56 protein-coding genes and 2 riboswitches (2 of these 58 cut by a window edge) are annotated in these 55,039 nt (G+C 63.6%); of the genes, 25 read left to right on the top strand and 31 right to left on the bottom strand.

Annotation, left to right across the window (positions count from 1 at the left end):
• From AAG793_RS01080 to AAG793_RS01060, 5 genes are all read right to left on the bottom strand, one after another.
• On the bottom strand, positions 1-51 hold the 5' portion of the coding sequence (locus AAG793_RS01080; RefSeq protein ID WP_341902865.1) for an ABC transporter substrate-binding protein. Its footprint begins 1,524 nt before the window's first position; only the first 51 of its 1,575 coding nucleotides appear in the window; the start codon lies at positions 49-51; its stop codon lies off the left edge, out of view.
• A gap of 148 nt (positions 52-199) precedes the next feature.
• Positions 200-1,177, bottom strand: a complete 978-nt coding sequence (locus tag AAG793_RS01075; protein WP_341902863.1) for a DMT family transporter — start codon at positions 1,175-1,177, stop codon at positions 200-202.
• Positions 1,177-2,169, bottom strand: coding sequence for an ABC transporter substrate-binding protein (locus AAG793_RS01070; protein ID WP_341902860.1), 993 nt, complete (start codon positions 2,167-2,169; stop codon positions 1,177-1,179). The genes AAG793_RS01075 and AAG793_RS01070 overlap by 1 nt, the downstream gene beginning before the upstream one ends.
• A gap of 104 nt (positions 2,170-2,273) precedes the next feature.
• Positions 2,274-3,266: a tripartite tricarboxylate transporter substrate binding protein gene (locus AAG793_RS01065; RefSeq protein ID WP_341902858.1), complete on the bottom strand. Its 993-nt coding sequence runs from the start codon at positions 3,264-3,266 to the stop codon at positions 2,274-2,276.
• Between the two features lie 110 nt (positions 3,267-3,376).
• On the bottom strand, positions 3,377-4,720 hold the full coding sequence (locus AAG793_RS01060; protein ID WP_341902856.1) for a Rieske 2Fe-2S domain-containing protein: 1,344 nt from the start codon (positions 4,718-4,720) through the stop codon (positions 3,377-3,379).
• Positions 4,721-4,888: 168 nt separating this feature from the next.
• On the opposite strand from AAG793_RS01060, the gene AAG793_RS01055 reads away from it, so the two are divergent.
• The 5 genes from AAG793_RS01055 (at position 4,889) to AAG793_RS01035 (ending at position 8,921) form a co-directional block, all read left to right on the top strand.
• Positions 4,889-5,896, top strand: a complete 1,008-nt coding sequence (locus tag AAG793_RS01055) for a PDR/VanB family oxidoreductase (RefSeq protein ID WP_341902853.1) — start codon at positions 4,889-4,891, stop codon at positions 5,894-5,896.
• The gene (locus tag AAG793_RS01050) at positions 5,893-7,116 is read left to right on the top strand and encodes a Gfo/Idh/MocA family oxidoreductase (RefSeq protein ID WP_341902850.1); all 1,224 of its coding nucleotides are present in this window, start codon (positions 5,893-5,895) and stop codon (positions 7,114-7,116) included. The genes AAG793_RS01055 and AAG793_RS01050 overlap by 4 nt, the downstream gene beginning before the upstream one ends.
• The gene (locus tag AAG793_RS01045) at positions 7,113-7,703 is read left to right on the top strand and encodes a MarR family transcriptional regulator (protein WP_341902847.1); all 591 of its coding nucleotides are present in this window, start codon (positions 7,113-7,115) and stop codon (positions 7,701-7,703) included. Before AAG793_RS01050 ends, AAG793_RS01045 begins: the two co-directional genes overlap by 4 nt.
• Positions 7,704-7,789: 86 nt before the next feature.
• Positions 7,790-7,957, top strand: coding sequence for a hypothetical protein (locus tag AAG793_RS01040; protein ID WP_341902845.1), 168 nt, complete (start codon positions 7,790-7,792; stop codon positions 7,955-7,957).
• A 103-nt stretch (positions 7,958-8,060) separates the two neighbouring features.
• The gene (locus AAG793_RS01035) at positions 8,061-8,921 is read left to right on the top strand and encodes a DMT family transporter (protein ID WP_341902843.1); all 861 of its coding nucleotides are present in this window, start codon (positions 8,061-8,063) and stop codon (positions 8,919-8,921) included.
• Positions 8,922-8,978: 57 nt separating this feature from the next.
• On the opposite strand, the gene AAG793_RS01030 is transcribed toward AAG793_RS01035, so the two are convergent.
• Together AAG793_RS01030 and AAG793_RS01025 are read right to left on the bottom strand one after the other, a co-directional pair.
• Positions 8,979-9,617 carry a CoA transferase subunit B gene (locus AAG793_RS01030; protein ID WP_341902841.1) on the bottom strand — a complete coding sequence of 213 codons (639 nt, stop codon included), beginning with the start codon at positions 9,615-9,617 and terminating at the stop codon, positions 8,979-8,981.
• A gap of 2 nt (positions 9,618-9,619) precedes the next feature.
• Positions 9,620-10,327: a CoA transferase subunit A gene (locus AAG793_RS01025; RefSeq protein ID WP_341902839.1), complete on the bottom strand. Its 708-nt coding sequence runs from the start codon at positions 10,325-10,327 to the stop codon at positions 9,620-9,622.
• A 116-nt stretch (positions 10,328-10,443) separates the two neighbouring features.
• On the opposite strand from AAG793_RS01025, the gene AAG793_RS01020 reads away from it, so the two are divergent.
• Positions 10,444-10,998, top strand: a complete 555-nt coding sequence (locus AAG793_RS01020) for a PAS and helix-turn-helix domain-containing protein (RefSeq protein ID WP_341902836.1) — start codon at positions 10,444-10,446, stop codon at positions 10,996-10,998.
• Between the two features lie 40 nt (positions 10,999-11,038).
• Here the strand turns inward: AAG793_RS01020 and AAG793_RS01015 are convergent, their stop codons facing one another.
• Positions 11,039-11,413: a carboxymuconolactone decarboxylase family protein gene (locus tag AAG793_RS01015; RefSeq protein ID WP_341902833.1), complete on the bottom strand. Its 375-nt coding sequence runs from the start codon at positions 11,411-11,413 to the stop codon at positions 11,039-11,041.
• Between the two features lie 162 nt (positions 11,414-11,575).
• Positions 11,576-13,768 (bottom strand): catalase/peroxidase HPI, encoded by a 2,193-nt coding sequence (gene katG, locus AAG793_RS01010; protein WP_341905325.1) that lies wholly within the window; start codon positions 13,766-13,768, stop codon positions 11,576-11,578.
• Positions 13,769-14,037: 269 nt separating this feature from the next.
• On the opposite strand from katG, the gene AAG793_RS01005 reads away from it, so the two are divergent.
• Positions 14,038-14,667 (top strand): peroxidase-related enzyme, encoded by a 630-nt coding sequence (locus AAG793_RS01005; protein ID WP_341902831.1) that lies wholly within the window; start codon positions 14,038-14,040, stop codon positions 14,665-14,667.
• Positions 14,668-14,679: 12 nt separating this feature from the next.
• Here AAG793_RS01005 and AAG793_RS01000 read toward each other — a convergent pair whose 3' ends face one another.
• From AAG793_RS01000 to AAG793_RS00990, 3 genes are read right to left on the bottom strand one after another with little or no spacing between them, the layout of a single operon-like run.
• Positions 14,680-15,102, bottom strand: a complete 423-nt coding sequence (locus tag AAG793_RS01000; RefSeq protein WP_341902828.1) for an acyl-CoA thioesterase — start codon at positions 15,100-15,102, stop codon at positions 14,680-14,682.
• A gap of 54 nt (positions 15,103-15,156) precedes the next feature.
• The gene (locus AAG793_RS00995; RefSeq protein WP_341902825.1) at positions 15,157-16,080 is read right to left on the bottom strand and encodes a DMT family transporter; all 924 of its coding nucleotides are present in this window, start codon (positions 16,078-16,080) and stop codon (positions 15,157-15,159) included.
• A 15-nt stretch (positions 16,081-16,095) separates the two neighbouring features.
• Entirely contained in the window at positions 16,096-16,878 is a 783-nt protein-coding gene (locus AAG793_RS00990) for an SDR family oxidoreductase (protein WP_341902820.1), read from the bottom strand.
• 132 nt (positions 16,879-17,010) lie between these two features.
• Here AAG793_RS00990 and AAG793_RS00985 point away from each other — a divergent pair, with 132 nt between their 5' ends.
• The 9 genes from AAG793_RS00985 to AAG793_RS00945 all read left to right on the top strand — a co-directional run bounded on the left by AAG793_RS00985 (position 17,011) and on the right by AAG793_RS00945 (position 28,626).
• Positions 17,011-18,696 carry an electron transfer flavoprotein-ubiquinone oxidoreductase gene (locus AAG793_RS00985; protein WP_341902818.1) on the top strand — a complete coding sequence of 562 codons (1,686 nt, stop codon included), beginning with the start codon at positions 17,011-17,013 and terminating at the stop codon, positions 18,694-18,696.
• Positions 18,697-18,844: 148 nt separating this feature from the next.
• Positions 18,845-19,867: a D-erythronate dehydrogenase gene (gene denD, locus AAG793_RS00980; protein ID WP_341902816.1), complete on the top strand. Its 1,023-nt coding sequence runs from the start codon at positions 18,845-18,847 to the stop codon at positions 19,865-19,867.
• An 80-nt stretch (positions 19,868-19,947) separates the two neighbouring features.
• Positions 19,948-20,919 (top strand): TRAP transporter substrate-binding protein, encoded by a 972-nt coding sequence (locus AAG793_RS00975; RefSeq protein ID WP_341902814.1) that lies wholly within the window; start codon positions 19,948-19,950, stop codon positions 20,917-20,919.
• 134 nt (positions 20,920-21,053) lie between these two features.
• Complete coding sequence (locus AAG793_RS00970) at positions 21,054-21,548, top strand: TRAP transporter small permease (protein WP_341902812.1); 495 nt, start codon at positions 21,054-21,056, stop codon at positions 21,546-21,548.
• Entirely contained in the window at positions 21,545-22,822 is a 1,278-nt protein-coding gene (locus AAG793_RS00965; protein ID WP_341902810.1) for a TRAP transporter large permease, read from the top strand. Before AAG793_RS00970 ends, AAG793_RS00965 begins: the two co-directional genes overlap by 4 nt.
• Before the next feature lie 203 nt (positions 22,823-23,025).
• A riboswitch (glycine riboswitch) is annotated at positions 23,026-23,128 on the top strand.
• Between the two features lie 22 nt (positions 23,129-23,150).
• A riboswitch (glycine riboswitch) is annotated at positions 23,151-23,252 on the top strand.
• A 58-nt stretch (positions 23,253-23,310) separates the two neighbouring features.
• Entirely contained in the window at positions 23,311-24,465 is a 1,155-nt protein-coding gene (gene gcvT / locus AAG793_RS00960; protein WP_341902807.1) for a glycine cleavage system aminomethyltransferase GcvT, read from the top strand.
• A 41-nt stretch (positions 24,466-24,506) separates the two neighbouring features.
• Positions 24,507-24,872, top strand: coding sequence for a glycine cleavage system protein GcvH (gene gcvH / locus AAG793_RS00955; RefSeq protein ID WP_341902804.1), 366 nt, complete (start codon positions 24,507-24,509; stop codon positions 24,870-24,872).
• Positions 24,873-24,935: 63 nt separating this feature from the next.
• Entirely contained in the window at positions 24,936-27,830 is a 2,895-nt protein-coding gene (gcvP, locus tag AAG793_RS00950) for an aminomethyl-transferring glycine dehydrogenase (protein WP_341902801.1), read from the top strand.
• A gap of 55 nt (positions 27,831-27,885) precedes the next feature.
• Entirely contained in the window at positions 27,886-28,626 is a 741-nt protein-coding gene (locus AAG793_RS00945) for a sulfite exporter TauE/SafE family protein (protein WP_341902800.1), read from the top strand.
• Here AAG793_RS00945 and AAG793_RS00940 read toward each other — a convergent pair.
• The gene (locus AAG793_RS00940; protein ID WP_341902797.1) at positions 28,623-31,271 is read right to left on the bottom strand and encodes an ATP-binding protein; all 2,649 of its coding nucleotides are present in this window, start codon (positions 31,269-31,271) and stop codon (positions 28,623-28,625) included. The genes AAG793_RS00945 and AAG793_RS00940 overlap by 4 nt on opposite strands.
• 327 nt (positions 31,272-31,598) lie before the next feature.
• Here AAG793_RS00940 and AAG793_RS00935 point away from each other — a divergent pair, with 327 nt between their 5' ends.
• Entirely contained in the window at positions 31,599-32,000 is a 402-nt protein-coding gene (locus AAG793_RS00935) for an FKBP-type peptidyl-prolyl cis-trans isomerase (RefSeq protein ID WP_341902795.1), read from the top strand.
• A gap of 3 nt (positions 32,001-32,003) precedes the next feature.
• Here the strand turns inward: AAG793_RS00935 and AAG793_RS00930 are convergent, their stop codons facing one another.
• The 14 genes from AAG793_RS00930 to AAG793_RS00865 all read right to left on the bottom strand — a co-directional run bounded on the left by AAG793_RS00930 (position 32,004) and on the right by AAG793_RS00865 (position 44,057).
• Complete coding sequence (locus AAG793_RS00930; RefSeq protein WP_341902793.1) at positions 32,004-32,882, bottom strand: alpha/beta fold hydrolase; 879 nt, start codon at positions 32,880-32,882, stop codon at positions 32,004-32,006.
• An 8-nt stretch (positions 32,883-32,890) separates the two neighbouring features.
• Positions 32,891-33,298 carry an alternative ribosome rescue aminoacyl-tRNA hydrolase ArfB gene (gene arfB / locus AAG793_RS00925; protein ID WP_341902791.1) on the bottom strand — a complete coding sequence of 136 codons (408 nt, stop codon included), beginning with the start codon at positions 33,296-33,298 and terminating at the stop codon, positions 32,891-32,893.
• 14 nt (positions 33,299-33,312) lie between these two features.
• Positions 33,313-33,762, bottom strand: coding sequence for a type II 3-dehydroquinate dehydratase (aroQ, locus tag AAG793_RS00920; protein WP_341902789.1), 450 nt, complete (start codon positions 33,760-33,762; stop codon positions 33,313-33,315).
• A gap of 85 nt (positions 33,763-33,847) precedes the next feature.
• Positions 33,848-34,651 carry an alpha/beta fold hydrolase gene (locus AAG793_RS00915; RefSeq protein ID WP_341902786.1) on the bottom strand — a complete coding sequence of 268 codons (804 nt, stop codon included), beginning with the start codon at positions 34,649-34,651 and terminating at the stop codon, positions 33,848-33,850.
• 51 nt (positions 34,652-34,702) lie between these two features.
• Positions 34,703-35,095 (bottom strand): carboxymuconolactone decarboxylase family protein, encoded by a 393-nt coding sequence (locus AAG793_RS00910; RefSeq protein ID WP_341902784.1) that lies wholly within the window; start codon positions 35,093-35,095, stop codon positions 34,703-34,705.
• Between the two features lie 21 nt (positions 35,096-35,116).
• Complete coding sequence (gene pcaB / locus AAG793_RS00905; RefSeq protein WP_341902783.1) at positions 35,117-36,328, bottom strand: 3-carboxy-cis,cis-muconate cycloisomerase; 1,212 nt, start codon at positions 36,326-36,328, stop codon at positions 35,117-35,119.
• 79 nt (positions 36,329-36,407) lie between these two features.
• Positions 36,408-37,316 carry a sugar phosphate isomerase/epimerase family protein gene (locus AAG793_RS00900; protein ID WP_341902780.1) on the bottom strand — a complete coding sequence of 303 codons (909 nt, stop codon included), beginning with the start codon at positions 37,314-37,316 and terminating at the stop codon, positions 36,408-36,410.
• 20 nt (positions 37,317-37,336) lie between these two features.
• Entirely contained in the window at positions 37,337-38,254 is a 918-nt protein-coding gene (locus AAG793_RS00895; RefSeq protein WP_341902777.1) for a 4-hydroxyphenylpyruvate dioxygenase, read from the bottom strand.
• A 46-nt stretch (positions 38,255-38,300) separates the two neighbouring features.
• Positions 38,301-39,065: an ABC transporter ATP-binding protein gene (locus tag AAG793_RS00890; RefSeq protein WP_341902775.1), complete on the bottom strand. Its 765-nt coding sequence runs from the start codon at positions 39,063-39,065 to the stop codon at positions 38,301-38,303.
• A 117-nt stretch (positions 39,066-39,182) separates the two neighbouring features.
• Positions 39,183-39,941: an ABC transporter ATP-binding protein gene (locus AAG793_RS00885; RefSeq protein ID WP_341902772.1), complete on the bottom strand. Its 759-nt coding sequence runs from the start codon at positions 39,939-39,941 to the stop codon at positions 39,183-39,185.
• Positions 39,938-40,930: a branched-chain amino acid ABC transporter permease gene (locus AAG793_RS00880; RefSeq protein ID WP_341902769.1), complete on the bottom strand. Its 993-nt coding sequence runs from the start codon at positions 40,928-40,930 to the stop codon at positions 39,938-39,940. Before AAG793_RS00880 ends, AAG793_RS00885 begins: the two co-directional genes overlap by 4 nt.
• An 11-nt stretch (positions 40,931-40,941) precedes the next feature.
• Positions 40,942-41,817, bottom strand: coding sequence for a branched-chain amino acid ABC transporter permease (locus AAG793_RS00875; protein WP_341902766.1), 876 nt, complete (start codon positions 41,815-41,817; stop codon positions 40,942-40,944).
• Between the two features lie 93 nt (positions 41,818-41,910).
• Positions 41,911-43,077, bottom strand: a complete 1,167-nt coding sequence (locus AAG793_RS00870) for an ABC transporter substrate-binding protein (protein WP_341902763.1) — start codon at positions 43,075-43,077, stop codon at positions 41,911-41,913.
• Positions 43,078-43,136: 59 nt separating this feature from the next.
• A complete protein-coding gene (locus AAG793_RS00865; protein WP_341902760.1) occupies positions 43,137-44,057 on the bottom strand; it encodes a shikimate dehydrogenase in 921 nt (306 codons plus the stop codon).
• 311 nt (positions 44,058-44,368) lie between these two features.
• Between AAG793_RS00865 and AAG793_RS00860 the strand changes: the two genes are divergently transcribed.
• A complete protein-coding gene (locus AAG793_RS00860) occupies positions 44,369-45,121 on the top strand; it encodes an IclR family transcriptional regulator C-terminal domain-containing protein (RefSeq protein ID WP_341905323.1) in 753 nt (250 codons plus the stop codon).
• 16 nt (positions 45,122-45,137) lie between these two features.
• Complete coding sequence (locus tag AAG793_RS00855; protein WP_341902758.1) at positions 45,138-46,022, top strand: EamA family transporter; 885 nt, start codon at positions 45,138-45,140, stop codon at positions 46,020-46,022.
• Between the two features lie 5 nt (positions 46,023-46,027).
• On the opposite strand, the gene aroC is transcribed toward AAG793_RS00855, so the two are convergent.
• Complete coding sequence (aroC, locus tag AAG793_RS00850) at positions 46,028-47,125, bottom strand: chorismate synthase (RefSeq protein ID WP_341902755.1); 1,098 nt, start codon at positions 47,123-47,125, stop codon at positions 46,028-46,030.
• 55 nt (positions 47,126-47,180) lie between these two features.
• Positions 47,181-47,645, bottom strand: a complete 465-nt coding sequence (locus tag AAG793_RS00845) for a CBS domain-containing protein (RefSeq protein ID WP_341902753.1) — start codon at positions 47,643-47,645, stop codon at positions 47,181-47,183.
• Positions 47,646-47,824: 179 nt separating this feature from the next.
• On the opposite strand from AAG793_RS00845, the gene AAG793_RS00840 reads away from it, so the two are divergent.
• From AAG793_RS00840 to AAG793_RS00830, 3 genes are read left to right on the top strand one after another with little or no spacing between them, the layout of a single operon-like run.
• The gene (locus tag AAG793_RS00840) at positions 47,825-49,147 is read left to right on the top strand and encodes an O-acetylhomoserine aminocarboxypropyltransferase (protein WP_341902751.1); all 1,323 of its coding nucleotides are present in this window, start codon (positions 47,825-47,827) and stop codon (positions 49,145-49,147) included.
• A 2-nt stretch (positions 49,148-49,149) separates the two neighbouring features.
• Positions 49,150-49,968 (top strand): alpha/beta hydrolase, encoded by an 819-nt coding sequence (locus AAG793_RS00835; protein WP_341902748.1) that lies wholly within the window; start codon positions 49,150-49,152, stop codon positions 49,966-49,968.
• Between the two features lie 19 nt (positions 49,969-49,987).
• Positions 49,988-50,230 carry a TIGR03643 family protein gene (locus tag AAG793_RS00830; protein WP_341902744.1) on the top strand — a complete coding sequence of 81 codons (243 nt, stop codon included), beginning with the start codon at positions 49,988-49,990 and terminating at the stop codon, positions 50,228-50,230.
• Between the two features lie 20 nt (positions 50,231-50,250).
• On the opposite strand, the gene AAG793_RS00825 is transcribed toward AAG793_RS00830, so the two are convergent.
• Positions 50,251-51,483, bottom strand: coding sequence for a YihY family inner membrane protein (locus AAG793_RS00825; protein WP_341902742.1), 1,233 nt, complete (start codon positions 51,481-51,483; stop codon positions 50,251-50,253).
• A 33-nt stretch (positions 51,484-51,516) separates the two neighbouring features.
• On the opposite strand from AAG793_RS00825, the gene AAG793_RS00820 reads away from it, so the two are divergent.
• The gene (locus AAG793_RS00820; RefSeq protein ID WP_341902741.1) at positions 51,517-51,915 is read left to right on the top strand and encodes a DUF2069 domain-containing protein; all 399 of its coding nucleotides are present in this window, start codon (positions 51,517-51,519) and stop codon (positions 51,913-51,915) included.
• Positions 51,912-53,348, top strand: coding sequence for an FAD-binding oxidoreductase (locus AAG793_RS00815; protein ID WP_341902738.1), 1,437 nt, complete (start codon positions 51,912-51,914; stop codon positions 53,346-53,348). The genes AAG793_RS00820 and AAG793_RS00815 overlap by 4 nt, the downstream gene beginning before the upstream one ends.
• A gap of 22 nt (positions 53,349-53,370) precedes the next feature.
• On the opposite strand, the gene AAG793_RS00810 is transcribed toward AAG793_RS00815, so the two are convergent.
• Complete coding sequence (locus AAG793_RS00810) at positions 53,371-54,705, bottom strand: malic enzyme-like NAD(P)-binding protein (protein ID WP_341902736.1); 1,335 nt, start codon at positions 54,703-54,705, stop codon at positions 53,371-53,373.
• Positions 54,706-54,912: 207 nt separating this feature from the next.
• On the opposite strand from AAG793_RS00810, the gene AAG793_RS00805 reads away from it, so the two are divergent.
• Positions 54,913-55,039: the 5' end (the start) of a thymidylate synthase gene (locus tag AAG793_RS00805; RefSeq protein ID WP_341902733.1), read on the top strand. Its footprint extends 716 nt past the window's final position; only the first 127 of its 843 coding nucleotides appear in the window; it begins with the start codon at positions 54,913-54,915; its stop codon lies off the right edge, out of view.

The raw sequence follows: 55,039 nt of genomic DNA, 5'->3' as shown, positions 1-55,039 counted from the left end.
AGGGAAGTTGCGGCCGGCCGCCACTGCGGCACCGCTACCGGAAACAAACAAAACCAGTACCAGGCAAACGAGAGCAGGCCATCCAGCAAGGACCAGCGACCACCTCGTTGCACGGGAAAAGCGGTACATGAGTTTTTCAGCATAGCACGCAGGTCCCGCCAGAGGGCACAGCGCAGCGAAGCGGCCCGGTACCCGCCGATCAGCGCAACACGATGATGAAAATGCCCACCAGGGTGAGCCCGCAACCGGCTACGGTGGCGCGTGTCACGCCATCGCGGCTCTTGAGAAGGAAATAACTCAGCGGGAACACCAGCAGCGGCGTGCACAGCGTCACCAGTGTGGCAATCGACAGTGGAATGAAGCGCATCGCGCCGATGGTGCAGATCTGCCCCGAGATCGTGCAGACGCCAATCAGCGCATAGAGCCATACGCCGCGCCGGTCGGCTTGTCGGAGGCTGATCCACAGCGCCGACTTGGCCGGCATGAACAGCAGGTGCATTGCCAGCCCGAACCCCGCACCGATCAAGCCGCCCAAAATGGGCTCGTTCCACTCGCGCACTGCCGAGCCACGCAGCACATTGCCAATCGCGTAGGCCAGCGAGCTGGCCAGCCCGAGCAGCAATACCGACTTCAGTAACCGCTGGTGCAATGTGAGGGGGGGCGTGGCGCTGTCCGCCTTGACGGGAACCACCAGCCCGGCCGGTTCAGCGGGGGCGACACTGCCGTTGCCGCAAGCACCCGGCTTGTAACTCACCAGGATCAACCCACCCACCGTGAGCACCATGCCCATCGCCACCGGCAGCGTCAGCCGCTCACCCAGCAGTACGAGGGCCATCGCGGCGGTAAACAGCGGGCTGCTGACCTGAAAAACGCTCGCCTTGGCCGGCCCGAAGCGCACCACCGATTCATAAAAGAACCAGCGCCCCAGATAGGTCGAGAAAACCCCTGCAACTGCAAACAACCAGAATGACCGGGTGTTCCATGTGACCGGCTGATCGCTCAGCACGCCCTGCACCGCAAAAGCCAGGCCCGAGAACACCACATTGGTCAGTGTGGCAATCACAAAGCCCAGCGCCAGCGGAATCCGGTTGGAGGCCAGCCGCGTGACCAGAATCGCCGTGGTGAAAAACAGCAGGGCACCGCCCGACAGCAGATACCCCGGCAAGGCTTGGGACATCAGATCTTGAACGCTTCCATCGCCTCGGGCGCGAACAGTTCGCCCGGTGTCAGCAGACGTTTGGAGAGCCCCTGCTCATGGTGGTAGCGCAGAAAAGTCTGCAGCGTGGCCACGTTCTTCTCGTAGCCGTAGGGCCAGAAGTCCTCACCCATTTCGCGGCGCACCTGCTCGACGTGCGAGGTCAGCCAGGGCAACATGGTCTTGAGTGCCGCCGTCTCGTACAGGTCTTCATAGGTGCGGCGCTGCGACTGCTCCAGCGCCTTCATCAGCGAGCGGGCCACCCAGCGGTTGGCTTCATACACATCACGGCGAATGGCCACGGTGTGCATGATGGGGAAAATACCGGTTTCCTTGAAGTAGTTGCGCTCAATCTGTTCGTAGTCTTCGAACAGGCGCTTGACCTTGCCGCCGCCCTTGAGAAAGCTCGACGGCATGCGCGCGGTGTACAGCGCGTCAATCTCGCCATCCAGCAGCATCTGCGCCAGCGTCTGCTCGGGGCCGATCTGCTCCACCTTGATGTTGGGTGGCAGGTTGAGCTTGATTTTCTCGGAGCGGCCGGGCTCTTCCTCGCCACCGGTGACATAGGTCACGCTGTCCACCGGCACGCCATAGTGGTCAGACAAAATGCCGCGAATCCACACCGGCGCGGTCATCTGGTATTCCGGATTACCCACGCGCTTGCCAATCAGGTCTTTGGCTTCACGGATGCCCGAGTTGGCGTTCACGTAGATGCACGAGTGCCGGAAAAAGCGCGACGGAAACACCGGAATCGCCACAAACGGGCGCGCCTCGTTGAACATCGATACGGAGTACGACGACAGCGACATCTCCGCCACGTCGAACTCCTTGTGCCGCAGCATGCGGAAGAAGGTTTCTTCCACCGGCATGTTGAGGTAGTTGAGGTCGATGCCGTCGGGCTGCACGCTGCCGTCCATCAGGGCGCGTGTGCGGTCGTAGTTCCAGCAGCCGAAAGTGAGTTTGAGTTTGGACATGAAGTTCAGGGGTCAGAAAGAAAACCCGGGTCACCCGCCTGCAGGCGCCCGGGTTTGTGGAGCCGCCGGAGAGCCGAAGCCTCTGGCGACAGGGGTCGGGTCTCTTATTCGGGCTTGATTCCTGCCGCCACAATGGCTTTGGCCAGGCGCTCGTTCTCGCCAAGAATGGCCTTGTTGTAGTCGGCCGGACTGCTGCCGATGGGCTCGATGCCGGCATTGTTCAAAGTCTGAATGACCTCGGGCATCTTCGCAATCAGCGCCATTTCGGCGCTGATTCGGTCGATGACGCTGGCGGGTGTTCCGGTGGCGGCAAGCACACCCACGAGGGGTGCGAAGTCAAAGCCTGGCAACACTTCGGCAATCGTCGGTACATTGGGTTCCTGCTGTGAGCGCTGAGCCGAATTGTTGGCCACCAGTCTGACCTGACCCGTTTTCACAAATCCGACAAGCGAAGGCAGAGCTGACCACAGCATCTCGACCTGGCCGCCAATGAGTGCGGGTACCGACTGGCCGGTGCCCTTGAAAGGCACATGGGTGATTTGCAGGCCCAGGGTAGCCTTGAGCGCTTCCATGGTCAGGTGGTGGGTGCTGCCGATGCCGGACGAGCCGTAGTTGAGGGTGCCGGGTTTGGACCTGGCAAGCGCGACGAGTTCCTGGAAATTGTTGACGGGTACTTTTGGATTGACTGCCAGGTACAGCGGCGCGCGGGCAGCGAGCGACACCGGCATGAAGTCGCGCTTGTAGTCATAGCCCAGGTTGCGGTAGATCGCGGGGTTGATGGAGAACATGGAGCCATCGGTCACCAGAAAGGTGTAGCCGTCTTTTGGCGAGGTGGCCAGCACCTGCGCGGCCACCACGCCGTTGGCGCCGGGCCGGTTGTCGACCACCACCGATTGACCCAGCTTGTCGCCCAGTCGCTGCGCAAAAATCCGGGCCACGGTATCGGGCAAGCCGCCCGGCGAATACGGCACCACAAACTTGATGGGCTTGTTGGGATAGGCGCCCTGCGCCTGGGCCATCAGCGGTGTGGCCAGTGCGCTGGCAGCCAGCAGGCTGGTCATCAGGATTTTTCTGCGAAGGATTCTGTGAAGCATCATGTCTTGTCTCCGGTCAGTTATTGGAATGAATAAAGTTGCAGCGTAGGAAAGAAACAGGATTCGGGGAAGGGGTCAAGCCCTTAGGGGAAAGCCATTGTGGAAAGCGCTGGTCACGCGGTAGCGGTTGTCGCGTTACCCGTGCTTTCAGGTGTCGAATACGACGGCTCCAGCGCCGGCTGCTTTGAATCCCACACATAGGTCGCCTGGTGCGCACGCCAGTCGGTCGTCTTCGGCACGATGGCCTGGTAGGCACACACGTCAGACGGAATGCGCAGGTCGCCAGTGCCAATCGCCGGGCCGCCGGCCTGGAAAGCCCTTACCGCCTCGAGCATCTGCTTGCGGAACTCCACCACCGCCTGATCGCTGGCGCCCAGACGCTCATGGGTGCGGTCGGCAATCGGGCCCATGGTGACCCACATCGCGATGTCCTGGTTTGGAAAGCCGGTGATGCCGGTGAAGTTACCGGCCTTCATCGCTTCGCGGTCCTGCCAGAAATGGTTGTCGCGGTTGCGCAGGGGCTGGTATTTGTCGTCCAGATCGACGCCGACCTCCTGACCGAGAAACTTGCGCCAGCTGGCGGTGTCCGGCGTCTGGGAAGGGTGGCCCCAGGCCATGAAGTAGAACGCGGTGTGGGTGTCGTCCACCGGCACATTGATGTTGGCCACGTTGTACAGGTTGTTCGGCGGAATCAACGCGGTGGCTGGCGCCACGAACACCGTGGAGCGGATGTAGTCGTTAGCCGCCGCGTTCTTGATGGGGCGGCGTATCGCGGCGTAGCGAAAGCCATAGCTGCCCCGTTCCACCTGCATGCGCGGCGCCTTGTCGGTAGAGGGGCGCAGCCAGTTGGTCTCGGTCGCCTCGGCGCCATCGACGCGTGCCGGCACCATGTCGGACGAATGCAGGCTGGAGCTGTGCGCCGAGTCGATGGCGCCTTCCAGAATCTGCGCCCAGTTGCAGGGGATGATGGCCTTGGCAATCGTTACCCGCGTTTCGGCGGTTGGCGCCCAGGCCGGCGGCACAAACTCCGGCTTGGTCTCAGGCGGGCCCATGTAGGCCCACACAAAACCGCCCCACTCGTGCGTCGGATAAGCGAGGTGCTTGACCTTCTGCGCCATGCCGCTGGCAGCGGGCTCGGAGACCATCTCCAGCACGTTGCCCTGCACGTCCATCTTCCAGCCGTGGTACAGACAACGCAGGCCGCAGTCTTCATTGCGGCCAAACACCAGCGAGACGCGGCGGTGCGGGCAGTATTCATCCATCACACCCACACGACCCTTGGTGTCGCGGAACACCACCAGGTCTTCGCCAAATACGCGGGCCTTGATCGGCGCGCCGTCAGGCTCGCTGACTTCTTCAATCAGGCAGACAGGCGTCCAGTGGCGGCGCATCAGCTGGCCCATCGGGGCCTGGCCCTCCACGCGGCAAAGCAAATCGTTTTCTTCAGCGGTCAACATACGGAGATTCCTTCAACGGCCCGGCACCGCTTTACAGCGCGGCGCGGGCTGGCACATCGGCCAGTTCATCAAAATACAGCTTGCAAAACCAGAATGGTCATATTATTCTTAGTCAACTAAGATTATTCACCATTTTGACTTTTGTCAAGAAAATTCATGGAGACAACGATGAGCGTTAACCCGCAGGCAGGCGCCGCCGACGCTGGTGGGGACTCGGGCGAGGCGGATTTCCTCCGCCTCACAGTCACCCACAAGCGTGCCGTGGCCGACGGCATCTATCTGTTTGAGCTGTGCGACCCCGATGGGCGCACGCTGCCGCCCTTCACGGCCGGATCTCACCTCACCGTGCAGGTGCCGAGCGGCGTGCGTCGCAATTACTCGCTCTGCAGCAGTCCGCTGGACACGCAGCGCTACCAGATCGCCGTCAAGCGCGATGCCAAAGGCCGGGGCGGCTCCATCAGCATGGCCGACGACGTACAGGAAGGGCAGACACTGCTGGTCAGCCCGCCGCGCAACAACTTCGAGCTCGACGAGCGTGCCCCCTCGGCCATCTTCATCGCAGGCGGCATCGGCATCACGCCCATCCTGTCGATGATGCGGGCACTGAAGGCCGCGGGGCGCAACGACTTCAAGCTCTACTATTGCACGCGGGATGCAGCAGGCACCGCATTCATGGACGAGATCGCTGCCGAGTTTCCCGGTCAGGCCCAGATCCACCATGACCATGGCGACATCAACCAGGCGCTGGACCTGTGGGACGTGTTTGAAAAGCCCAGCGGCGCCCATGTGTACTGCTGCGGCCCGCAAGGCCTGATGGACAGCGTGGCCGACATGTCGGGCCACTGGCCCTCAGGCACGGTGCACTTTGAAAGCTTTGGTGTGGACGCCAAGGCCTTTGCGGCCAATACCCCGTTCACGGTTCGTCTGGCACGCAGCGGCGGCGTGGTGCAGGTCAGCGCCGAGCAAACCTTGCTGGAGGCGCTGCGCGGCCAGGGCGTGCACGTGACGAGTTCCTGCGAAAGCGGCACCTGCGGCTCCTGCAAAACACGCCTGCTCAGCGGCGACGTGGAGCACCGCGACATGGTGCTGACCGATGAAGAAAAGGCCAGCTGCATCATGGTCTGTGTGTCACGGGCACGCCCTGAAGCGTCGGCTGAACTGGTGCTGGACCTGTGACAACCCGCGTACTCAGGCTGGGTGTGGTCGGTCTGGGCCGCGCCTTCACGCTGATGCTGCCGACCTTCCAGCAGGATACGAGGGTGAAGCTGGTCGCCGCAACAGACCCGCTGGCAGATGCCCGTGCACAGTTCGAAAAAGACTTTGGCGCACCCGCCTACCCCACCATTGAAGCGCTGTGCGCCGACAAGTCAGTGGAGGCGCTCTACATCGCTTCGCCGCACCAGTTCCATGCCGATCATGTGTGCATGGCCGCAGCGGCAGGCAAGCATGTGATGGTCGAAAAACCGATGGCCCTCACGCTCGATGAATGCACCTGCATGATCGAGGCCACCCGCCGCGCTGGCGTGCACCTGATCGTCGGCCACAGCCACAGCTTTAACACCCCGATTCGCCGCACCCGCGAGCTCATCGAGAGCGGTGTGTACGGCCCGGTGCGCATGATTCACGCGCTGAACTACACCGACTTCCTCTACCGGCCGCGTCGGCCAGAGGAACTGGACACCGCCGCTGGCGGCGGCGTGATTCACAGCCAGGCCACGCACCAGATCGACATCCTGCGGCTGCTCGGCGGCGGGCTGGTGACCAGCGTGCGAGCCCACACCGGCCGCTGGGATGCCAAACGGCCCACCGAAGGCGCCTACAGCGCACTGCTGGGTTTCGAGGGCGGCGCCTTTGCGTCGGCCACTTACAGCGGCTACGGCCACTACGATTCCGATGAGCTGCTGGACCATATTGGCGAGATGGGCCAGACCAAGACCGCCAGCGACTACGGCGCAGCCCGCAGGCGCCTTGCCGCGACGGCCAATCCGGCGGAAGAATCTCGCCTGAAGGCCGCGCGCAACTACGGCGGCAGCCTCTACACGCCGGCCAATCCCGCTCCCGGCATGCCACCGGGCACGTTAGCCCACCAGCACTTCGGGCACCTGGTCGTCAGCTGCGACACCGCCGATCTGCGCCCCACGCCGCAAGGCATAGCCATCTACACCGACAGCGAGAGGCGGTTTGAGGCCCTCCCCCCGCCCGCCATCGCGCGCCAGGAAGTGATTGACGAGCTCTACAACAGCGTCGTGAACGGCCGGGCAGCGGTTCACAGCGGCGAGTGGGCCCGCGCCACCACGGCGGTGTGCCTGGCGATGCTGGAGTCGGCGGAGAGCAGCCGCGACGTGGTGCCAGCGTTCCAGATCGCCTGCGCCGCATCGGATAATGCCGCCTCATGACGCACGACACGCAAAACATCCTTCACCACTGGCGCGAGGCCGTTCCGAATGATCGTCTCGCCCACCTGATCCGCGACGCGGCCCGCGCCTTTCACCGCGCGCTGCAGGTGCGGCTGGCGCAGCACGGCGTGCCCTTTGGTCACTGGACTTTTCTTCGCATCCTGTGGGAGTCTGACGGTCTGACGCAAAAAGAGTTAAGCGAACGCGCCGGCGTGATGGAGCCCACCACTTTCTCGGCCATGAAGGCCATGGAGGCACTGGGCTACATCGAGCGGCGGCAGCTGCCCACCAACAAGAAGAACATGTATGTGCACCTGACGGCCCAGGGCCGGGCACTGAAGAAACTGCTGGTGCCTCTGGCCGAGGAAACCAACAACGTCAGCATCGAAGGCATTTCAGGTGATGAGCTCAAGACCACGCGGCGCGTGCTGCTGGCCATGATTGAAAACCTCGCGAAAGATGAGCTGCTGCAAACGCCGACCGCCAGCGCACGCAAGCCATCAACCAAGCCGCTCGCTCGCGCCGCCATGGCATACCGGAGCACCGTTACGGCGGACAGCAAGCGCGACAAGAAATCTGCTGCCTGAAGCTGCTGCCTGACCCCACCGCCTGAACCCGCGCCGCTACTGCAGAAACAGCTTTTCCCGCCACTGTTCGCGGGTATAGTTCCGGCATGACTTCGCCTCTTTCAAGCCACACCCGATCGACAGCCCTGCTGCCTGATGCTGTGCGCCTGACTGGCGGCTCTGCCTTCACCTCCACCGCTCCCCCACCTGCCGCACCTCCGCGCAACGTGGTCGCTTCCGGCGCTTACCCACCGGCCGCGCACGTTCACGGCTGAGTTCCAGCCGGCTCACTCTCCAGCCCCTTTCGGTTCAGCCACATGGCGCGTCTGCGCCACGTGCGCTCGCTGGAGCTTGTCCTTCTTTTGGCAGGTGATTTTCATGATTTCAAACAAAACGGCCTGGGCCACCTTCGGCCCGACTTCGCTTTTCGTTCTGCTGTGGAGCAGCGGCGCGCTTTTCTCCAAGCTCGGCTTGCAACATGCCAGCCCCTTTGCCTTCCTGAGCTTGCGGTTTGCCCTTGCACTGGCTGTTCTGCTGGCACTCGGACTGGCAACGCGGCGCTACTTGCCGGCACGCGGCACACGGGTGCAGGTCGCACTCACGGGCCTGCTGATGATTGGCAGCTATTCGATCTGCCATTTGCTGGCGCTGGACCACGGGCTCACGCCGGGGGTGCTCGCCACGGTGTTGGGCGTACAGCCCATCCTGACGCTGGCGCTGACGGAGCGGCAGGCCTTTTCAGGCAGACGCCTGACTGGCCTGGGGCTGGCACTGGCCGGCCTGGTCCTAGTGGTCTATGAAAGCATTGCCCGCGCAAACTTCACCGTCATCGGCATGCTGTTTGCGTTTGGCGCACTGGTTTGCGTAACGCTGGGGGCCATCCTGCAAAAGTCCATCCGGCAGGCGCCTCGCGAGGTACTGCCCCTGCAGTTGGGGTGCAGTCTGCTGCTGTGTCTGCTGTTTGCGCCCTTTCAGCCCATGACTGCCGACCTCAGCCTCGATTTCTGGGTGGCGCTGGTGTGGATGGGGGTGGTGATGTCCGTAGTGGCCACGCTGCTGCTTTACCGGCTGATCCACGCGGGCAATCTGGTCAACGTGACCAGTCTGTTCTATCTGGTGCCGGTGGGCACCGCCCTGCTCGACTATGTGGTGCTCGGCAACCGCCTCGCACCGTTGAGCCTCGCGGGCATGCTGACGATCCTGCTGGGGCTGCAGCAGGTTTTCCGAAAAACCACGTAGCAGCACTGCAGCGAATCAGCCGGGCAGCTGCCGAAAAGCAGTTGCCCGGTTGTTGGGTCAGATCAGCTTGACGCCAGTCTTGGCCTGCAGCGCCTCGCGCGTCACGCCGGGTGCCAGCTCAATCACCTTGAGGCCCTCGGGCGTCACGTCCATCACGGCCAGGTCGGTGATGATGCGGTCCACCACGCCGACCCCGGTCAGTGGCAGCGTGCATTTCGGCAGGATTTTCAGGTCCTCGGTGCCGTCCTTCTTCTTGGCCACGTGTTCCATCAGGATGATGACCCGCTTCACGCCCGCCACCAGATCCATCGCGCCGCCCATGCCCTTGACCATCTTGCCCGGAATCATCCAGTTGGCCAGATCGCCCTTCTCACTCACCTGCATCGCGCCGAGGATGGAGAGATTGATCTTGCCGCCGCGGATCATCGCGAAGCTGTCGTGGCTGCCGAAAATCGACGAGCCCTTGATGGTGGTCACCGTCTGCTTGCCGGCGTTGATGAGATCGGCATCGACCTCGTCTTCCGTCGGGAAGGCACCAATGCCCAGCATGCCGTTCTCGCTCTGCAGCCATACCTCGATGTTGCTCGGCACATGGTTGGCCACCAACGTCGGGATGCCAATACCGAGGTTCACGTAGAAGCCGTCCTGCAGTTCCTGCGCCGCACGTGCGGCCATTTGGTCTTGACTCCAGCTCATGGTTAAACCCCCGCCTTTTCAGTGATGGTGCGTTTCTCGATGCGTTTTTCAGGGTTCGGGTTGTGCACGATGCGGTGCACATAAATGCCCGGCAGGTGAATGGCGTCCGGGGCGAGTTCGCCGGTTTCCACCACATGCTCCACCTCGACGATGCAGATCTTGCCGGCCATCGCAGCGGCCGGGTTGAAGTTGCGCGCTGTCAGGCGGAACTGCAGGTTGCCGGACTTGTCGGCCACGTGCGCCTTGACCAGCGACACATCGGGCACCAGCGAGCGCTCCATCACATAGGTTTCTCCGTCGAACTCACGCAGTTCCTTGCCATCGGCCACCTGGGTGCCGACACCCGTCTTGGTGAAGAAGGCCGGAATGCCGGCACCGCCTGCGCGCAGCTTTTCGGCCAGCGTGCCCTGCGGCGTGAAGTCCAGTTCCAGTTCGCCCGCGAGGAACTGGCGCTCGAACTCCTTGTTCTCGCCCACGTAGCTGGAAATCATTTTTTTGATCTGCCGCGTCTCGAGCAGCTTGCCGAGGCCAAAGCCGTCCACACCCGCGTTGTTGGAAATCACGGTGAGGTTCTTGACGCCGCTGTCGCGCAATGCGTCGATCAGTGCCTCGGGAATGCCGCACAGGCCGAAGCCGCCAACAGCCATCAACTGGCCGTCCTTCACGATGCCTTTCAGGGCCTCTGCAGCGGAGGGAAAAATTTTGTTCACAAATGATCTCCTTGGAGTCGTTCAATACCCGGTTCAGTGTCCTGACCACCCGTTACGATACTACCTATCGAGTTACGTAGTTCCCCGTAAAGGTTAGTCCCGTGGAGGTGGATGCCATGAAAGTAGATTACCAGTTGGCTTTTGACCTGGCCCCGGTGGGGCTGGTGCTGTCGCGCAACCGCTCGATTGTGGACTGCAATCAGCATCTTTGCGAGATGTTCGGGGCCACGCGCGAGCAGCTGGCGGGGCAGTCCTTTCTCATCCTCTACCCCAGCGTGGACGAGTACGAACGCATCGGGGCGCGCATGATTCCCATCCTCAACGCCAAGGGTCTTTATTCCGACAACCGCATCATGAAGCGGGTGGACGGCCGCCACAAGGGTGAGCCCTTCTGGTGCCACGTGACGGGCCGTGCCCTCAACCGCAGCGCGCCGCACGAGGCGGGCATCTGGACCTTTGAAGACCTCAGCTCACGCCGCCCGGTCACCGCCGAACTCACCGCGCGCGAACGCGAGGTGGCCGCGCACCTGATGGAGGGCATGACTTCCAAGGAAATCGGCCGCACGCTGGCCATCAGCCACCGCACGGTGGAGATTTACCGCGCCCGGCTGATGCGCAAGTACAAGGCCTCCACCACGGCCGATCTGGTGCATCGGTTGATGGCGGTGTGAGCGCGAACGCGCGGATCGGTAGCGAGGAACTGTCGGACGCCTAGGTTTTCGGGCCGTCAACCACTTCGCTGGCGGTGCGAAAGGCGTCCACCGCCGTCGGCACGCCGCAGTAGACCGCTGCATGCAGAAGCACCTCCTGCAACTCGGCAGGCGTGGCGCCGTTGTTCAACGCGCCGCGCAGATGGCCTTTGAGTTCGTGTTGCTTCCCGAGCGCCGTGAGCATCGCCACGGTGATCAGGCTGCGGGTTTTCAGGTCCAGCCCCGGCCGCTGCCACACGTCACCCCAGGCCTTGGCCGTGATGTGCTCCTGGATGGGACGGGTGAACTCGGTCATCTTGCCAAACGCGTTGGCGACAAACTCCTCGCCCATCACCTGTTTGCGGGTGGCCAGGCCTTTGTCGAATGCGGAATCCATGGGTGCTGTCTCCTGTGATGCTGTGTGTTGGTGTCGACGTTTACGAGTGCAAAGGATAGCGCAGCGCTTCTGCAACCATCATGAGCCCACCACAATACGACCATGAAAAAGGCGCCGCCTGTTTGCACAGACGGCGCCCGGTTGTGGCGAACGAAAAGAGGATCAGGCGAGATCGAAGCGGTCCAGCTCCATCACCTTCACCCAGGCCGCGACAAAGTCATTGACAAACTTGCCTTGTGCGTCTGACGCGGCATAGACCTCGGCAAGCGCGCGCAACTGGGAGTTGCTGCCAAACACCAGATCCACCACGGTGCCGGTCCACTTCACGGCACCGGTCTTGCGATCGCGGCCTTCCAGCACGCCTTCGGTGGCGGTCTTTTGCCACTGGGTGCGCATGTCGAGCAGGTTGACGAAGAAGTCGTTGGTCAGCACGCCAGGGCGCTGGGTGAACACACCGTGTTTGGCGCCACCGGTGTTGGCATCCAGCGCGCGCAGGCCACCGACCAGCACCGTCATCTCGGGGGCGCTCAGGGTGAGCAGCTGGGCCTTGTCGACCAGCAGCTCGGCAGCGGCCGCTTCTGCACCCTTGCGGGCGTAGTTGCGGAAGCCGTCGGCCACCGGCTCCAGCACCGCGAATGATTCCACGTCGGTCTGTTCCTGCGTGGCGTCGGTACGGCCCGGGGTGAAGGGCACGGTCACGCTCTGGCCTGCTTTGGCTGCGGCCGCTTCGATGGCGGCGCCACCGGCCAGCACGATCAGGTCAGCCAGCGAGACTTTCTTGCCGCCGCTTTGAGCCGCGTTGAAGTCCTTCTGGATGCCTTCGAGCGTGGCCAGCACTTTGGCAAGGTCTGCCGGGTTGTTTGCCGCCCAGTCTTTCTGCGGCGCCAGGCGAATGCGCGCACCGTTGGCACCGCCGCGCTTGTCGCTGCCGCGGAAGGTGCTCGCAGAGGCCCATGCAGCACCCACCAGCTGGCTGGTACTCAGGCCAGAGGCCAGCACCTTGGCTTTCAGCGCCGCCACGTCGGCGGCGTCCACCAGCTTGTGATCGACGGCAGGCACCGGGTCTTGCCAGATGAGTTCTTCCTTCGGAACCAGCGGGCCCAGGTAGCGGGCGCGCGGGCCCATGTCGCGGTGCGTGAGCTTGAACCAGGCGCGGGCAAACGCGTCTGCAAACTCGGCCGGGTTCTGGTGGAAGCGGCGCGAGATTTTTTCATAAGCCGGGTCCATGCGCAGCGACAGGTCGGCGGTGGTCATCATCGGCGGATGCTTCTTGCTCGGGTCGTGCGCGTCCGGGATCATGTGCTCGGGCTTGCAGTTCTTCGGCGTCCACTGGTGGGCGCCTGCGGGGCTCTTGGTCAGCTCCCACTCGTAGCCGAAGAGCATGTCGAAGTAGCCGTTGTCCCATGTGGTGGGGTTGGGCTTCCATGCGCCCTCGATGCCACTGGTGGTGGTGTGCACGCCCTTGCCGCTGCCAAACTTGTTGGTCCAGCCCAGGCCCTGCTCTTCAATGCTGGCGCCTTCGGGCTCCTTGCCCACCAGCGATGGATCGCCTGCGCCATGCGCCTTGCCGAAGGTGTGGCCGCCAGCCACCAGCGCCACGGTTTCCTCGTCGTCCATGGCCATGCGGGCGAAGGTTTCGCGCACGTCGCGACCCGAAGCCACCGGGTCGGGCTTGCCGTTGGGGCCTTCCGGGTTCACATAGATCAGGCCCATCTGCACGGCGGCCAGCGGGTTGGCCAGCTCGCGGTCACCGCTGTAGCGCTCGTCGCCCAGCCAGGTGGCCTCGGGGCCCCAGTAAACGTCCTCCTCCGGCGCCCAGATGTCGGGGCGGCCGCCGCCGAAACCGAAGGTCTTGAAGCCCATGGTTTCCATGGCCACATTGCCAGCCAGCACCATCAGGTCGGCCCACGACAGCTTGCGGCCGTACTTCTGTTTGATGGGCCAGAGCAGGCGACGGGCCTTGTCGAGGTTGCCGTTGTCGGGCCAGCTGTTCAGCGGGGCAAAGCGCTGGTTGCCCGTGCCGGCGCCACCGCGCCCGTCGTGGATGCGGTAGGTGCCTGCGGCGTGCCAGGTCATGCGCACAAAGAGGCCACCGTAGTGGCCCCAGTCGGCGGGCCACCAGTCCTGCGAGTCGGTCATCAGGGCTTTGAGGTCGTTGACAACTGCATTCAGATCGAGCGTCTTGAACTCTTCGGCGTAGTTGAACGCCGCGCCCATCGGGTCAGACTTTTCAGAGTGCTGGTGCAGGATGTTCAGCTTCAGCTGATTGGGCCACCAGCTGGCGTTGCTGGGCGCAGCAGCTTTGGTGTGCGCGGTGGCGTGGCCCGAGAAGGGGCATTGGGCTTCAGCTTGCATTTGGCGTTCTGGCATGGTGGCTCCTTTGGCTCAGAAACAGTTGCGGGAAAACCGGACGCAGAGGCCCGGTGACGGGGAAACGATGACTTGATGGCGAGAGTTTGAACGCCGTTAGAAAATAAATAAAGACAATTACAAAAATAGAGTTGATAGTATTTATTAATCAAACAACTCGGGTGAACTGCCATTCGGGCATTCAGGCGCAACGGTTACCCTTGCAGGCTCGTCATTTCTTCGCCTCAATTTATCAAGCTTTTCAAGGCCGCATCATGACAAGTTCACCTGTGTCGACCACTCCGCCCCGCTACCCAGCCCCGCAGCTGGCAGACCTGCCCGACGACATCCGGGCCAAAATTCTGGAGGTGCAGGAAAAAGCCGGGTTTGTGCCGAATGTGTTTCTGGGCCTGGCGCGCCGCCCTGCGGAGTGGCGGGCGTTCTTTGCGTACCACGACGCGCTGATGACGCCGGAAACGGTGGGGCGCAGCAGCAACCTGACCAAAGGTGACCGCGAGATGATCGTGACCACCACCAGCGCCGCGAACAAGTGCCTGTACTGCGTGGTGGCCCATGGCGCGATCCTGCGCATTTACGAAAAGAAACCTCTGGTGGCAGACCAGGTGGCGGTGAACTACCGCAAGGCCGACATCACGCCGCGCCAGCGCGCCATGCTCGACTTTGCCATGAAGGTGTGCCTGCAGTCCGACGAAGTGAATGACGCCGACATTGACGCGCTGCATGCGCATGGCTTCGACGACGAAGACGCCTGGGACATTGCGGCCATCACCGCCTTCTTCGGCTTGTCGAACCGCATGGCCAGTTTCAGCGGCATGCAGCCTAACCCCGAGTTCTATCTGATGGGCCGTGTGCCAAAGCCGCCCAAACCACCGGAAGCGGCATGACACCCGCGAGTTTCAGTCCTCAATGAACTTGCGCATCCAGTCTGGCAAGGTTTTGGATTTCTGCGCCGGAAAGTCCACCCAGATCGTGGTGGCACCGCCTGCGGCGTAAATCACGCCGGGCTGGTCCACGCGTTCCAGGGTGCACCAGCTTTCAAAGGTGGTACGCCCCGGGTCGCTCACATACATCTTCGCCAGCACGTCGCCCGGGTATTCCAGCTGTTTGTAAAAGTTGCAGAACGCATTGACGATGACCGGCCCCTCGCCCAGCGGGTCGGGCATGCAGCCGATGCTGTACATCCAGTCGATGCGAACGGTTTCAAGGTAACGAAAGTAACTGCCGTTGTTGAGGTGCCCCATCGCGTCCATGTCGCCCCAGCGGATGGGAATGTGCATCTGGTGAACGAGTTTTTTCTTTTCCGGAATCTCGATCTTCATGGTGTGTACAACGTCCTGACGAAGTGGAAGGTGGTCAGCGGTGATCCGCAGTGATTAGCGATGCGCCCGGATGGACGCCAGGATGCCCAGCGTGAACAGCACGCAGGCCGCGAGTTGCACCGCCGTGGGCCAGTGACCGTCCCAGGCAAAAGAGTACAGCAGCGCAAAAATGGTTTCGCTCACGATGAGCTGCCCGCACAGGCTGGCACTCAGCCGCTGGCTGGCCATGTTCCAGAGGATGGTGGCCAGCCAGGTGGAGCCGGCACCCACCACGAGGCACAGCAGCACAAAGGTGGCAAGGTCGGGCCGTGCGGCCATGGCCGACACATCAGAACCGGTCGCGCCCCACATCAGCAAAGCGCCCAGGCCAGCCGCAATGCCCAGCCAGTTGGCCCAGTCGGTGGCGTTGACTTCCGGATGGCGTTTGAGCCACGAGGAGTTGAGGATGGCGAAAATCGTCCAGCACACCAGCGACGCCAGCGCAAACACCACACCCCGCCAGAAGTGGGTGGCCGACACATCCACAGCTTCACCAGTGGCCACGCCGCCCGCATGGCTTGAGTACATCATCAAGGCGAGGCCCACAGCAGTGAACGTTAGCCCCGGCAGCAAGGCTGCCCAGCGCAAGCCGTGCGGCTTGCCCAGCAGCATGATCCAGATCGGTATGGTGCCAATCACCAGCGAAGGCACTTCGGTGCCCGCGTCGCGAATGGCCAGCACCAGCAGCAGGTAGTAGCCGGTAAAGCCCAGCACGCTCATCACCAGCGCGGCACCGGCCTGGCGCCAGGTGGGCAGGCGCCGGCTGCGCCAGCCAGCGAGCATCACTGCGGCAGCAACCAAGCCATACACCACAAAGCGGCCCGACGCGAGGTCAACCGACGAGAAGCCGCCGCCGTCCACGCTGAGCATGCGCGGCGTGACGAACGCGATGCCCCACAGCGCCCCGGCTGCGAGGCCCGCCAGAATCCCGGTCAGCATGCGTGATGAAGGTGATCAGGCACCAAAACCATCGTCCGCCGCAATCACCGCGCCGTTGACGAAGTGGCTTTCGCCACTGGCCAGCATCACCAGCAGGGCGTCAAGGTCTTCCGGCTTGCCGATGCGCTTGCGCGGCAGCATCTGCACCAGCTTCTTGCCCTGCTCGGTTTCCCAGTGGTGGTGGTTGATTTCGGTGTCGATGTAGCCCGGGCAGATGGCGTTGACATTGATGCCGAACTTGCCCCACTCCAGCGCCATCGCCTTGGTCATCTGCACCACGGCTGCCTTGCTCATGCAGTACACGCCGATCTGCGGCAGCACGCGCAGGCCAGCCATCGATGCGATGTTGATGATGCGGCCACCGCCATAGGTGCCGGGGGCAGCGCCTTTGGCACGCGCCAGCATGCGCTTGCCGACTTCCTGCGCCACAAAGAAGGCGCCCTTCACATTGGTGTTGAAGATGAAGTCGTAATCAGCCTCGGCCACATCCTGAATGCGCTGCGTGGTGCTGACACCCGAGTTGTTGACCAGGATGTCGATGGGGCCGACCTCGGTCTCGGCATGGGCCACACCGGCCTTGATGCTGTCGTGGTCGGTCACATCAAGCGCAACCACATGCGCGTCGCCGCCCTCGGCTTCAATCTGCGCGCGCAGCTCCTTGAGTTTGTCCATGCGGCGGCTGGCCAGCACGACGGCCGCACCGGCACGACTGAGGGTGCGCGCAAACTGCGCACCCAGACCGCCGGATGCGCCGGTCACCAGCGCGACACGGCCAGAAAGATCCAGGCTGTAAGCCATTAGGGGCTCCTCTCGATAAACAGATCACAGGGTGCGGGCAAGGGCCGCAATCCCTGCACAGGGGCATAAAATCAAAGCGATCCAAGAGGGCATCAAGCCCCTTGTTCAAAAATCATTATCAGCGAGTCACCGATGAACACCCAAGACATTCTGGCCCAGTTCGGCCCCCGCGAAGCGATGGAGTACGACGTGGTCGTGGTCGGTGGCGGCCCCGGTGGACTAGCCACAGCCATCCGTCTGAAACAGCTCGCCGCCGAAAAGGGAAACGACGTGTCGGTGGTCGTGCTGGAAAAAGGCTCAGAGCCCGGCGCGCACATTCTCTCGGGCGCCGTGATGGACCCGCGCGCCATCACCGAACTGTTCCCCGACTGGAAGGAACGCGGCGCGCCGCTGAATCAGCCGGTTGAGGGCGATGACCTGCTGGTGCTGAGCGAAACCGGCGCGAGTCGTACGCCTGACTTTCTGGTGCCGCGCAACTTCCACAACCACGGCTGTTATGTCATCAGCCTGGGCGCGGTGACCAAGTGGCTGGGTGAGCAGGCTGAGGCGCTGGGTGTCGAGATTTTCCCCGGCTTTGCGGCGGCCGAAGTGCTCTACAACGACGACGGTTCCGTCAAAGGCGTGGCCACCGGCAACCTGGGCATCGGCAAGGACGGCGAGCCCACCGACAACTTCCAGCTCGGCATGGAGCTGCACGCCAAGTACACCGTGTTTGCCGAAGGCGCACGCGGCCACCTCGGCAAGCAGTTGATTGCCAAATACAAGCTCGACGCTGGCAAGGACGCACAGAGCTACGCCATCGGCATCAAGGAGCTGTGGGAAGTGCCTGCCGACAAGGCCAGGCCCGGTCTGGTGGTGCACACCGCCGGCTGGCCGATGGACGACAACACCTTTGGCGGTGGCTTTCTTTACCACCTTGAAGGCAACAAGGTCACGCTGGGCTTTGTGATCGGGCTCGATTACCAGAACCCGTGGATGTCGCCTTTTGACGAGATGCAGCGCTGGAAGACGCATCCGTCCATCCGCGCCCACATTGAGGGCGGCAAACGGCTCGGTTACGGCGCCCGCGCGATCAACAACGGCACGCCGCAAGCCCTGCCCAAAACCGTGTTCCCCGGCGGCGCGCTGGTCGGATGCGATGCGGGTTATCTGAACGCGGCGCGCATCAAGGGCAGCCACGCGGCGATCAAGAGCGGCATGCTGTGCGCAGAAGCCGCCTACGAGGCCGTGACCGCCGGCCGCAGCGGCGACGAGCTCGCTGCCTACCCCGCCGCATTCGAGAAAAGCTGGCTGCATGAAGAACTCTGGCAGACGCGCAACTTCAAGCACTGGTTCAAGAAGGGCCCACTGATGGGCAAGCTGATGACGGGCATCGAGCAGTGGTTCCTGCCCAAGATCGGTGTGTCAGCGCCACCCTGGACGCTGCACCGCGACCAGCCCGACCACATGTATTTGCGTCCGGCTGCCGAGATGCCGCAGATCACCTACCCCAAGCCCGACGGCAAGCTCAGCTTCGACCGGCTCTCCAGCGTGTTTGTGAGCAATACCAACCACGAAGAGAACCAGCCGGCGCACCTGACCCTGAAGAACAACAGCGTGCCAGTGCAGATCAATCTGGCGAAGTACGCCGGCCCCGAGAGCCGCTACTGCCCGGCCGGCGTCTATGAGTACGTGAAAAACGAAGACAACACCGACCGCCTGCAGATCAATGCGCAGAACTGCGTGCACTGCAAGACCTGCGACATCAAGGACCCGACGCAGAACATCGTCTGGGTCACGCCCGAGGGCGGCGGCGGCCCCAACTACGCAGGCATGTAAGCGGCGTAGACCGGGTTGATCCAGTACGTCCCGCACTTGGTTACCAACAAGGTACATCGCCGGGCACTGGCGGGCACTAAACTCTGGAATGCAGGGCGTCAAGGCTGACGCTGCTGCCCTAACAAGACAGTCCGGAGACAAAAGAGCCATGAACATCGTCATCACCGGCGGCGCCGGATTCCTCGGCGCCCGACTCGCACAAAAGCTTCTTGCGCTTGGCGAGCTATCGCTGGCCGGCGGGCCGGCGCAGCGCATCGATACCATCACGCTCGTCGACCGCGCAGCACCCACGGGCGCGCTGGCCGCCGATCCACGCATTCGCGTGCTGATTGGCGACCTGAACCAGCTGCTCGGCAGCACCGCCGCCGATGACCGCGTGGTGCGGCCGGAAGACCATGTGGTGTTTCATCTGGCGGCCGCCGTGAGCGGCGAATGTGAAGCCAACTTCGACCTCGGCATGCGCAGCAATGTGGATGCCACGCGCGCGCTGCTGGAAGCCTGCCGCGCCCTGAAAACCACGCCCACCGTGGTGTTCGCCAGTTCGCTCGCCGTGTTCGGCAATTCGCCCGAGCAGCCCCTGCCCGCCGTGATTGACGATCGCACGCTGCCCACGCCACAAAACAGCTACGGCATCCAGAAGTTCATTGGCGAACAACTGGTGGCCGACTACGCCCGCAAGAAATTCATTCGAGGCCGCAACGTGCGGCTGATGACGGTGAGCGTGCGCCCCGGCAAACCCAATGGCGCCGCGTCGAGCTTTTTGAGCGGCATGATCCGCGAGCCACTGGCCGGCGTGCGCGCGGTGTGTCCGGTGTCGCCCGAGACTGCTGTGGCCCTGTCGTCGCCTGCCCGCACCATTGAGGGGCTGATCCGCGCGGCGGAGGCCAGCGACAGCGATTGGGGCGCCCGCACCGCCATCAATCTGCCGGCCATCACCACCACGGTGGGCAATATGGCAGCGGCGCTGGAGCGACAGGCCGGCAAGGCCGTCGCCGACCTGATCGACTGGCGCCCGGACCCGGTGATCGCAAATATTGTGACCAACTGGCCTTCGCAGATCGACGCCGCGCGCGCACGGCAGCTCGGTTTACAGCCAGATACCGACTTTGACGCCATCATTGCCGCCTACTTAAGCGAAAACCCGCGCACAGCGGACGCCCGCACACAGTAATAATATGCGTGCTTAGGGCCTGCACGCTGCGTGACAGGCTTTGTGTCATTACCCACCTCGGAACAACGACAGGAGACTCCATGAAATTCTCGAAACTGCTTCTCAGCCTCACCCTGGCACTGGGCTTCGTCGCGTCTGCCAGCGCACAGACCGTGATGAAGATCAGCATCTCCACGGCCCAGAACTCGCACCAGGGCGTGGGCATCGACACCTTCGCACGCGAAGTCGAGAAGCGCACCAACGGGCGCTACAAAATCCAGACCTTCTACAGCGGCGCATTGGGCGGCGAGCGCGAAAGCATCGAAGCGGTGCAGCTCGGCACCCAGGAACTCACGCTGACGTCCACCGGCCCGGTGCCCAACTTTGTGCCTGAGACCAAAATCCTCGACGTGCCTTTCCTGTTCCGCGACAAGGCCCATGCACGCGCCGTGCTCGATGGCCCGATCGGTCAGGAGATGCTGAAGAAGTTCGACGCCAAGGGCTTCAAGGCACTGGCCTGGGCCGAGAACGGCTTCCGCCACATGACCAACAGCAAGCGCGATGTGAAAGGCCCTGAAGACCTCAAGGGCCTGAAGATGCGCACCATGGAAAACCCGGTGCACATTGCCGCCTACAAGGGCCTCGGCATCGTGACCACGCCAATGGCCTTCCCTGAAGTGTTCACCGCCCTGCAGCAGGGCACGGTGGACGGCCAGGAGAACCCGCTGTCCGTGATCATGGCCTCCAAGTTTGACCAGGTTCAAAAACACCTGTCCCTCACCGGTCACGTTTACTCGCCCTGCCTCATCCTGATGAGCAAGCCCGCTTTTGACAAGCTGTCCGCAGCCGACAAAACCGCCTTCCTCGAAGCCGCCAAAGAGGCCACCAAGGCCAACCGCGCCCGCGTGGACCAGGACGACGCCAACGGTGTGGCCGAGCTGCGCAGCAAGGGCATGACCGTGATCGAGAACGTGGACAAGTCCAAGTTCGTGGCGATGCTGGCACCGGTCAACGCCGAGTTTGAAAAGCAGTTCGGCAAGGCCAACATCGACGCCATCCGTAACTTCAAGTAAGCGGTGGTTCGCTGCGGCGGTTGATCACAACCGGCCGCGCATGGCGCCCGCGATCGCAAGATTGGCGGGCGTTTTCATTCGTGACAGTTCGTGACAAGCAGGACAATGCAGCAAACCCACACGGGACACGGTTCATGAAAAAGACTTTTCTCAAGTTCGAGCACTGGACAACCGAGTTCTCAACGCTCGTTGCCTGCCTGATGCTCGCGATTGCCTCGGCGCTGGGCATGTTCCAGATCGTGACCCGCTTCGTTCTGGAGCAACCGGCGGAGTGGTCGGAGATCCTGATTCGCCTGAGCCTGATCTGGATGGTGTTCATGGGCATCCCCATGGCCTTCCGGCAAGGTGCCATGGTCAGCGTGGATGTGTTGTACCGCTGGAGCCCGCCGAAAATCCGCCGCGTGCTGGACTGGGTGGTCTGCATCGCTGCACTGGCCCTGATTGCGGTGATCATCTGGTGGGGCCTTGATTATTCGCTGCGCGGAAGGGTGCAATCGATGGCCGGACTCGAATCGATCTCCATGTTCTGGGGCTATGTGGCCATGCCTGTGGGTGGCGTGTTTGCCGCCATCGGCATCATCGGCAACCTGATCGACCCAAAGCGTAACGAACTGGAGACAGCGCAATGACCCCAGTGATGATTACCACAATGGTGCTGTGCTTTGCACTCACCATCTCTGTGGCGGTGTCGATTGGCCTGGCCTCGGTGCTGGGTATCCAGGCCTCCAACGCCAACATGCTGATCTCGGTGAAGGAGATGTTCAACTCCATCAACAAGTTTCCGCTGGCCGCCATTCCCTTCTTCATCCTCGCCGGTAACCTGATGGAAACCGGCGGCATCTCGCGCCGGCTGGTCGAGTTCGCGAAAAGCATTGTCGGCGGCGTGCAAGGCGGTCTGCCGATGACCTGCGTGCTGACCTGCATGATCTTTGCGGCGGTCTCCGGCTCGTCGGTGGCCACCACGTTTGCCATCGGCGCCATCCTGATTCCGGCGCTCATCAAGCACGGCTACCCCACGGGCTATGCGGCGGCCCTGCAGGCCACCAGCGCCGAGCTGGGCGTGATCATCCCGCCGTCCATCCCGATGATCCTGTACGGCGTGAGCGCCGAGGTGTCGATTGGCGAGCTGTTCATCGCCGGGTTTGGCCCCGGCCTGCTGATTGGCCTGGCGTTGATGCTGTTTGTGCACCTGTACTGCCGCTACAAGGGCTGGGGCAAGAACGACGGTGACGGCCGCCTCGGCTTTGGCAAGGCCACCCTGCAGGCCGGCTGGGCGTTGATGATGCCAGTCATCATTCTGGGTGGCATTTACGGTGGCATCTTCACGCCCACCGAGGCGTCGGCAGTGGCCGTTTTCTACGCGTTGATCGTCGGCGTGGTCATTTACCGCGAGATCCAGCTGAAGGACCTGTACGTCATTCTGCGCAAGTCGGTGCTGTCCAGCGCGGTGATCATGTTCATCATCGCCAATGCCGGGCTGTTCGCCTTCCTGCTCACGCGTGCAGGGGTGCCCGAAGCGATTGGCGTGTGGTTGCAGCAAGTGCTCCAGTCACCGGTGATGTTCCTGCTGGGTGTGAACGCAGCGCTGTTCGTGATTGGCATGTTCATCGAAACCAGTGCCGCCATCATTGTGCTGGCGCCCATTCTGGCGCCGGTGGCGATGCATTTCGGCGTTGACCCGGTGCATTTCGGGCTGGTGATGGTGGTCAATCTCGCCCTGGGCATGATCACGCCACCCTTTGGCGTGAACCTGTTTGCCGCCTGTACGGTGGCCCGAATATCGCTGGACCGCATCATCCCGCACCTGATTCCCTTCGTGCTGGTGATTCTGGGCTGTCTGATGCTGATCACCTTTGTGCCGCAGCTGTCGCTGTTCCTGCGGGACATTGTTTACGCAAAGTAAATAGGCCCCCACGCTTCCCCACTTCGTGTGGGTCGCTGCCCCCAGAGGGGGCCGTCCGCCTGTGGCCCGGCGAAGCCGGTTCCACGGCTCCGCTGGTGAAGACAAAGCTCCCTTTACTTGCCCGCGCCTGTAGCCCGGCAAAGTCGGTTCCGCGGCTCGTGCTGGCAAGGAACCGGGTCCCGAGCCAAGGCCGCGCGGTAGAATCTTAGTTGCTAGGAGAGAGCTTCTTTCGCGGAAGCCGCCGAAGGCGCAGGCGACACCCTCACGGTGTCCTGAACGCTCAGGCAAAAGGACTGGCAACCGTGGTCTGGCAGCGTGCTGCCGGATGACGTTCCCTACTGGAGAGAGGCCGCCGTCAGGGCGGTCCACCGAAGGAGCAAACCTGTATCGCCAGGCGAATCTCTCAGGTAAAGAGGACAGCAGGGGCAGCGCATGACCGATGCCGCAAGGCAGCCGTCGTGGAATCGTGTTTGCCCCCGGAGAACGCCTTGTCCGACCCCTCTTCTTCTGCTCAGGAATCATTGCTGAAAACCCCACTGCATGCGCTGCATCTGGAACTGGGCGCCCGCATGGTGCCGTTTGCTGGCTACAGCATGCCGGTGCAATACCCCGCCGGCCTGATGGCCGAACATCTGCACACCCGCAGCAGCGCAGGCCTCTTTGACGTTTCGCACATGGGGCAGCTGCGCCTGGTCGGCCCCGATGCTGCCGCTGCGCTGGAAAGCCTGATTCCGGTCGATGTGATCGACCTGCCCGCCGGCAAGCAGCGCTACGGTCTGCTGCTCAATGACGACGGCGGCATCATCGACGACCTGATGTTCTTCAACCGCGATGTGGCCAACGGCGGCGACCTGTTCATCATCGTCAATGGCGCCTGCAAGGTTGGCGACATCGCCCATATCCAGCAGCGCATTGGCAGTCGCTGCGAGGTGATTCCCATGCCCGAGATGGCGCTGATGGCGCTGCAGGGGCCGCAGGCAGTGACCGCGCTGGCGCGGCTGGCGCCCGGCGTCGACAAACTGGTGTTCATGAACGGCGGCCGCTTCGAAGTGGCAGGGTGCGACTGCTTTCTCACCCGCAGCGGCTACACCGGTGAAGACGGCTTCGAGATTTCCGTGCACGCCTCGCAGGCCGAGACACTGGCGCGCGCCCTGCTCGCCCAACCGGAAGTCAAGCCGATTGGCCTCGGCGCCCGCAACTCGCTGCGACTGGAGGCGGGTCTTTGCCTCTACGGCAACGACATCGACACCAGCACCACACCGATTGAAGCCAGCCTCAACTGGGCGATCCAGAAAGTGCGCCGCACCGGTGGTGCGCGGGCGGGCGGCTTCCCCGGTGCCGACAAGGTACTTGCCCAACTGGACAACCCAGGCACTCTCACCCGCAAGCGCGTGGGCCTCAAGGCCCTGGAGCGCGTGCCGGTGCGCGACCACACACCGCTGCATGCACCAGACGGCACACTGATTGGTGAAGTCACCAGCGGCCTGCTCGGCCCCACCATCAACCAGCCCGTGGCCATGGGCTATGTGCCGCCCGGCTTTGCGGCGCTGGGCACAAAGGTCAACGCCATGGTGCGCGGCAAGCCGGTCCCCATGGAGGTCAGTTCCATGCCATTTGTTCCGAACCGCTACTTCCGCGGCTGATTTTTCACCCCTTTTTTCACATTGAACCCCAGGAGAACACCATGACCATCAAGTACACCGAAGACCATGAATGGCTGAAGATTGAAGGCGACACCGCCACCGTCGGCATCACCGTGCACGCGCAGGACGCGCTGGGCGATGTGGTGTTTGTGGACCTGCCCGCCGTCGGCACCACCTTCGCGCAAAAGGAAACCGCTGGCGTGGTCGAGTCCGTCAAGGCGGCGGCCGATGTGTACATGCCGGTCAGCGGTGAAGTCACCGAAGTCAATGAAGCGCTGCGCGACGACCCGTCGCTCGCCAACAGCGACCCGCTGGGCGCCGGCTGGTTCTTCAAGATCAAGCTGTCGGACAAGTCGCAGCTCGATGCGCTGATGGACGAAACCGCCTACACCTCTTTCTCGGCCTGAGTCTGCTGAGCCCGTGATCGGGTACAGGACGCACCACCTCACTTCGAAAATGGAATTCCCACCATGTTGATGCAATCCGCCAAGCCGCTGGGCGACCTTGAAAACCCGGCTGAATTCATCGCCCGCCACATCGGCATCGACGACGCCGACGAGGCGCACATGCTCAGCGTGGTCGGCGCCGCGTCGCGCCGCGCGCTGATCGAGGGCATCGTGCCGCGCTCGATTGCACGCAGCACCGCGATGGCGATTCCGATGCCGGTCACGGAAGCCGCCGCGCTCAAGCAGCTCAAGGCGATTGCGTCCAAAAATCAGGTGCTTAAAAGCTACATCGGCCAGGGCTATTACGGCACCCACACGCCCGGCGTGATCCTGCGCAACATCCTCGAAAACCCCGCCTGGTACACCGCCTACACGCCTTACCAGGCCGAGATTTCGCAGGGCCGCATGGAAGCCCTCATCAACTTCCAGACCATGGTGTGCGACCTGACCGGCATGCCGATTGCCAACGCCTCGATGCTGGACGAAGCCACCGCCGCGGCCGAGGCGATGACGCTGGCCAAACGCAGCGTGAAGAGCAAGAGCAATGTTTTCATCGTCTCGGGCGACTGCCACCCGCAGACCATCGAGGTGATCCAGACGCGCGCCAAACCGCTGGGCATCGAGGTGCGCATCAGCTCGGTGACCGAGACCGTGCCGCAGCTGATGACCACTGGCGACTACTTTGGCGTGCTGGTGCAGTACCCGGCCACCACCGGCAGCATTCACGACCTGCGCCCGCTGGCCGGGCAGGCCCATGTGGACAACGCCGCCCTGTGCGTGGCGGCTGACCTGCTGGCACTGACGCTGCTCACGCCGCCCGGCGAGTGGGATGCCGACATCGTGCTCGGCACCACCCAGCGCTTTGGCATGCCGATGGGCAATGGCGGCCCGCACGCGGCTTACCTGGCTTGCCGGGACGAGTTCAAGCGCTCACTGCCCGGCCGACTGGTCGGCGTCAGTGTCGATTCACACGGCCACCCCACCTACCGGCTGGCGCTGCAGACGCGCGAGCAGCATATCCGCCGCGAAAAAGCCACCTCCAACATCTGCACCGCACAGGTGCTGCCGGCGGTGATTGCCAGCATGTACGCGGTCTACCACGGGCCGCAGGGCCTCAAGCGCATTGCCGAGCGCATTGCGGCCTACACGGCGATCTTTGTGCGCGGTCTGCAGGAACTGGGCTATGAGATCAGCAACACCGGCGCATTTGATTCAGTGACGGTGCGTACCGGTGACGCCACTGCTGCGATTGCAGAGCGTGCCCGCGAAGGCGGTGCCAACCTGCGCTGCCGCCTCAACAACCACCTGGGCGTGTCGCTGGACGAAACCACCACCCGCACAGACATCGAGAAGCTCTGGTCTTTCTTTGCCAAGCCCGGGCAGACCCTGCCAGTGGTGAGCGCATTTGAAAAAGGCATCGAGTCGCTGATTCCTGCCGACCTGCGCCGCACCAGCGACTTCCTCACGCACCCGGTGTTCAACACCCACCACTCCGAAACCGGCATGCTGCGCTACATCCGCATGCTGAGCGACAAGGATCTGGCGCTGGACCGCACGATGATCCCGCTGGGCAGCTGCACCATGAAGCTCAACGCCACCAGCGAGATGATTCCCATCACCTGGCCGGAATTTGCCAACGTGCACCCGTTCGCACCGGCCGACCAGCTGCAGGGCTATGCAGAGCTTGACCAGCAATTGCGCGACTGGCTGTGCCAGGCCACCGGCTATGCGGGCATCAGCCTGCAGCCCAATGCCGGTTCGCAGGGCGAATACGCAGGCTTGCTGGTCATCAAGGCCTTCCATGAGGCCAAAGGTCAGGGCCACCGCAACATCTGCCTGATCCCCTCATCGGCCCACGGGACCAACCCGGCCAGCGCGCAGATGGTCGGCATGACGGTGGTGGTCACCGCCTGCGATGAGCAGGGCAATGTGGACATGGCCGACCTGAAGGCCAAGTGCGAGCAGTACAGCGACCGCCTGGCCGCGATGATGATCACCTACCCCAGCACGCACGGCGTGTTCGAGACCCGCGTGAAGGAACTCTGCCAGCTGGTGCATTCGCACGGTGGCCGCGTCTATGTGGACGGCGCCAACCTGAACGCGCTGGTCGGCGTGGCTGCACCGGGTGAGTTCGGTGGCGACGTGAGCCACCTGAACCTGCACAAGACCTTCTGCATTCCGCATGGCGGCGGCGGCCCCGGCGTGGGCCCGGTGTGCGTGGTGGAAGACCTGGTGCCCTACCTGCCTGGCCATGCCACGGCGGGCGTTCCCGTCAATGGCGTGGGTGCCATTTCCGCCGCACCGCTCGGCAATGCGGCGGTGCTTCCGATCAGCTGGATGTACTGCCGCATGATGGGCCCCGAGGGCCTGAAGCAGGCGACCGAGATTGCGATTCTCAGCGCCAACTACGTCAGCTCCAAACTCAAGGACCACTACCCCACGCTGTACGCGAGCGAGAACGGCCATGTCGCGCACGAATGCATTCTGGATCTGCGCCCGCTGAAAGAAACCAGCGGCGTGAGCGCCGAAGACGTGGCCAAGCGCCTGATGGACTACGGCTTTCATGCGCCGACGCTGAGCTTTCCGGTGCCCGGCACGCTGATGGTGGAGCCGACCGAGAGCGAGACGCTGGCCGAGCTGGACCGCTTCATCCACGCGATGATCGCCATCCGCGAGGAGATTCGCCAGGTTGAATCCGGCGTCTGGCCGCAGGACAACAACCCGCTCAAGCATGCACCGCACACCGCGGCCAGCCTGCTGGGGGCAGAGTGGGACCGTCCGTATTCGCGCGAAACCGGCGCCTTCCCGCTGGCCTCGCTCAAGCAAGTGAAGTACTGGCCGCCGGTGGGCCGTGTGGACAATGTCTATGGCGACCGCAACCTGTTCTGCAGTTGCGTGCCGGTGAGCGACTACGCCTGAGTTCATCCGTCTGATCATCTGAACTGAACAGCCCTGAACTGAGCGACCGTTCCGCATGGATTCGCAAACCGCCGTTGTCCTGATCGGCGCGGCACTGGCCGGCTTTGTGCAGGGCCTGTCGGGCTTCGGCTTTGGCCTGGTGGCCATGTCGGTCTGGGCCTGGACGCTGGACCCCCAGCTCGCCGCCGTGCTGGCCGTGTGCGGCGGCTGCACCGGCCAGGTGGTGGCGGCCCTCACGGTGCGGCGCGGCTTTGACCTGCAGCGGCTCTGGCCCTTTATCCTGGGCGGCCTGCTCGGCATTCCGGTTGGGCTGATGGTGTTGCCGCTGCTCGACGTGCACCTGTTCAAGATCGTGCTCGGTCTGATTCTGGTGCTGTGCTGCCCGGCCATGCTGATGGCCGACCACCTGCCGCGCCTGACCTGGGGTGGGCGCTGGGGCGACGCGATGGCGGGCTGGATAGGCGGCGCGATGAGCGGGATTGGCGGCTTCTCGGGCATTGCGCCCACGCTGTGGTGCACCCTGCGCGGTTACGACAAGGATGCCCAGCGCGCCGTCATCCAGACCTTTAACCTCACCGTGCTGATGGTGACGACGCTGACCTATGTGGCCACCGGTCTCATCAACGCCAGCACCCTGCCCTGGCTGGCCATGGTGTTGCCGGCGATGCTGGTGCCCTCGCTGCTGGGCGCGCGGGTGTACATCGGACTGAGTCCAGCGACTTTCAGAAAGATTGTTCTCGGCCTGCTCAGCGTATCGGGTGTGGCGATGCTGGTGTCAGAGCTGGTCGGGCGTTAAGTCGCGCTATTGGCCGACGGCATTGCCACCTCATCTGCAGGGAATTCAGCGTCGTTGAGGGTGAAGTAGAAGGTCGCGCCCTGCCCCGGGCTGGCCTCGGCCCAGACCTTGCCACCATGGCGCTGCACAATGCGCTGCACGGTGGCAAGACCAATCCCCGAGCCGGAGTATTCAGACGCTGCATGCAGGCGCTGAAAGGTGCCGAACAGCTTGTTGGCATAGGCCATGTCGAACCCGGCGCCGTTGTCGCGCACAAAAAACACGCGGCCCTGATCTGTATCCGTACGCTGACCGACCTGAATGGATGCAGCGCTGCTGCGCGCGGTGAACTTCCACGCGTTGCCAATCAGGTTGTTCAACACCACGCGCAGCAGGCGCGCATCACCGACCGAGGCCAATCCGGCTTCAATCCGCACATCCACCTGCCGCTGCGGCTCCCGTTCCCGGTGTTCATGCACCACCGTGTTGGCCAGTGCGCTCAGGTCGACGCTGCCGCGCTGCAGTTCTGCACGCGACACATAGGCCAGTGACAGAAGCCCCTCGATCAGTTCACCCATGTCGCGCGCAGCGTGCTGGATGCGCTGCGTCAGGTGCTTCATGCGCGGGTTGCCCTCCTTGTTCACCGCATCTTCCAGCAGCTTGCTGAACCCGCTCAACGTGCTCAGAGGTCCGCGCAAGTCGTGCGAGACGGAATACGAAAACGCCTCCAGTTCGCGGTTGGCCAGTTCCAGTTGAGCGGTGCGGCTGCGCACGCGGGCTTCCAGTTCGCGGTTGAGCTGGAGGATTTTTTCTTCGGCTGCCTTCTTGTCGCTGTTGTCCCTGACCACCATGCTGGAGACATGGTGCCCATCGCTGTCGTCGTACACGCTGGAGGTCAGCTCCACCTCGATCTTGGTGCCGTCGCTGCGGACCATGCGCAACTCACCACGGGCGTGGCCGTATTTCTGGCGCGCTTCCAGCAACACCGGGAGCCGCGGGTCACTGGTGTCCACCAGTCCGCCCCGCCCGAGCGACTGGATCTGCGCCTCGGTGTAGCCCAGCATCGTGCAGAAGGCCGGGTTGGCGCTGATGATGGAGCCATCGACTCCCGTCTGCAGCACACCGTCAAGGCTGTTCTGGAACAGCAGGCGATAGCGCGCTTCGCTGTCACGCAGCGCCAGCTCTGCACGAACCTCGTCAGTCACATTCCTTGCGCCGCTGGCCAGGCGTGTGACCCGCCCCGTACCGTCCCTGAACAGCCGGGCCTGCTCAACAAAATAGGCGGTGGCACCTTCGGGCCGCAAGACCCTGTAGCGGCAATGCCAGTCGTCGTCACTGCGCTCTATCGCGGCATCAAGCGATGCGCGCACACGCGCCTGGTCGTCCGGGTGCACCGTGGCCAGCCAGTCCTGCCGCGTGGGCATGGCCTGGTCGGGGTCGGCCAGCACCGGCTGGCAGGGCAAGTGGTTGCACCAGAACTCGCCGGTGGACAGGTTCCAGTCGTAAATGGCGTCGTTGGTAGCCTCAGCAATCAGGCGGTTGCGCTCTGACAGGGCCAGCACCCGCGCCTTGTCGGACTCCATCGAGGCCAGCATGCCGTTGATGGCCTCCTCGATGGGGGTCAGATCGTCGCGCACGGTCACTGGCGTGCGACCGCTGTAGTCGCCCTGCTGGGCACGGCGCGCCACGCCCAGAAGGGGCACGGTGCGCTCCAGCACCAGCGGGCGCGTGGTAGCCACAGCCACTGACACCACCACCGCCGCCGTGAGCAGCACCGCCAGCACATACAGCATCGCCTGGCGCTTGACGGCCGCCGCCTGCGCAGACAGATCACTGCCCACCGCCAGATGAAAAGCCACCTGCGGGCCCAGCATCACCTGCCGCAGCGCGTAGATGCGCTCCACGCCATCCAGGCCTTGCATCTCAAGGGTGTCAGCAGGCTGGGTGCCACGCTGGGCGGGAAACGCAGCGAACAAGGCGGTTGCCGTGTAGGACTTGCCCAAAACGACGCTGGCAGGCAGGGGCTGCGGCACACGGCCCAGCAGCACGCCATCGCGGTCCAGCAAGGCAATCGTCAGGGCCTGCGCTTCAGGGCCGAGCAAGCGTGGAATCAGCTCGGGCCCCTCGATGGCGGCAATCGCCATTGCCTTGACACTGCCGTCTGCCCCCTTGATGGGAACCGCCAATTGCACGGTGATCTTCTTCGTGACGCGGCCCAGCGTGTAGCCGCTGAGCACGCTGTTGCCGGTCTTCATCACCTCCTGGAAATACGGCCGGTCCGAGAAGTTCACGCCGGGCGGTGGCGGCACGGCGCTGCACAGCACCCCGCCGGTCGCTCCCACCATGGAGAGGTTGATCACATTGCTGTAGGACTGCAGCACGCGGGCCAGCGCGGTGCTGCATTGCTGTGCGGATACATTGGCTTCGGAGCCCAGGGTTCCCACCGCGTGCACCACGCTCTCGACCGAGAGCAGCAGCTTGCCGAGGTCAGAGGCCAGTTGATCGGCGACCACAGCGGCATTGGAAGCCGCACGATGACTGGTGCGTCGGCTCTCCTGCGCGAACTGCACGGCCACCACCACCAGCGCAGGCAAGGCCGACAGCATGGCGAACAGCATCAGGCGGCGCCTGAGAGACATCCCACGCTGCCAAAGACTGGTCACCATGGTGATTTGAGTTCCGGTTGGGCCCTGAGCGGCCACAGTCGAGTTCGAAATGAACTCACCGCTTCATACTAATCGCAGCTGTAAGCAAAAGCAACGCAGGTCGCGCTGAATCAGGAAGAAATCACCTCCAAACAGCCGTCAATTTGCATCACCTTGGTGCATCCCCGAATTTGATGCAGTAAGCTGCAGTGGTTGCAATCAAGAGCGTGAAGCCGGTTCGTGAAAGCGATACGTGATTGGTCAACTCAGCTGGTCAATCACCTGGCGATACACCACCCTCTTAAATATTCCTCAGTTCTGTTTTTCACACCCCAACCTTTGGACACCATGAAATCACTGCTCACCCTTACTGCCTCCATCGCACTGTCCACCAGCACGCTGGCAGCCGCTCCCGCCGAGACCCTGCCGAGTGGGGTGAAGATCGTGCACACCGTCGACGGCACCGGCGCGCAGCCCAAGGCGTCGGACGCCGTGAAGGTGCACTACCGCGGCACGCTGGCCAACGGCACGGAATTTGACAGCTCCTACAAGCGCGGCACGCCAGCCACCTTCCCGCTCTCGCGCGTGGTGCCGTGCTGGACCGAAGGCATGCAGAAAATCAAGGTCGGCGGCAAGGCCACGCTGACCTGCCCACCCGCCACTGCCTATGGCGACCGAGGTGCTGGCGGCGTGGTGCCGCCGAATGCCACGCTGACTTTCGAGGTCGAGTTGCTGGCGATCGAAAAATAAAGCCTAGTCACCAGCTTGCAATGCTGACGCGAGCGCTGCGTCAAACAGCGCAGGCTGCTCAAACTGCACCCAGTGCCCCGCGTTGGCAATCCACTGCAGTCCCCGGAACCCGGGCGCATGCGCCAACGCTGATTGCAGCGCATCGGCCCGGCCACGGTACAGCACATCCTCGCCGCCATAGATGGCCTGTACCGGGCAGTGCAGCGTCTGTAGCGTGCGGGCCAGCACATCGGTGCGGGCCAGACTGCGGCGCAGCATGCGGTCGCGCAGCGCATTGGCGCTTTGCACGCGCACGGCCAATTCGGTGATGGACGCCTCGCTGTGAAGCATCAGCGCCGCCAGGTTGCTGCGGTGAATCGCATCACGCGCCAGCGGTTCGTCCAGATGGCGCCAGCCGCGCAATTGCACGGGCTGCAGCGGGTCAATCCCCATGCCGGGTGCGCCCACCAGCACCAGTTGTTTCACCCGCGCTGGAAAACGCTGCGCGATGAAGCCGGCGACCAGGCCACCAAAAGAAAAACCCACCAGATCGCAGGCCGCTGGCCCCAGCAGTTGCTGAAGGCCCGCCTCTACTGGCTCAGGCAGGACATCGGCGTCGGTGCCCGTGAGCGGCGCTGAAGAGTCGCCAAACCCCGGCAAATCAGGCACCAGTACACACCGCCCGGCAGCGACCAGCGCGGGAATGTTTTTCAGCCAGTGCATCCAGCTGCCACTGCCGCCGTGCAGCAACACCACGGGGGCGTGCTTGGCAGCGGCATCGCCTGCCGCGTGTGAACCCCACACGTGCCAGACAACGGCTCCGCCGTCCATCGGCGTTTCGACCCGGGTCGCCTGCCGCTGCAGTGCCTCAACGCCCTCAGGCCACGTGAGCGCATCGAGCATGCCCACCGTCAAAGCACCTTGCCGCGCAGCGCCTTGGTTTCCGACCGCTGGCTTTTGCCTTCGAGCCGCCGCTGCCGGGAGCCGTAGGTGGGCTTGGTGGCACGCCGCGCCTTGGGCGGACTGGACACCGCATCGATGACCTCCTGCAGCCGCGCCAGCGCATCGGCGCGGTTCATCTCCTGCGTGCGGTGCTGCTGGGCCTTGAGCACCAGCACGCCTTCCTGAGTAATCCGACCATCGCTGGAGGCCAGCAGGCGCGCCTTGACGTCGTCTGGCAAGGAAGACGCGCCGATGTCAAAGCGCAGATGCACCGCGCTCGACACCTTGTTGACGTTCTGCCCACCCGCCCCCTGCGCACGGATGGCGCTGAACTCCACCTCGCGCTCGTCCACCGGAAACTTCGGTGCGGTGGCCATGGTTCGCTGGGCGTTCAGCCCGCCAGCCCGGCCAAACCGGAGATCGCAAGCGCATAGCCCTTCACGCCGAAGCCGGCCATCACGGCCTTGGCCACGGGCGAGATGAAGGAGTGGTGACGGAACGCCTCGCGGGCGTGGACGTTGCTGATGTGCAGCTCGATCAGCGTCACACCCGATCCCTTGATGGCGTCATGCAACGCCACGCTGGTGTGGGTGTAGGCCCCGGCGTTGAGCACCACACCGATCAACGTTCCTGCCGCCTGTGCGCGTCCGGCCTCCTGAATGGCGTCGATCATCACGCCTTCGTGGTTGCTCTGGCGGAAGTCCAGCGCCAGCCCGTGCGAGGCGCAGGCGGTGGCACACAGCGCCTCCACATCGGCCAGCGTTTGCGCGCCATAGACAGCAGGCTCGCGCGTGCCCAGCAGGTTGAGGTTGGGGCCGTTGAGGACCAGGACGGTTTTCATGGGACAGGTCTTTCAGTGTCGGTTGCTCGGCAGCGGCAGACTCAGGCTGCCTTCACGGGCAGCGGTCAGGCTGCGCCGCTTTCAATTATGGCTGCGCACCTGCGACGGGCGGCAAGCCGGAAATGAATTCCTGCAGCAAGGCGGCAAACGCGGCCGGCTGCTCGACAGCGCTGAGGTGCGCCGCAGGCAAGCTACGCAGCTGCGCGCCGGGAATGCTCTGCGCGATGGCATCGGACATCACCACCGGTGTGGCTTCGTCGAGCGTGCCGGCAATCACCAGCGTGGGGCATCTGATCGCCGGGTTGCTGGCGCGAAAATCAATCGCAGACACCGCTGCGCAACTGGCCGCGTAGGCAGGGGCATCGGTTCTCTCCAGTTGCGCTCGCAGCGCTGCCACGCACTGCATGCCGCCGCCCGCAGCATCTGCGCGGAAGGCGGGCGTGAACCAGCGCTGCATCGCGCCGTCGGCGATGACGGCCACGCCTTGCGCCAGCACCGTACCCACGCGGGCCGTCCACATCGCGCGGGCCGCCTCGTCGTACACCATCGCCGAATTGGCGATCACCAGGCTGCTCAGCAGCTCCGGGTGACGCGCGGCGAGTGCCTGGCCGGTCATGCCGCCCATGCTCAGGCCCACAAAATGAACAGGCCCTGCAGCTTGCGCACGGATGATGCCGGCGACGTCGTCTGCCAGCATGTCAAGGCTGTAAGGGCCGGGCACCGCCTCGGACTTGCCGTGGCCGCGGTGGTCGTACCGCAGCACGGTGAAGCGGGCCTGCAGGATTTCGGCCACGCCGTCCCACATCGATACATCGCAGCCCAGTGCATGGCTCAGCACCACTACGGGCCCCTGCCCCTGCTTGATCCAGTGAAGGTGCGGTGTGGTCATGCGCCAGCTTTCGTAGGTGAGGTCATGCGGTGGTTCATCAGGATTGGCCGGTCAATCTGGCAGCAGGCCTTTTTCGCGCAGAATAGCGCCCGCCACGGAAAACGCATGGTTGGCCGCCGGCACGCCGCAGTAAATCGCGGCTTGAAGGATGACTTCCTTGATGTCATCGGGCGTGAGCCGCGACTCGGGCGGGCCATCGAGCGCAGCGCGTACATGCATCGCAAACTCTTCATAGGCCTTGAGTGCAATCATGGTCGACAGCACCATCAGCCGCCGCGTCTTGTCGCCCAAAGCGGGCCGCCCCCAGACCTCGTTCCATGCATAGCGGGTGATGAGTTCCTGGAACTCGCCGTTGAAGGCGTTGCGCTTGGCAATGGATTGGTCGACCCACGCGTCACCCAGCACGCGGCGGCGGTTGATCATTCCCTTGTCGTGGTCGTTCATGGTGTTCTCCGGAATCGGGTACTAGTGTGAGGGCGTGGATGCCAGCAGCGCATCGACCGCATCGGCTTGCGCCAGCGCAAGGCCGGCGGCATGACCTGCCAGCTCCGGGCTGAACCACTCGTTGGCCGCATCGCTGGGTAACACGGCGCGCAGCGCGTCGAGGTTGGCACGCATGCGTGTGGTGTCCACCTGCAGGCCGGGCAGCGCGTGCGCCATCGCGCGAACCGAGCCATGCGCCGACATCAGCAGGCCCGGCCACTCGGCCAGCTCTGCCTGCCAGTTGCCCAGTGCGCGCTCGTGCTCCTGAGGCATGGCCGCCAGCAGCGCGGCCACCCGCTGCGGCGCGCGCTGGGCAGCCGCCAGCGCCACCATGCAGGCCACCGGGTTGCGCTTGTGCGGCATCGCCGACGAGCCACCGCGCCCGGGCTCGGTCGGCTCGGCCAACTCGCCCACCTCGTACTGCCCCATCAGCGAAATGTCTTTGGCAATCTTGCCGAGGCTGCCCACCAGCAAAGCCAGTTCGCAGCCCAGCGCCACCCATTCGTCGCGCTGGGTGTGCCACGGAAAGGCCGCTGGCTTGAGCTTGAGCTCGCTGGCGATGTGGGAAACGATTTGCGGGCCCTTGCCGTTCATTTGTGCCAGCGTGCCGACGGCACCGCCCAATTGCACAGCAAGCGCCTGATGACCGGCATACTGCAGACGCTTGAGACTGCGCGCCAGCGGTGCGGCCCAGCCCGCGCACTTGAAGCCAAAGCTGGTGACCGACGCAGGTTGCATCAAGGTGCGCGCCAGTACCGGATCGGCCGCATGGCGACGCGCCAGCACCAGCAGCGCATGCACCGCCTTGCGGATGTCGGCCTCAATCAGGTCCAGCGCGCGGCGCGTGACCAGCGCCAGGGCGGTGTCGATCACGTCCTGCGAGGTCGAGCCGAAATGCACATAACCGGCGGCCTCCTGGTTGAAGAGGCCGACCGTGTCCTTGAGGTTCTTCACCAGCGGGATGGCGATGCTGCCGGCCCGCCCGCTCTCGCGGACGATCTTCGCCACGTCGAAAAGCTCGACCTTGCAGGTGCCGATGATCGACTGGGCAGCCGCTTCCGGAATCAGCCCCGCCTTGGCTTGCGCCCGGGCCAGCGACGCCTCAAAGCGCAACATCGCGTCGACGAAATTGCGCTCGTTGAATGCCTCCAGGATTTCAGGCGTCGACAGGAAACCTTCAAAAATACTGCTCATGCGGTGGATGTCCCCTCAGAAACCAATGGCGGTGTTCTTCGTCCGGCAGCAAACGCGCCGCGCGACTGAATCGTAAAAGTCATCGCTGCGGGCGCGTCTGCTTCAGCCGCATCTGGTTGGGCAGCGGCACGGAGCGTCGCAGCACATCCTCGCCCAGCCACACAGCAGAGCGCCACGCGCGCTGCGCGACCGACGGCAGGGGCATCTGCTGGTAGTCGTCGTTGAATACCTCGAAGCTGTAGTCGCCCCGGTAGCCGAGCTGGTGCAGACGGCTGACCAGGCTGGCCAGCGCCTCACTGTGCACGCCTTCACCGGGGAACACACGGAAATGGCGGGCAGTGGCAATGCGCTCTTCCACCGACTTGATTTCGGTCCACATGAAGTCAGCGAGTTGCACCAGAAAAATGCGGTTCGGGTCCAGCAGGTCCAGCTCGTCCAGCGAGGTGCCGGTGGCAAACATGTGAAAGGAGTCAAAGCCCAGCCCAAGGTTGGGCATGTCGGCTTCGCAAATGAGGTCCCAGGCCTGCGGGAACTCATTGACGACACGGCCCCACGACAGTGCTTCGTAGGCAATGCGGATGTTCATGGGGATCGCCAGCATCGCCAGCTTGCGCAGGTCGGCCACCAGTGCGGCCTTGTCGTCGGTGGCGTGCACGGAGGTCGACGAACAGATCAGCAGCAGCCGGCAGTCGAGCGCGTGGCACATCTCCAGCATGGCTTTGGCGATATCCACCTTGTACTCGTGCAGATGACCAGACAGGCCCTCAAAATCGCGCAGCACCTGAAAGCCGGTGACGCGCAGGCCGCTGGCGCGCACAGCCGCCACTGCCGCCTCCATGCCATCAGGATGCCCCACGATGTCGCGGGCCGCCAGCATGATCTGCGTGAAGCCGGCCTCGCGCACCGCCTTAAGCTTGGCCTCCAGTGGCCCCGCCAGCGAGATGGTGTCCATCCCGAAATCGTCAATGTTGCCGCTGTAGTGACTCATGATGAATCAGCCTTGGGCGCTCAGCGCGCCGCCGTGGAGCGGTCGTCGTGGACCAGCTCGAAACTGACACTGCCCATCCAGGTGCGGGTGAGTGCACCACGGTCTTCGGTGTGGACTCCGCGGGATTCCACAAACTCCACGCCACGCTGGCGCAGCAGGGCCGCAGACGCCAGCACATCGGGGCAACCGAGACCGATCCGGTGCAGCAACTCATCACCCTCCACGTCCAGAACACCGCTTTCGGGCTCGATCAACTGCAGGTAAAAACGCGAAGCCGCAGAGCACGGACTGCGCAGGATGCGGCCCTTGGGCAGCACACCGAAACGCTGGCTCTCAGGCAACTCGGTGAACCCGAACAGCGTGCGGTAGAACTCGGTCCAGTCTTCACTGCGGTCGTTGCCGATGTACTGCACCACGCCGAAAAAATGCAGGCCTGTGGTGGCGGGCGGGTACTGCTCCACTGTCGGGATCGGTACGAAGTCCACGTCAAAAATGGAGAACTTGTCGTAGCGGTCGACGAAGTAAATCCGGCTGCTGCCCACGCCGTGGATCGCCGGGATGTTCAGCTCCATCACCTCCACCCGCGACGGCACGGCCCACGCACCGCGCGCCAGCGCATGGTGGTAAGCCTCGGCGGCATCGCGCACCCGCAAGGCCAGCGCCGCAATCACCGGCTTGTCGGTCGGCATGGCCGCGTGGGCCACGCCCGGGCTGTGGGCGTTGACGATCACATTCATGGCGCCCTGTCGGTACAGCAGCACTTCACGTGAGCGGTGCCGGGCCACCGGCCGGAAACCCATCATCTCCAGCACCTGCCCAAGGGCCTGCGGCTTGGAGGTGGCGTATTCAATGAACTCGATGCCGTCCATACCCAGCGGGTTCGCAGCCTCGGGGATTGCTTCCCGGTCGGTGCTGAGGGTTTGCGCCTGATTGCTCATGGAACTCTCCGGTGAAATTAGGGGTGTCTGAAAAGGTATTGGGTGTTCAGGCCGGCAGCGCGTGGCCCGGTGTACTGGCTGTGCCCGGCACATGACCACCACCGAGGAAAAGCCGCTCGATGTGCGGGTCGGCCAGAAGCTCAGACGCCTTCTTGTGCAACACCAGCTGCCCTGATTCGAGTGCAATCGCGTCGTCGGAGATCTTCAGTGCGCTCTTGACATTCTGCTCCACCATCAGCACCGTGGTGCCCTGGGAGGCCAGTTTCTGCAGCAGCTTGAAGACGTCCTGCACCACCAGCGGCGAGAGGCCGATAGACGGCTCGTCGATCAGCAGCACCTTGGGCCGCAGCAACAGCGCGCGGCCGATCTCCAGCTGCTTTTGCTCGCCACCCGACAAAGCCGAGGCCTGCGAGTGCAAACGCTCCTTCACGCGCGGAAAAAACTCCAGCACTTCGGGAATGCGCTCATGCGTGGTTTTGGTCCCCAGCGTGATGCCGCCCAGCTCCAGATTCTGGAACACCGTCAGCTGCCCGAACAGGTTGCGGCCTTGTGGCACAAAGGCGATGCCCTTGGCCAGCAGTTCTTTTTGCGAGGCGCCGCCGATCTCCACGCCGTCCAGCAGGATACGGCCCTGGCGCGGCTTGAGCAGTCCGAACAAGGTCTTGAGCACCGTGGATTTACCGGCACCGTTGGGCCCCAGCAGCAAGGTGATGGAACCCTGTTTGACCTTGAACGACAGGTTGTTCAGGATCATGAAGTCCTTGTAGCCCGCCACCACGTCGTCAAACTCAATACAGATGTCACTCGTCATCTCAATGCTCCATTTCAGTAACACCGCGGAACCGGCTGTGCCGGGCCGCAGGTGTTGTCCCCCTGAGGGGGATTCCGGCTACACGCAGTGAGCCGAGACAGGGGGGCTAGCCCAAGGCTAGTTCCCAAGATAAGCATCCAGCACCTGCCTGTTGGCACGAATCTCCGCCGGCGTGCCGATGGCCATCACCTTGCCTTCCACCATCACCATGATGCGGTGGCACAGGTCCATCACAAAATCCATGTTGTGCTCAATCACGACGAAAGAGCTCCTGCGGCCGAACTTCGGATTCTGGTTCAGCTCCTTGAGCAGCGATGAGATGCCGCCCACCAGGCTGGGGTTGACGCCCGCGCAAGGCTCGTCAAGCAGCACCAGATCGGGTTCGGCCATGAAGGCCATCGCGATGTCCACCAGCTTCTGCTGGCCATAGCTCAGCGTGCCGGCCAGCTTGTCGGCCACATGGCGGATGCGGAACTGGTCAATCAGGGCATCGGCCTTGGCGCCCAAGCCTGAATCGCTGGGGGCGAACATGCGGCTCAGCATGCTGCCCTGGTGCTCCTGCGCGGCCACGATCAGGTTGTCGCGCACCGTCATCTTGCCGAACACCTGCAGCGTCTGGAAGGTCCGACCCACGCCACGACGGCTCAGCTCCAGCGGTGACAAGCCGGTGATGTTCTTCCCGTTGAGCTCAATCGCCCCCTCGTTGGGGGTGATCTGGCCAAGCACGCTGTTGAACATGGTGGTCTTGCCCGATCCGTTGGGGCCGATGACGCCGAAGATCTCTCCGGGCATCACCTCGAACGACACGCCGTCCACCGCCTGGATGGCGCCATAGGCCTTCTTCAAGCCCGTGACTTTCAGTACCGCCTGACTCATGACGACGCTCCCATGCGACCCGCAGCCGCTGCCCGCAGGGCGGACGCCGCGCGGGCAGCGCGCCGGTCGCGGATGCGGTCAGGAATACTGAGCAGGCCGTCAGGCAGCCACACCATCAGCAGCACCACGGCGGCGCCGAACATCGGCAGGTACCAGTTGGACACGCCCGGCACATCGCGGAACCACTCCGGCAGCACCACACCAACGGCTGCGCCGACGATGGGCCCGAAAAAATAACCAGCCCCGCCCACCACCACCATCAGGTACATCATGATGGACGCCGCGACCGTGAACGGCGCGGGCTCGATGAACTGCACCAGCGAGGCAAACAGCGCCCCAGCGACGCCGGCATAAGCCGCACCAATGGCAAAGCTGAGCAGGGTGTAGTTGCGGATGTTCACGCCGAGGCTTTCGGCGCGAATCGGGTTGTCGCGCAGCGCCGTGAACGCCTTGCCCCACGGGGAGCGCAGCAGACCCCAGAGCAGGCCGGCCAGCACCACTGTGACAGCCAGCACGAAGTAGTAGTAAGGCAGGTTCTTGTCGAGCGAGTAACCGAACAGCGAGGGCCGCGCAATGTTGTTGATACCGAAGGTGCCACCGGTGAGCCACTCCTCGTTGCGCATCACCAGCCAGACCGCCGTGTTGAACCCCAGGGTGGCAAACGCCAGGTAGATGGCTTGCACGCGCAGCGCCGGGAATCCCAGCACGATGCCGACCGCAAAACAGATCAGCGCGGCCGTGGGCAGCCCCAGCCAGAAGCTGATGCCCGCCTTCATCATGATGGCCACCGTGTAGGCGCCAATGCCGAAGAACGCGGCATGCCCCAGCGACTTTTGCCCCGCATAACCAATCGTGAGGTTGAGACCCATGGTGGCGATGATGAAGACCAGCCAGTAGGTCATCAGGTAGATGCCGTAGTTCTTGAGGAACTGCGGCGCCACCAGCACCAGCAAAGCACCCAGCACGGCGATCACTGTTGAAATTTTCATGGCAGAGGACTTCATACCTTGCGCTCCTCTTTCTTGCCCAGCAGGCCCTGGGGCTTGAACAGGATGACCACCATGAAGATGATCAGGGCCACCGCATCCTTGTAGGCCGGCGAGATGTAGGCGGCCGCGAGGTTCTCGCACACCCCCACAATCAGCCCGCCCAGCAGCGCACCACGGGAGTTGTTGAAGCCGCCGATGATGGCAGCGAAAAACGCCTTGGTGCCCAGCCCCTCGCCCATGTCGAACTTGGCAAGATAGGTGGGGGTGACCAGCAGCGCGGCCACCACCGCCAGCACGGCGTTGATGGCAAAGGTGTAGAGAATCATGCGCGGCACATTGATGCCAAGCACCGAAGCGCTCTCGGTGTTCTGCGCTACCGCCTGCATGGCACGCCCAGTGACGGTTTTCGCGAGAAAGGCCTGCGTGGCCATCACGACCACCATGGCCAGCACGAAGGTGCCGACGTCCTGCAGCGTCACTGTGACGCCCGCAATGTTGAAGAGCTTGTCGGCAAAAAGACTCGGGAACGGATGGGCCTCGGCGCTGTAACCGGCACGCACGCCGTTGCGCATGGCGATCGACAGGCCGATGGTGGCCACCACGATCGGCATCATCCCGTAGCGGAACAGGGGATCGACCACGCCACGCTTGAAGATCCAGCCCAGCAACAGCATGGCCAGCAGGATGGTGCAGACAAAGCTCACCAGCAAGGGGGCGCCGATGGCCATGAAGCCCAGCATCATGAACGCCGGCAGCATGACAAATTCACCTTGGGCGAAGTTGATGGTGCCCGACGCCTGCCAGAGCAAGGTAAAGCCCAGGGCGGCCACGGCATAAATGCTGCCGGTCGCCAGACCGGAAAAGAAAAGCTGGAGAAAGTCGGTCATCGCGATACCGCCCGAAAAAATGAGGAATCGACGTTGCACACGCGTGGCGCTGCCAACCCGGCAACCAGCCGGGCTGGCAACACGCCCGCAGGCTTACTTTTTGGCTGCCGGGCTGGCCGCACCCAGTGCTGGCACGATCGCAACGACTTCCTGCTTGCCGTTTTTCACTTCGACCATGAAACTTTCACGGTCCAGGTCGCCCTTGCTGTCAAACGAGACATCCATCAACACGCCGGGCTGATCGGCCGCCTTGACCTTCAGGGTGTGCAGGGTGGCGGCTACTGCCTTGCGGTCCAGCTTGCCGACTTTCTCAATCGCCGCCTTCAGCACGTAAATGCCTGAATAGCCTTTCATGCCGTTGTGGTCGGAGACGTATTTGTATTCCTTCTCGAACTTGGCGCGGAAGGCGCGAATCGCCGGCTGCGGTGCATCGACCGTCAGACCCACATGAGCGACGGCGCCGTTGGCGGCTTCACCGGCCAGCTCAATCACCTTCTGGCCCGTCAGCGTTGTCTCACCGATGATGGGCTTGTTCCAGCCCTGCTTGCGCAACTCGCGCAGCAGGCGGGCGGACTCTTCCTCGTTGGAATACGCAAACACGCCGTCAGCATTGCTCTGCTTGGCGCGCAGCACGGCGGCCGAGAAGTCGACCTGGCCGGGCTCGGTGGAAATCTCCGCCAGCACCTTGGTGGGCGAATTGGCCAGCGCCTTCTTGATCGAATCGAGACCGCCCTTGCCGAAGTCGTTGTTCACATAAATGACAGCGATGCTTTTGAGCTTGGCCTGGTCGCTGATATAGCGCGCCACCTTGGGCATGGCGGTGGCCTGCGTGAAGCTGGTGCGGAACACATAGGGGTTGCCCTGCTCGGTAATGCTGGCCGCTTCACCGCCAGTGAAGTTGGGCACCTCTGCGCGGCGCGACTCGGCCATGCTGACCATGATGGAGCCGGAGAACACCGGACCGAAGATGGCAAAGACGTTGTCGTCAATAGCTTTTTGCGTCAGACCCTTGGCCACGCCCGGGTTGCTCTGTGTGTCGGCCGTGGTGGTCTGGATTTTCTTGCCCAGAATGCCGCCGCTGGCATTGATTTCCTTGACGGCCAGTTCTACACCGTTCTTGAAGTTGGTACCCGCCGTGGCCCCGCCACCGGACAGCTCCACGATGTTGGCGATCTTGATCACGTCCTGTGAAAAGGCGCCCGTGGCGCCGAGCGACAGCGCGCAGGCGGCCACCAGTTTGAGTGCGAATCGTTTGTGCATCTTTGTCTCCTCTGGGTTGAAAATCATTGCAGGTCGTCGGGTTGAAAAAGCCTGATGGTTCAGGCTACGGGCTTGCCAGCCACGGGCCGGATTTCCTGCCTCATGGTCTGTGGGTACAGATGTTCACGGATAAAGGTCGCATCACGGCGAACCGTCTCGGCTGCCTCGGCGTAACCGAAAAACTCCAGATAGTCAGGCGCCTGCTGGATCAGCATCTCGAAGCCCGGCTGCGCCGTCTGCCCGCGCTCCCGCACGGCGCGCACCAGCGGCGTGGGCTGGTTTTTCATCAGGATGTCCAGCACCGCCGCGTGTGGCGCCAGGCGAGTGACATCGCAGGGCAGTGGGTCGCTGGTCTGCAGACCCAGCGGGGAGGCATTGATCACCACGTCATAACCAGACGGATCGCTGCTGACCGCTGCCGTCACGCGTGTGCCCGCGACCTGCGGCGCCTGCGCAATGTGGCTGGCCACTGCCTCCGCCTTGCCGGGGACCGGGTCATACAGCGCAATGTGCGCCGGCGCACGGCTGCCGGCAATCGCCAGCGAGGCGGCAATCGCGGAAGCGCCGCCGCCCGCGCCCAGAATCAGCACACGCTGGCCGGCGTACGCCATGCCGAAATAGTCGAGTGCCGACACGCAGCCCTTGCCGTCGAACAGGCCGCCTTCCAGCTCACCCCCCGGATTGCGGCGGATGCCGTTCACCGCGCCGGCGACCAGCCCATAGTCGTTGCACTTGGCCAGCAGCCCCATGACCAGTGACTTGTGGGGAATCGCCAGAAACATGCCCTTGATGTTTTTCGCCAGAAAGGCAGTGCGCACAAAGGCTTCAATATCGGTTGCCGCCACATGCGCAGGCACCAGCACCGCGTTGATACCCAACGTCCGGAAGATCAGGTTGAACACCTCGGGCGCCTTCACCTGCTCCACCGGGTCGCCGGGAATCAGATACACATCGGTGGAGCCTTGAATGGCAGGAAGCATGGCGTCAATCGTCCTAAACGTTCGATAATCGATTAAATTCGGTCTGCTGGCCTGAACTTTATCGACTTGCCCCCGGAACAAGAATCTATTTTTTCGTCTTATGTACGATAATCGCGCAATCAAGTTCAATGATCGAACGCAAGCAGGGTTTGACCTGATTCTGTATGACCTGTGCTGACGAGACATTGAGTCACCCTTGGGTCATCCATCATCCGATTACCGACGACCAATTACCGCTTGTCCCCATGAGCCCCCCAACCCACGCACCCGGCACCGCCGATACTCCAGCGCGAGCGCCCGAGGGCTCGGCGCTGAACAAGCGGGACTGGATTGCTGGCCTCGAAAAAGGGTTATCCATCATTGAATGTTTTGACGACGTCAACCCGCGCCTGACCGCCAGCCAGGCCGGCGTGCGCTGCGGCCTTACGCGCACTGCGGCCCGCCGCTACCTGCTGACACTGGAGCACCTCGGTTACGTGGCCACCGATGGCAAGCTGTTCTGGCTGACGCCCCGGGTGCTGCGCCTCGGTCAGTCGTATCTGGAATCGGCCCGGCTGCCACGCATCGTGCAGCCCTTTTTGCAGCGTGTGACGGCCGGCACCCAGGAGAGCGCATTTGTCAGCGTGATGGACGGAGACGACATCGTTTACATCGCGCGTAACGGCTCCAACCGGGCGATGAACACCGGCTACGTGCTGGGCGCGCGGGTGCAGGCGCAGGTCACGGCGGCCGGGCTGCTGATGCTCTCGATGCGCGAGGCCTCGTGGATGGAGAACTGGCTGGCCACGCATGAGCTGAAGGCCTACACCTCGTACACCATCTCCAGCAAGGACCGCCTGCGCATCGAGCTGGCCCGGGTGCGCGCGCAGGGCTGGGCCATCTCCGAGCAGCAGCTGGAACTGAACTACCGCGGCATCGCCGTGCCGCTGCGCGACCGGCATGGCAATGTCGCCGGTGCACTCAGCGTGACCATGCCGATGGGCCATGAGTCGAGCGAAGATGCTGTTTCCCGCGTGCTGTCGGTCCTGCAGGAAACCGCCCAGGCCATGCGCAACCTGATCTGACAGCAGCCCACCGCTCATGCAAACCCGTCACTTCGCGCAACTCGTCGGCCTGTCGGCCCTGTGGGGCGCCTCGTTTCCGCTGCTGCGCATCGCCAGCCCGGCGCTGGGCCCGTGGGTTGTGGCCGGCATGCGCTGTCTGCTGGCCGCCCTGGTGCTCACGGTGCTGATGCGCCTGCTGCGGGAGCGCTGGCCGGCCCGGCAAACATGGGCCAGCCTGACCTGGCTCAGCACCCTGACGGTGGGCATTCCCTTCATGCTCTACAACTGGGCCGCGCTGGTGATTCCGTCCGGCTACTCGGCGGTGCTCAATGCCACGGTGCCGCTGTTCGGCGTGCTGGGCGCAGCCGCCATGGGCGAAGAGCGGCTCACGGGCCGGCGTCTGTTCGGTTGTGCGGTGGGTTTTGCCGGCGTGGCGCTGCTGGTGCAACTGGGGCCGGTGGCCGTCACGCCCAAGGTGCTGCTGGCGGCGCTGGCTTGCATCGGTGCATCAGCCAGCTACGGCGTGGGCGCCATCCTGATGAAGCGCGCCACGCTCAAGCACGGGCCCCTGCCCTCGTCGGCGGTGGTGCACATCGCGGCGGCCCTCATCCTGTTCGCGCCCATGGGCATCGCTGCTCCCGACGCGAAGATCACTCCCGGTGCGGTGTTCGCGATTCTGGTGCTGGGCATGGTCACCTCGGGCTTCATGTACTGGGTCAGCATGCGGCTGATGCGGGAGATTCCCGCCAGCGCAGCGACGTCTGCCGCCTTCATGATTCCGCTGTTTGGCGTGACCTGGGGCGCCCTCTTCCTCGGTGAGCCCGTCACCGCGAGCATGCTGCCCGGCTGTCTGCTGATCCTGTCGGCCACGGTGCTGGTGACGGGCTTCAACCCGTTTCGCGGCGCGCCACCAGAACCCTGAGCCGCTTAACGGCCAGAGCGGCTGATGTCCGGCGTGGCCACCACCACGTCGGCGTTCTGCGCCCGCTGCCGCAGCGCGTGGTCCATCACCACCAGCGCCAACATGGCCTCGGCAATCGGCGTCGCGCGGATGCCGACGCAGGGGTCGTGCCGACCCTTGGTCACCACCTCGGCCGAGTTGCCAGCGGTGTCGATGGACTGGCGCGGTGTGATGATGGAGCTGGTCGGCTTGATGGCAATCGACACTTCCAGATCCTGCCCGGTGCTGATGCCGCCCAGCACGCCACCGGCATTGTTCGACAGGAAGCCCTCGGGCGACAGCGAATCGCCATGCGTGGTGCCGCGCTGGGTGACGCTGGCGAAACCAGCACCGATCTCCACGCCCTTGACAGCGTTAATGCCCATCATCGCGTAGGCGATGTCGGCGTCCATCTTGTCAAACAGCGGCTCGCCCAGGCCCACCGGCACGCGTGACGCCGTGACGCGGATGCGCGCACCGCAGGAGTCACCCGCCTTGCGCAGCGAGTCCATGTAGTCTTCCAGCGCCGACACATCGGCCACCGGGGCGAAGAACGGGTTGTTCGGGACATGCTCCCACGACTCGAACGGAATGCCGATGTCGCCGATCTGCGTCATGCAGCCGCGGAACACGGTGCCGTATTTCTCAGCCAGCCATTTCTTGGCCACCGCGCCGGCCGCCACCATGGGCGCCGTCAGCCGCGCCGAGGAGCGGCCACCGCCACGCGGGTCGCGCAGGCCGTACTTGTGCAGATAGGTGTAATCGGCATGGCCCGGGCGAAAGGTTTCAAGGATGTTGCCGTAGTCCTTGCTGCGCTGGTCGGTGTTGCGGATCAGCAGGCAGATGGGGGTGCCGGTGGTTTTGCCCTGGTACACGCCGGAGAGGATTTCCACCGCGTCGGGCTCATTGCGTTGGGTGACGTGGCGGCTGGTGCCGGGGCGGCGGCGGTCCAGGTCGCCCTGAATGTCGGCCTCGCTCAGCGCCATGCCCGGTGGGCAACCGTCGATCACGCAGCCGATGGCCGGGCCGTGGGATTCACCAAAGTTGGTGACTGCGAAAAGGGTGCCAAAGGTGTTGCCGCTCATGGGGCCTGATTATCCCCGACGACGCAGGCACTTGCGCCCTTGCAGTGCGCGGACCTCAGGCGCCCTTGGCGTCGCGCGCTTCTTCTTCGGCCGGCCAGTCGCGGATGTAGGCCTTGAGCATCTGGTTCTCGAAGTTCTGGCTGTCCACCACGGCCTTGGCGACGTCATACAGGCTGATGACACCCATCAGCACCTTCTGGTTCATCACCGGCATGTAGCGTGCATGGCGCTCCAGCATCATGCGCCGCACCTCATCGAGCTCGGTTTCCGAGGTGCAGGTCAGCGGATGGTCGTCCATGGCCGTGCGCACCAGGGTGCTGCCAATCGCACCACCGTTCTTGACGATGCAGACGATGACCTCACGGAAGGTGAGCATGCCAACCAGATCGCCGTGCTCCATCACCACCAGTGAGCCGATGTCCTTCTCGGCCATGATCTGCACCGCAGCCGCCAGCGGCTCATCGGGCTGCACGGTGTAGAGGGTATTGCCCTTGACCCGCAGAATGTCCAGTACTTTCATGGCCTTTTCCTCTGTTGCTTTCTCAGTTGTTTGCGCTGTTGTCTGTCCGCTTGTCCGGTTGCGGACTCGAATTGAATATAGCCCACAATCACACCACTGACTGTAATGATTTCCCGATCCTGAAACCAGCGCAGCGGCCGCGATCACTGGCCCTGCGACGATTCCCTGGAGACACCACCATGCCCGGCTATTCCGACCCCGGCTTTGACACCCTGGCACTGCACGCCGGTGCTGCACCCGACCCTGCCACCGGCGCACGCGCCGTACCGATTCACCTCACGACCTCCTTCGTGTTCGAGTCGAGTGACCACGCAGCCAGCCTCTTCAACCTCGAACGCGCCGGCCATGTGTATTCGCGCATCAGCAACCCGACCAATGCGGTGCTGGAGCAGCGCGTCTCGGCCCTCGAGGGCGGCATCGGCGCGATAGCCACCGCCAGCGGGCAAGCGGCGCTGCACCTGTCTATTGCCACCCTGATGGGCGCCGGCGACCACATCGTGGCCAGCACGGCGCTGTATGGTGGCTCGCAGAACCTGCTGCACTACACCTTACGGCGCTTTGGCATCGAGACCACCTTCGTCAAGCCGGGCGACCTCGATAGCTGGAAGGCGGCAGTGCGCCCCAACACCAAACTCTTTTTCGGAGAGACAGTCGGCAACCCGGGCCTGGATGTGCTGGACATCGAGGCGGTGGCGGCCATCGCCCACGACGCCGGTGTACCGCTGCTGGTGGATTCCACTCTCACCTCGCCGTGGCTGATCAAGCCCTTCGAGCATGGCGCCGACCTCGTCTATCACTCGGCCACCAAGTTCCTCAGCGGGCATGGCACGGTGATTGGCGGCATTGTGGTGGACGGCGGCAGCTTCGACTGGGGCGGCCCGGCAGCGGCGGGCAAGTTCACCGGCCTGACCGAAGCCTATGAGGGCTTTCATAACATGGTGTTCACCGAGGAAAGCACCGTGGGCGCCTTCCTGCTGCGCGCCCGTCGTGAAGGCCTGCGTGACTTCGGCGCCTGCATGAGCCCGCATTCGGCATGGCTGATCCTGCAGGGCATCGAGACCCTGCCGCTGCGCATGGCGCGGCACATGGAGAACACGGCGAAGGTGGTGGAGTTCCTCGCCAGCCATCCGCTGGTATCGCGCGTCGGTCATCCGCTGCTCGAATCACACCCCAGCTACGCCTTGGCCAAAAAACTGTTGCCTCGCGGCGCCGGCTCGGTGTTCAGCTTTGACATCAAGGGCAACCGCCAGCAGGGCAAGGCCTTCATCGACGCGCTCAAGGTGTTCAGCCACCTCGCCAATGTGGGCGATTGCCGCAGCCTGGTGATACACCCCGCCAGCACCACGCACTTCCGCATGTCGGACGAGGCGCTGGCCGGTGCCGGCATCGCACAGGGCACCATCCGCCTGTCGATTGGCCTGGAGGACGCTGCAGACCTGATTGACGACCTGAAGCGTGCCCTGAAAGTCGCTGAAAAAGCGGCAACGAAAGCGGGGGCCTGACCATGGAGCTGCTCGTCAACGGCCACACCACCTACTGCTACACCGGCGGCAAGGCGTTTGACGCCGCCTTGCCTACTGCCGTGTTCATTCACGGTGTGCTCAATGACCACAGCGTCTGGGCACTGCAAAGCCGCTACCTCGCCAACCACGGCTGGAACGTGCTGGCGATCGACCTGCCCGGTCACTGCCGCAGCGCCGGCGAGGCGCCCTCCACCGTGGAAGAAGCGTCGGGCTTTGTGGTCGCGCTGCTCGATGCCGCCGGCGTGAAGCGCGCAGCGCTGATCGGTCACAGCTGGGGCTCGCTGATTGCGCTGGAAGCGGCCGCACAACTGAAGGACCGCGTGAGCCATCTGGTGCTGGTGGGTACCGCGTTCCCAATGAAGGTGTCGGAGGCGCTGCTCGAGAGCTCGCTCCATGAGTCGATGAAGGCCATCACGATGATCAATGTGTTTTCACGCAGCACGCTGGCCGCGCCGCCCTCTGCGCTCGGCCCGGGCACCTGGGTCTATGGCAGCGCCATGGCACTCAACCGCCGCGTGCTGGCCAGCAACCGCACCGTCAATCTGTTCCACCGCGGCTTCAAGGCCTGCGACAGCTATGCCAATGGCGAGGCCGCCATCGCCCAGATCACCTGCCCGGTGCTGTTCATCCTCGGCGCGCAGGACCAGATGACCACCCCCAAAGCCGCACAGGCCCTGATCGCCAAGGCCCGTAGCAGCGGCAAGACCGTGCAGGTGGCCATGCTGGACGTGGGTCACCACCAGATGACCGAAGCGCCCGAGGCCACGCTGGCTGCGCTGCGTGACTTTCTGGGACGTTGAGATGGTGAGCTCGCCCGCCATGAGCCCTTCTGATATCTCGCGCGTCATTGAAATGGCCTGGGAAGACCGCACGCCGTTTGAAGCCATCGAAATGCAGTTCGGCCTGAACGAGTCGGCGGTGATTGAGCTGATGCGGCGCGAGCTCAGGCGTCCGAGCTTCAAGCTCTGGCGGGCCCGTGTGATGGCGCGAGCCACCAAGCACGCCGCCTTGCGCGCACCGGGCGTGAAGCGTCACCGCGCCGTGAACACGCGACAGGCCTGAACGTCGGGGTCTGCCCCCTTTTATCGCCCCAGGGCATCCCGCAACATCAGCTCCGGCCAGCGCGCCTTTTGCCACAGCGGCAGCACCGACGGCGCCTTGTCGAGCAGCAGGCGCTGCATCAGCGGCTCCAGCGAGGTGGTGTCGGGGTGCGCCAGCAGCAGATAGCGCGCCTCGGCGTCTTCATCGCTGCTCTGCACCTGCCCAATCCAGTCGAGCGCGACCAGCGTTTCCAGCACCGGCTCCAGCTGCAGCACATCCACCTGCAGGCGCACCGCCAGCTCTGAGCCGGTAAAGCCCCGTCGCGGCGTGAGCAGCGCTTTGTCGAGTGCCTGAAGCACCTCCACCGCCAGCTGGAACTGCCAGCCGTGCGCGCTGCCGCGGCGCGCCACGCCCGCCAGCAGGCTGGGCAGGTAAGCCGCAATCACCGCACCCATCAGCACAATGACCCACGACAGGTAAATCCAGACCAGCAGGATCGGCAAGGTCGCGAACGCGCCGTACACCAGCGAATAGGTCGGTACCGCGCTCAGGTAGTAAGTCAACGCCCGCTTGGCCAGCTCGATGCCGGCCGCCACGAAAAGGCCGCCCGTCCAGGCATGCGACCAACGCACATAGGTGTTGGGCACGAAACGGTAAAGCGCCGCCACGCCCCCCGCCACCAGAAAGAACTGCAGCACATCAAGCAAAAACCGCAAGCTACCCGGCAGCGCGCCCACCAGCCCCTTCGAGGCCGACAGCACGTACGAGGTCAGCGCCAGACTTGCGGCGAGTAACAGTGGCCCCAGCGTGATGGCGGCCCAGTACATCAGGATTCGCTGCGTCAATGGGCGGGCCTTCTTGACCCGCCAGATGCCATTGAGCGTACGGTCTATCGTCAGGATCAGCGCAATCGCAGTCACCAGCAGCACGGCCAGCCCGGCAATGCCCAGCTTGTTGGCCTGCCGGCTGAACTGCGTGAGGTAGCCCAGCACCTGACGGGCGATGTTGTCCGGAATCAGGCTCTGCACCAGCCACGCCTGCAATGCCCCCTGCATCTGCGAGAACATCGGGAACGCCGTGAAAATGGCCAGTGCCACCGTGAAGAACGGCACCAGGGCAATGGATGTCGTGAACGTCAGGCTGCTGGCCGTCAGGCCCATGTGGTCTTCACGGAAACGGTTGCGCAGGGTGAAGGCCGTGTCCTGCCAGGGGAAGCGGGACAGGTTGTCCCAGAACTCCTTCAAGTACTGCTGAAGGGAATGCTGAAATTTCATCCCCGGTATCATGCCACTGACACTTGAGCACCCATGAACAAAACAACGCAAATTGACCTCACCCGCTGGCTCGCCACTGGCAGCCTTGTCGGCCTGATCGTGCTGGGACTGGCCTGGGAAATGTGGCTGGCCCCGATTCGCCCTGGTGGTTCACTGCTGGCCCTGAAGGTGCTGCCGCTGGTGATTCCACTGGCCGGCATCATGCGGAACCGCCTCTACACCTACCGCTGGGTCAGCCTGATGGTGTGGCTGTATTTCATTGAGGGCGTGGTCCGGGCCTGGAGCGACCGCTACCCCGGCAACCTGCTGGCAGGCATTGAAGTGGCGCTGTGTCTGTCGCTGTTTGCCGCCTGCGCCCTGCATGTGCGGGCCCGGTTCAAGAATGTCGCGGCACAGAACCAGACCGCCGCCGTGGCGCAGGACGCCCCATGAACGACAGGCACGCCTTCCTCGATTCGCTGCGCGCGGCCGTCGGCGCGCCCCATGTGTTGACCGAAGGGGACCTCAGCGCCTGGGAGCAGGACTGGCGCAAGCGGGTACATGGCAAGGCACTGGCCGTGGTCAGGCCCGGCAACACCGCCGAGGTGGCTGCAGTGGTCAAGGCCTGCGCGGCGGCGGGCGTGAGCCTGGTGCCGCAGGGCGGCAACACCGGTCTGGTGGTGGGTTCCACACCCGATACATCGGGCACACAGGTGGTGCTGAGCCTCACCCGGCTCAGCGCCGTGCGCGCCATCGACTCGGCCAACCTGACGATCACGATGGAGGCCGGCTGCATTTTGCAGAGTGTGCAGGAGCAGGCCGAAAAAGCCGGTTTCCTCTTCCCCCTCAGTCTGGCCGCCGAAGGCAGTTGCACGATAGGGGGTAACCTCGGCACCAACGCTGGCGGCACGCAAGTGGTGCGCTACGGCAATGCACGCGAGCTGTGTCTGGGGCTGGAGGTGGTCAACGCGCAGGGCGAGGTGTGGCACGGGCTGACCGGCCTGCGCAAGGACAACACCGGCTACGACCTGCGTGATCTCTTCATCGGCAGTGAAGGCACGCTCGGCGTCATCACCGCCGCCACGATGAAGCTCTACCCCTTGCCAGCCGCCACACTGACCGCGTTTGCGGCGGTGCCTTCGCTGGCACAGGCCGTGGCCTTGCTGGGGCTGGCCCACCGGCATCTGGGCGCGGGCCTCACCGGCTTTGAGGTGATGGGCCAGTTCGCGCTCGGTCTGGTGGCCAGGCACTATCCGCAGATGCGTGTTCCGTTTTACGAGACTGCACCGTACTGCGTGCTATTGGAAAACTCCGACAGCGAATCCGAAGCCCATGCCCGAGAGCGCTTCGAAGCCCTGCTGGAAACCGCCATGGAACACGGCTGCGTTGCCGATGCCGTGGTGGCTGAAAACCTGACGCAGGCCCATCAGCTCTGGCACATTCGCGAGAGCATTCCGCTGGCGCAGGCCGAGGAAGGTCTGAACATCAAGCACGACATCTCGATTCCCGTCTCACGCATCCCGGCGTTTTGCGAGGCCACTGATGCCCTGCTGCAGCGCGAAATTCTAGGGGTACGACTGGTCAACTTTGGCCACCTGGGTGATGGCAACCTGCACTACAACGTGCAGGCACCCGCAACGGGCGACTACGCCAACGATGGCGCGGGCTTTTTGCGCGAGTGGGAAGACCGGATCAACACGCTGGTGTACGACTCGGTCAAGGTCTTCGATGGCTCGATTTCAGCCGAGCATGGCGTGGGTGACCTGAAGGCCGCCAAGCTGTCCGACTACAAATCGCCGGTGGCGCTGCATATGATGCGCGCCATCAAGCAGGCGCTGGACCCGCAGAACATCATGAACCCGGGGCGCGTGCTGGCCGCACGCTGACTGGACACTCAGAGCCAGCCGATCAGCCGATCAGCCGCTGCGCCAGGCGGGCCAGTCGCTCGCGGTACAGCTTGGCATCGAAGCCGCGGCGGGCTGAACCACTGTCTGCAGCAGCCTGCGCCACACGCAGCGATACCGTCTCCAGCAAGCGGTTGTCCAGCAGCGTCGGCAGCAGCTTGGTGGCACCGAAAGCCGTGTCACTGCGGGCCAGATCGGCCAGCGCCAGCACGGCGGCCTTCTTCATCGCCTCATTGATCTGCGGCGCGCCCACGTCAAGCGCAGCGCGGAACAGATACGGGAAGCACAACGCGTTATTGACCTGGTTGGCGTAGTCCGACCGGCCCGTGGCCGTGATGGCATCGGCAGCCACGGCCATTACATGCTCGGGGCGGATTTCAGGGTCAGGGTTGGCTAGTGCAAATACCACCGGTTTGGCAGCCATGCTCTTGATCATGTCCTGACTCACCACGCCGGGGCCGGACAGGCCGAGGAACACATCGGCGCCCTGCATCGCATCACCAAGTGTGCGTGCGGCGGTATCGCGCGCCCAGGCGGCCTTTTCACCGTCGTCGCCCTTGGCGCCGCGACCGGTGTAGAGCACGCCCTTGGAGTCACACACCAAAATATTCGAATGCTTCAGACCCAAGGCCACCAGCAGCTCCAGACAGGCCACCGCTGCAGCGCCAGCACCGTTGCAGACCAGCTTGACGGTCTCCAGTGTCTTGCCCTGCAGGTGCAGCGCGTTCATCAGACCGGCGGCCACCACGATGGCTGTGCCGTGCTGGTCATCGTGGAACACCGGGATCGGCAGGCGTGCGCGCAAGGCCCGTTCGATTTCAAAGCACTCGGGCGCCTTGATGTCTTCCAGGTTGATACCGCCGAAGGTCGGGTGCAGGCTGGCGATGATCTCGATCAGCTTCTTGGGATCGGTCTCGTCGATCTCGATGTCAAACGCATCAATGCCGGCAAAGCGCTTGAACAGCACCGATTTGCCTTCCATCACCGGCTTGCCGGCAAGGGCGCCGATATTGCCCAGTCCCAGCACGGCGGTGCCGTTGGTGATGACCGCCACGAGATTGCCCTTGGCGGTGTAGTCGTAGGCCATGGCGGCATCGCGCGCGATCTCGACGCAAGGCGCGGCAACGCCCGGCGAGTAGGCCAGCGACAGGTCGTCCATCGAGCCGACGCGCTTGGTGACGGCGATACCGATCTTGCCGCCGATGTCATCGGCGTTTTGCGGACGGTGGTAAGCGAGTGCCGCCTCGCGCAAGCTGGCACTTGCATCCGCTGGCTGAAACTGCTGTTGCTGGCTGGAGGACGCTGCAGGTGCGTCACCGGATGTCTGTTGTTTGTTCATGGTGGTCCACGGGTGGATCTGCTCGGAGGGAACGCAATTGTCCTCCGGCACGTGGCTGTCGTTCAGGCCGTTTTTGCATAACCCTGGATATACAGTTGTGACGGTGACATATCCAATCGCCGGGCTCAGGAACGCCCGGCAAAGCGATGCGCCTAGAATCCGAAATCGCCCTGCCGCCATGGCCCGACCTTGCTGGAAACCGTTGACATGACCACCCCGACCGCGCGGCCCATCCGCTCCCAATACGAAGATTTCATGCGCCATGTGGACACCCATGGCGTGTTCAAGGCCGACCGCACCGGCACCGGCACCAAAAGCGTGTTCGGTCACCAGA

The organism is Polaromonas sp. YR568 (genome assembly GCF_943372955.1).
Lineage (GTDB): Bacteria > Pseudomonadota > Gammaproteobacteria > Burkholderiales > Burkholderiaceae_C > Polaromonas.
Note: the sequence above shows the minus strand (reverse complement) of the source record. Positions and strands in the feature narration are given on the sequence as shown.

Excerpts from the sequence above, each read along its gene's own strand:
- AAG793_RS01075 (WP_341902863.1), bottom strand. The coding sequence starts at position 1,177 with ATGTCCCAAGCCTTGCCGGGGTATCTGCTGTCGGGCGGTGCCCTGCTG.
- AAG793_RS01070 (WP_341902860.1), bottom strand. The coding sequence starts at position 2,169 with ATGTCCAAACTCAAACTCACTTTCGGCTGCTGGAACTACGACCGCACA.
- AAG793_RS01065 (WP_341902858.1), bottom strand. The coding sequence starts at position 3,266 with ATGATGCTTCACAGAATCCTTCGCAGAAAAATCCTGATGACCAGCCTG.
- AAG793_RS01060 (WP_341902856.1), bottom strand. The coding sequence starts at position 4,720 with ATGTTGACCGCTGAAGAAAACGATTTGCTTTGCCGCGTGGAGGGCCAG.
- AAG793_RS01055 (WP_341902853.1), top strand. The coding sequence starts at position 4,889 with ATGAGCGTTAACCCGCAGGCAGGCGCCGCCGACGCTGGTGGGGACTCG.
- AAG793_RS01045 (WP_341902847.1), top strand. The coding sequence starts at position 7,113 with ATGACGCACGACACGCAAAACATCCTTCACCACTGGCGCGAGGCCGTT.
- AAG793_RS01040 (WP_341902845.1), top strand. The coding sequence starts at position 7,790 with ATGACTTCGCCTCTTTCAAGCCACACCCGATCGACAGCCCTGCTGCCT.
- AAG793_RS01035 (WP_341902843.1), top strand. The coding sequence starts at position 8,061 with ATGATTTCAAACAAAACGGCCTGGGCCACCTTCGGCCCGACTTCGCTT.
- AAG793_RS01030 (WP_341902841.1), bottom strand. The coding sequence starts at position 9,617 with ATGAGCTGGAGTCAAGACCAAATGGCCGCACGTGCGGCGCAGGAACTG.
- AAG793_RS01020 (WP_341902836.1), top strand. The coding sequence starts at position 10,444 with ATGAAAGTAGATTACCAGTTGGCTTTTGACCTGGCCCCGGTGGGGCTG.
- AAG793_RS01015 (WP_341902833.1), bottom strand. The coding sequence starts at position 11,413 with ATGGATTCCGCATTCGACAAAGGCCTGGCCACCCGCAAACAGGTGATG.
- katG (WP_341905325.1), bottom strand. The coding sequence starts at position 13,768 with ATGCAAGCTGAAGCCCAATGCCCCTTCTCGGGCCACGCCACCGCGCAC.
- AAG793_RS01005 (WP_341902831.1), top strand. The coding sequence starts at position 14,038 with ATGACAAGTTCACCTGTGTCGACCACTCCGCCCCGCTACCCAGCCCCG.
- AAG793_RS01000 (WP_341902828.1), bottom strand. The coding sequence starts at position 15,102 with ATGAAGATCGAGATTCCGGAAAAGAAAAAACTCGTTCACCAGATGCAC.
- AAG793_RS00995 (WP_341902825.1), bottom strand. The coding sequence starts at position 16,080 with ATGCTGACCGGGATTCTGGCGGGCCTCGCAGCCGGGGCGCTGTGGGGC.
- AAG793_RS00990 (WP_341902820.1), bottom strand. The coding sequence starts at position 16,878 with ATGGCTTACAGCCTGGATCTTTCTGGCCGTGTCGCGCTGGTGACCGGC.
- AAG793_RS00985 (WP_341902818.1), top strand. The coding sequence starts at position 17,011 with ATGAACACCCAAGACATTCTGGCCCAGTTCGGCCCCCGCGAAGCGATG.
- denD (WP_341902816.1), top strand. The coding sequence starts at position 18,845 with ATGAACATCGTCATCACCGGCGGCGCCGGATTCCTCGGCGCCCGACTC.
- AAG793_RS00975 (WP_341902814.1), top strand. The coding sequence starts at position 19,948 with ATGAAATTCTCGAAACTGCTTCTCAGCCTCACCCTGGCACTGGGCTTC.
- AAG793_RS00970 (WP_341902812.1), top strand. The coding sequence starts at position 21,054 with ATGAAAAAGACTTTTCTCAAGTTCGAGCACTGGACAACCGAGTTCTCA.
- AAG793_RS00965 (WP_341902810.1), top strand. The coding sequence starts at position 21,545 with ATGACCCCAGTGATGATTACCACAATGGTGCTGTGCTTTGCACTCACC.
- gcvH (WP_341902804.1), top strand. The coding sequence starts at position 24,507 with ATGACCATCAAGTACACCGAAGACCATGAATGGCTGAAGATTGAAGGC.
- gcvP (WP_341902801.1), top strand. The coding sequence starts at position 24,936 with ATGTTGATGCAATCCGCCAAGCCGCTGGGCGACCTTGAAAACCCGGCT.
- AAG793_RS00945 (WP_341902800.1), top strand. The coding sequence starts at position 27,886 with ATGGATTCGCAAACCGCCGTTGTCCTGATCGGCGCGGCACTGGCCGGC.
- AAG793_RS00940 (WP_341902797.1), bottom strand. The coding sequence starts at position 31,271 with ATGGTGACCAGTCTTTGGCAGCGTGGGATGTCTCTCAGGCGCCGCCTG.
- AAG793_RS00935 (WP_341902795.1), top strand. The coding sequence starts at position 31,599 with ATGAAATCACTGCTCACCCTTACTGCCTCCATCGCACTGTCCACCAGC.
- AAG793_RS00930 (WP_341902793.1), bottom strand. The coding sequence starts at position 32,882 with ATGCTCGATGCGCTCACGTGGCCTGAGGGCGTTGAGGCACTGCAGCGG.
- arfB (WP_341902791.1), bottom strand. The coding sequence starts at position 33,298 with ATGGCCACCGCACCGAAGTTTCCGGTGGACGAGCGCGAGGTGGAGTTC.
- aroQ (WP_341902789.1), bottom strand. The coding sequence starts at position 33,762 with ATGAAAACCGTCCTGGTCCTCAACGGCCCCAACCTCAACCTGCTGGGC.
- AAG793_RS00915 (WP_341902786.1), bottom strand. The coding sequence starts at position 34,651 with ATGACCACACCGCACCTTCACTGGATCAAGCAGGGGCAGGGGCCCGTA.
- AAG793_RS00910 (WP_341902784.1), bottom strand. The coding sequence starts at position 35,095 with ATGAACGACCACGACAAGGGAATGATCAACCGCCGCCGCGTGCTGGGT.
- pcaB (WP_341902783.1), bottom strand. The coding sequence starts at position 36,328 with ATGAGCAGTATTTTTGAAGGTTTCCTGTCGACGCCTGAAATCCTGGAG.
- AAG793_RS00900 (WP_341902780.1), bottom strand. The coding sequence starts at position 37,316 with ATGAGTCACTACAGCGGCAACATTGACGATTTCGGGATGGACACCATC.
- AAG793_RS00895 (WP_341902777.1), bottom strand. The coding sequence starts at position 38,254 with ATGAGCAATCAGGCGCAAACCCTCAGCACCGACCGGGAAGCAATCCCC.
- AAG793_RS00890 (WP_341902775.1), bottom strand. The coding sequence starts at position 39,065 with ATGACGAGTGACATCTGTATTGAGTTTGACGACGTGGTGGCGGGCTAC.
- AAG793_RS00885 (WP_341902772.1), bottom strand. The coding sequence starts at position 39,941 with ATGAGTCAGGCGGTACTGAAAGTCACGGGCTTGAAGAAGGCCTATGGC.
- AAG793_RS00880 (WP_341902769.1), bottom strand. The coding sequence starts at position 40,930 with ATGAAAATTTCAACAGTGATCGCCGTGCTGGGTGCTTTGCTGGTGCTG.
- AAG793_RS00875 (WP_341902766.1), bottom strand. The coding sequence starts at position 41,817 with ATGACCGACTTTCTCCAGCTTTTCTTTTCCGGTCTGGCGACCGGCAGC.
- AAG793_RS00870 (WP_341902763.1), bottom strand. The coding sequence starts at position 43,077 with ATGCACAAACGATTCGCACTCAAACTGGTGGCCGCCTGCGCGCTGTCG.
- AAG793_RS00865 (WP_341902760.1), bottom strand. The coding sequence starts at position 44,057 with ATGCTTCCTGCCATTCAAGGCTCCACCGATGTGTATCTGATTCCCGGC.
- AAG793_RS00855 (WP_341902758.1), top strand. The coding sequence starts at position 45,138 with ATGCAAACCCGTCACTTCGCGCAACTCGTCGGCCTGTCGGCCCTGTGG.
- aroC (WP_341902755.1), bottom strand. The coding sequence starts at position 47,125 with ATGAGCGGCAACACCTTTGGCACCCTTTTCGCAGTCACCAACTTTGGT.
- AAG793_RS00845 (WP_341902753.1), bottom strand. The coding sequence starts at position 47,645 with ATGAAAGTACTGGACATTCTGCGGGTCAAGGGCAATACCCTCTACACC.
- AAG793_RS00840 (WP_341902751.1), top strand. The coding sequence starts at position 47,825 with ATGCCCGGCTATTCCGACCCCGGCTTTGACACCCTGGCACTGCACGCC.
- AAG793_RS00835 (WP_341902748.1), top strand. The coding sequence starts at position 49,150 with ATGGAGCTGCTCGTCAACGGCCACACCACCTACTGCTACACCGGCGGC.
- AAG793_RS00830 (WP_341902744.1), top strand. The coding sequence starts at position 49,988 with ATGAGCCCTTCTGATATCTCGCGCGTCATTGAAATGGCCTGGGAAGAC.
- AAG793_RS00825 (WP_341902742.1), bottom strand. The coding sequence starts at position 51,483 with ATGAAATTTCAGCATTCCCTTCAGCAGTACTTGAAGGAGTTCTGGGAC.
- AAG793_RS00820 (WP_341902741.1), top strand. The coding sequence starts at position 51,517 with ATGAACAAAACAACGCAAATTGACCTCACCCGCTGGCTCGCCACTGGC.
- AAG793_RS00815 (WP_341902738.1), top strand. The coding sequence starts at position 51,912 with ATGAACGACAGGCACGCCTTCCTCGATTCGCTGCGCGCGGCCGTCGGC.
- AAG793_RS00810 (WP_341902736.1), bottom strand. The coding sequence starts at position 54,705 with ATGAACAAACAACAGACATCCGGTGACGCACCTGCAGCGTCCTCCAGC.